General features: G+C 67.9%; 50 protein-coding genes (2 of these 50 only partly in view). 19 read left to right on the top strand and 31 right to left on the bottom strand.

Translation table 11 applies throughout. The features are described from left to right. The 6 genes from ACFC06_RS00535 to ACFC06_RS00510 all read right to left on the bottom strand — a co-directional run. Positions 1-483: the 5' end (the start) of an MlaD family protein gene (locus ACFC06_RS00535; protein ID WP_375925988.1), read on the bottom strand. It extends 558 nt beyond the left edge of the window; only the first 483 of its 1,041 coding nucleotides appear in the window; its start codon is at positions 481-483; its stop codon lies beyond the left edge, outside the window. Beyond that, complete coding sequence (locus ACFC06_RS00530) at positions 483-1,511, bottom strand: MlaD family protein (protein ID WP_375925985.1); 1,029 nt, start codon at positions 1,509-1,511, stop codon at positions 483-485. The genes ACFC06_RS00535 and ACFC06_RS00530 overlap by 1 nt, the downstream gene beginning before the upstream one ends. After that, positions 1,499-2,500 carry an MlaD family protein gene (locus ACFC06_RS00525; protein WP_375925982.1) on the bottom strand — a complete coding sequence of 334 codons (1,002 nt, stop codon included), beginning with the start codon at positions 2,498-2,500 and terminating at the stop codon, positions 1,499-1,501. Before ACFC06_RS00525 ends, ACFC06_RS00530 begins: the two co-directional genes overlap by 13 nt. Further along, positions 2,497-3,504, bottom strand: a complete 1,008-nt coding sequence (locus tag ACFC06_RS00520; RefSeq protein WP_375925979.1) for a mammalian cell entry protein — start codon at positions 3,502-3,504, stop codon at positions 2,497-2,499. The genes ACFC06_RS00525 and ACFC06_RS00520 overlap by 4 nt, the downstream gene beginning before the upstream one ends. A gap of 4 nt (positions 3,505-3,508) precedes the next feature. Next, the gene (locus ACFC06_RS00515) at positions 3,509-4,294 is read right to left on the bottom strand and encodes an ABC transporter permease (RefSeq protein WP_375925977.1); all 786 of its coding nucleotides are present in this window, start codon (positions 4,292-4,294) and stop codon (positions 3,509-3,511) included. An 82-nt stretch (positions 4,295-4,376) separates the two neighbouring features. Next, positions 4,377-5,237, bottom strand: a complete 861-nt coding sequence (locus ACFC06_RS00510) for an ABC transporter permease (RefSeq protein ID WP_375925975.1) — start codon at positions 5,235-5,237, stop codon at positions 4,377-4,379. A 208-nt stretch (positions 5,238-5,445) separates the two neighbouring features. Between ACFC06_RS00510 and ACFC06_RS00505 the strand changes: the two genes are divergently transcribed. After that, complete coding sequence (locus tag ACFC06_RS00505) at positions 5,446-5,652, top strand: hypothetical protein (RefSeq protein ID WP_375925973.1); 207 nt, start codon at positions 5,446-5,448, stop codon at positions 5,650-5,652. 53 nt (positions 5,653-5,705) lie between these two features. Here ACFC06_RS00505 and ACFC06_RS00500 read toward each other — a convergent pair whose 3' ends face one another. Beyond that, the gene (locus ACFC06_RS00500) at positions 5,706-7,196 is read right to left on the bottom strand and encodes an MFS transporter (RefSeq protein WP_375925970.1); all 1,491 of its coding nucleotides are present in this window, start codon (positions 7,194-7,196) and stop codon (positions 5,706-5,708) included. A gap of 558 nt (positions 7,197-7,754) precedes the next feature. On the opposite strand from ACFC06_RS00500, the gene ACFC06_RS00495 reads away from it, so the two are divergent. After that, positions 7,755-8,984: an amidohydrolase family protein gene (locus ACFC06_RS00495; protein ID WP_375925967.1), complete on the top strand. Its 1,230-nt coding sequence runs from the start codon at positions 7,755-7,757 to the stop codon at positions 8,982-8,984. Between the two features lie 65 nt (positions 8,985-9,049). Here the strand turns inward: ACFC06_RS00495 and ACFC06_RS00490 are convergent, their stop codons facing one another. Continuing rightward, on the bottom strand, positions 9,050-9,466 hold the full coding sequence (locus ACFC06_RS00490) for a hypothetical protein (protein ID WP_375925964.1): 417 nt from the start codon (positions 9,464-9,466) through the stop codon (positions 9,050-9,052). Positions 9,467-9,625: 159 nt separating this feature from the next. Here ACFC06_RS00490 and ACFC06_RS00485 point away from each other — a divergent pair, with 159 nt between their 5' ends. Then, positions 9,626-9,988, top strand: coding sequence for a hypothetical protein (locus tag ACFC06_RS00485; protein WP_375925961.1), 363 nt, complete (start codon positions 9,626-9,628; stop codon positions 9,986-9,988). A 15-nt stretch (positions 9,989-10,003) separates the two neighbouring features. Here the strand turns inward: ACFC06_RS00485 and ACFC06_RS00480 are convergent, their stop codons facing one another. Further along, the gene (locus tag ACFC06_RS00480) at positions 10,004-10,171 is read right to left on the bottom strand and encodes a hypothetical protein (protein WP_375925958.1); all 168 of its coding nucleotides are present in this window, start codon (positions 10,169-10,171) and stop codon (positions 10,004-10,006) included. Here ACFC06_RS00480 and ACFC06_RS00475 point away from each other — a divergent pair. Next, complete coding sequence (locus ACFC06_RS00475; RefSeq protein WP_375925955.1) at positions 10,158-11,378, top strand: alpha/beta hydrolase family protein; 1,221 nt, start codon at positions 10,158-10,160, stop codon at positions 11,376-11,378. The two genes, ACFC06_RS00480 and ACFC06_RS00475, sit on opposite strands and share 14 nt — an antisense overlap. A gap of 86 nt (positions 11,379-11,464) precedes the next feature. On the opposite strand, the gene ACFC06_RS00470 is transcribed toward ACFC06_RS00475, so the two are convergent. From ACFC06_RS00470 to ACFC06_RS00455, 4 genes are all read right to left on the bottom strand, one after another. After that, on the bottom strand, positions 11,465-13,732 hold the full coding sequence (locus ACFC06_RS00470) for a molybdopterin-dependent oxidoreductase (protein ID WP_375925953.1): 2,268 nt from the start codon (positions 13,730-13,732) through the stop codon (positions 11,465-11,467). A gap of 147 nt (positions 13,733-13,879) precedes the next feature. Further along, the gene (locus ACFC06_RS00465; RefSeq protein ID WP_375925950.1) at positions 13,880-15,907 is read right to left on the bottom strand and encodes a nitrate- and nitrite sensing domain-containing protein; all 2,028 of its coding nucleotides are present in this window, start codon (positions 15,905-15,907) and stop codon (positions 13,880-13,882) included. Between the two features lie 120 nt (positions 15,908-16,027). Then, positions 16,028-16,645, bottom strand: a complete 618-nt coding sequence (locus tag ACFC06_RS00460) for a response regulator (protein WP_375925947.1) — start codon at positions 16,643-16,645, stop codon at positions 16,028-16,030. Positions 16,646-16,662: 17 nt separating this feature from the next. After that, positions 16,663-17,766: a sensor histidine kinase gene (locus ACFC06_RS00455; protein ID WP_375925944.1), complete on the bottom strand. Its 1,104-nt coding sequence runs from the start codon at positions 17,764-17,766 to the stop codon at positions 16,663-16,665. 186 nt (positions 17,767-17,952) lie between these two features. Here ACFC06_RS00455 and ACFC06_RS00450 point away from each other — a divergent pair, with 186 nt between their 5' ends. Next, positions 17,953-18,564: a hypothetical protein gene (locus ACFC06_RS00450; RefSeq protein WP_375925942.1), complete on the top strand. Its 612-nt coding sequence runs from the start codon at positions 17,953-17,955 to the stop codon at positions 18,562-18,564. Here ACFC06_RS00450 and ACFC06_RS00445 read toward each other — a convergent pair. Together ACFC06_RS00445 and ACFC06_RS00440 are read right to left on the bottom strand one after the other, a co-directional pair. Then, positions 18,536-19,861, bottom strand: coding sequence for a sensor histidine kinase (locus tag ACFC06_RS00445; protein ID WP_375925939.1), 1,326 nt, complete (start codon positions 19,859-19,861; stop codon positions 18,536-18,538). The two genes, ACFC06_RS00450 and ACFC06_RS00445, sit on opposite strands and share 29 nt — an antisense overlap. Continuing rightward, complete coding sequence (locus ACFC06_RS00440) at positions 19,858-20,625, bottom strand: response regulator transcription factor (protein WP_375925937.1); 768 nt, start codon at positions 20,623-20,625, stop codon at positions 19,858-19,860. The genes ACFC06_RS00445 and ACFC06_RS00440 overlap by 4 nt, the downstream gene beginning before the upstream one ends. A gap of 199 nt (positions 20,626-20,824) precedes the next feature. On the opposite strand from ACFC06_RS00440, the gene ACFC06_RS00435 reads away from it, so the two are divergent. The 5 genes from ACFC06_RS00435 (at position 20,825) to ACFC06_RS00415 (ending at position 25,273) form a co-directional block, all read left to right on the top strand. Then, a complete protein-coding gene (locus tag ACFC06_RS00435) occupies positions 20,825-21,715 on the top strand; it encodes a cutinase family protein (protein ID WP_375935111.1) in 891 nt (296 codons plus the stop codon). A gap of 53 nt (positions 21,716-21,768) precedes the next feature. After that, positions 21,769-22,479, top strand: coding sequence for a hypothetical protein (locus ACFC06_RS00430; protein ID WP_375925934.1), 711 nt, complete (start codon positions 21,769-21,771; stop codon positions 22,477-22,479). A gap of 152 nt (positions 22,480-22,631) precedes the next feature. Beyond that, positions 22,632-23,342 carry a response regulator transcription factor gene (locus tag ACFC06_RS00425; protein ID WP_375935108.1) on the top strand — a complete coding sequence of 237 codons (711 nt, stop codon included), beginning with the start codon at positions 22,632-22,634 and terminating at the stop codon, positions 23,340-23,342. A gap of 142 nt (positions 23,343-23,484) precedes the next feature. Beyond that, positions 23,485-24,465: an alpha/beta hydrolase gene (locus ACFC06_RS00420; protein WP_375925932.1), complete on the top strand. Its 981-nt coding sequence runs from the start codon at positions 23,485-23,487 to the stop codon at positions 24,463-24,465. Positions 24,466-24,607: 142 nt separating this feature from the next. Then, complete coding sequence (locus tag ACFC06_RS00415; protein ID WP_375925929.1) at positions 24,608-25,273, top strand: TetR/AcrR family transcriptional regulator; 666 nt, start codon at positions 24,608-24,610, stop codon at positions 25,271-25,273. A 29-nt stretch (positions 25,274-25,302) separates the two neighbouring features. Here ACFC06_RS00415 and ACFC06_RS00410 read toward each other — a convergent pair whose 3' ends face one another. After that, positions 25,303-25,989 (bottom strand): hypothetical protein, encoded by a 687-nt coding sequence (locus tag ACFC06_RS00410; protein ID WP_375925926.1) that lies wholly within the window; start codon positions 25,987-25,989, stop codon positions 25,303-25,305. Between the two features lie 527 nt (positions 25,990-26,516). Here ACFC06_RS00410 and ACFC06_RS00405 point away from each other — a divergent pair. The 3 genes from ACFC06_RS00405 to ACFC06_RS00395 all read left to right on the top strand — a co-directional run bounded on the left by ACFC06_RS00405 (position 26,517) and on the right by ACFC06_RS00395 (position 29,552). Next, positions 26,517-27,605: an MlaD family protein gene (locus ACFC06_RS00405; RefSeq protein WP_375925925.1), complete on the top strand. Its 1,089-nt coding sequence runs from the start codon at positions 26,517-26,519 to the stop codon at positions 27,603-27,605. 121 nt (positions 27,606-27,726) lie between these two features. Continuing rightward, entirely contained in the window at positions 27,727-28,770 is a 1,044-nt protein-coding gene (locus tag ACFC06_RS00400) for an amidohydrolase family protein (protein ID WP_375925922.1), read from the top strand. A gap of 134 nt (positions 28,771-28,904) precedes the next feature. Continuing rightward, a complete protein-coding gene (locus ACFC06_RS00395) occupies positions 28,905-29,552 on the top strand; it encodes a TetR/AcrR family transcriptional regulator (protein WP_375925920.1) in 648 nt (215 codons plus the stop codon). Here the strand turns inward: ACFC06_RS00395 and ACFC06_RS00390 are convergent. The 8 genes from ACFC06_RS00390 to ACFC06_RS00355 all read right to left on the bottom strand — a co-directional run bounded on the left by ACFC06_RS00390 (position 29,509) and on the right by ACFC06_RS00355 (position 37,361). Then, on the bottom strand, positions 29,509-30,153 hold the full coding sequence (locus ACFC06_RS00390; protein ID WP_375925917.1) for a TetR/AcrR family transcriptional regulator: 645 nt from the start codon (positions 30,151-30,153) through the stop codon (positions 29,509-29,511). The genes ACFC06_RS00395 and ACFC06_RS00390 overlap by 44 nt on opposite strands. Before the next feature lie 97 nt (positions 30,154-30,250). After that, the gene (gene dmpG, locus ACFC06_RS00385) at positions 30,251-31,261 is read right to left on the bottom strand and encodes a 4-hydroxy-2-oxovalerate aldolase (protein WP_375925914.1); all 1,011 of its coding nucleotides are present in this window, start codon (positions 31,259-31,261) and stop codon (positions 30,251-30,253) included. Further along, entirely contained in the window at positions 31,258-32,202 is a 945-nt protein-coding gene (locus tag ACFC06_RS00380; RefSeq protein ID WP_375925911.1) for an acetaldehyde dehydrogenase (acetylating), read from the bottom strand. The genes dmpG and ACFC06_RS00380 overlap by 4 nt, the downstream gene beginning before the upstream one ends. Further along, positions 32,199-33,017 carry a 2-keto-4-pentenoate hydratase gene (locus ACFC06_RS00375; protein ID WP_375925908.1) on the bottom strand — a complete coding sequence of 273 codons (819 nt, stop codon included), beginning with the start codon at positions 33,015-33,017 and terminating at the stop codon, positions 32,199-32,201. The genes ACFC06_RS00380 and ACFC06_RS00375 overlap by 4 nt, the downstream gene beginning before the upstream one ends. Further along, positions 33,014-34,768: a bifunctional 3-(3-hydroxy-phenyl)propionate/3-hydroxycinnamic acid hydroxylase gene (locus ACFC06_RS00370; RefSeq protein ID WP_375925905.1), complete on the bottom strand. Its 1,755-nt coding sequence runs from the start codon at positions 34,766-34,768 to the stop codon at positions 33,014-33,016. The genes ACFC06_RS00375 and ACFC06_RS00370 overlap by 4 nt, the downstream gene beginning before the upstream one ends. Next, entirely contained in the window at positions 34,765-35,787 is a 1,023-nt protein-coding gene (locus ACFC06_RS00365; protein WP_375925902.1) for a VOC family protein, read from the bottom strand. Before ACFC06_RS00365 ends, ACFC06_RS00370 begins: the two co-directional genes overlap by 4 nt. Further along, positions 35,784-36,644, bottom strand: coding sequence for an alpha/beta fold hydrolase (locus ACFC06_RS00360; RefSeq protein ID WP_375935105.1), 861 nt, complete (start codon positions 36,642-36,644; stop codon positions 35,784-35,786). The genes ACFC06_RS00365 and ACFC06_RS00360 overlap by 4 nt, the downstream gene beginning before the upstream one ends. Before the next feature lie 108 nt (positions 36,645-36,752). Then, positions 36,753-37,361 carry a 1-acyl-sn-glycerol-3-phosphate acyltransferase gene (locus ACFC06_RS00355; protein ID WP_375935102.1) on the bottom strand — a complete coding sequence of 203 codons (609 nt, stop codon included), beginning with the start codon at positions 37,359-37,361 and terminating at the stop codon, positions 36,753-36,755. Between the two features lie 441 nt (positions 37,362-37,802). On the opposite strand from ACFC06_RS00355, the gene ACFC06_RS00350 reads away from it, so the two are divergent. Both ACFC06_RS00350 and ACFC06_RS00345 read left to right on the top strand, forming a co-directional pair. Then, positions 37,803-39,008 carry a TetR/AcrR family transcriptional regulator gene (locus ACFC06_RS00350; RefSeq protein WP_375925899.1) on the top strand — a complete coding sequence of 402 codons (1,206 nt, stop codon included), beginning with the start codon at positions 37,803-37,805 and terminating at the stop codon, positions 39,006-39,008. A 215-nt stretch (positions 39,009-39,223) separates the two neighbouring features. Then, the gene (locus ACFC06_RS00345) at positions 39,224-41,053 is read left to right on the top strand and encodes an acyl-CoA dehydrogenase (RefSeq protein ID WP_375925896.1); all 1,830 of its coding nucleotides are present in this window, start codon (positions 39,224-39,226) and stop codon (positions 41,051-41,053) included. A 51-nt stretch (positions 41,054-41,104) separates the two neighbouring features. On the opposite strand, the gene ACFC06_RS00340 is transcribed toward ACFC06_RS00345, so the two are convergent. Then, on the bottom strand, positions 41,105-42,394 hold the full coding sequence (locus ACFC06_RS00340) for a YhgE/Pip domain-containing protein (protein ID WP_375925893.1): 1,290 nt from the start codon (positions 42,392-42,394) through the stop codon (positions 41,105-41,107). A 101-nt stretch (positions 42,395-42,495) separates the two neighbouring features. Continuing rightward, positions 42,496-43,230, bottom strand: coding sequence for a DUF2993 domain-containing protein (locus ACFC06_RS00335; RefSeq protein ID WP_375925890.1), 735 nt, complete (start codon positions 43,228-43,230; stop codon positions 42,496-42,498). 474 nt (positions 43,231-43,704) lie between these two features. On the opposite strand from ACFC06_RS00335, the gene ACFC06_RS00330 reads away from it, so the two are divergent. After that, positions 43,705-44,865: an amidohydrolase family protein gene (locus tag ACFC06_RS00330; protein WP_375925887.1), complete on the top strand. Its 1,161-nt coding sequence runs from the start codon at positions 43,705-43,707 to the stop codon at positions 44,863-44,865. Between the two features lie 62 nt (positions 44,866-44,927). On the opposite strand, the gene ACFC06_RS00325 is transcribed toward ACFC06_RS00330, so the two are convergent. Continuing rightward, positions 44,928-45,554 carry a TetR/AcrR family transcriptional regulator gene (locus tag ACFC06_RS00325; protein WP_375925884.1) on the bottom strand — a complete coding sequence of 209 codons (627 nt, stop codon included), beginning with the start codon at positions 45,552-45,554 and terminating at the stop codon, positions 44,928-44,930. 158 nt (positions 45,555-45,712) lie between these two features. Here ACFC06_RS00325 and ACFC06_RS00320 point away from each other — a divergent pair, with 158 nt between their 5' ends. From ACFC06_RS00320 to ACFC06_RS00310, 3 genes are all read left to right on the top strand, one after another. After that, a complete protein-coding gene (locus tag ACFC06_RS00320) occupies positions 45,713-46,648 on the top strand; it encodes a fumarylacetoacetate hydrolase family protein (protein ID WP_375925881.1) in 936 nt (311 codons plus the stop codon). A gap of 111 nt (positions 46,649-46,759) precedes the next feature. Next, complete coding sequence (locus ACFC06_RS00315; RefSeq protein ID WP_375925878.1) at positions 46,760-48,010, top strand: YhgE/Pip domain-containing protein; 1,251 nt, start codon at positions 46,760-46,762, stop codon at positions 48,008-48,010. A 166-nt stretch (positions 48,011-48,176) separates the two neighbouring features. After that, positions 48,177-49,412, top strand: coding sequence for a PucR family transcriptional regulator (locus ACFC06_RS00310; RefSeq protein ID WP_375925875.1), 1,236 nt, complete (start codon positions 48,177-48,179; stop codon positions 49,410-49,412). Positions 49,413-49,436: 24 nt separating this feature from the next. On the opposite strand, the gene ACFC06_RS00305 is transcribed toward ACFC06_RS00310, so the two are convergent. The 4 genes in view from ACFC06_RS00305 to ACFC06_RS00290 are tightly spaced (at most 24 nt apart) and all read right to left on the bottom strand, a layout consistent with a single transcriptional unit that may run on beyond the window. Beyond that, complete coding sequence (locus ACFC06_RS00305) at positions 49,437-50,726, bottom strand: protoporphyrinogen/coproporphyrinogen oxidase (RefSeq protein ID WP_375925873.1); 1,290 nt, start codon at positions 50,724-50,726, stop codon at positions 49,437-49,439. After that, positions 50,723-51,709 carry an AfsA-related hotdog domain-containing protein gene (locus ACFC06_RS00300; protein ID WP_375925870.1) on the bottom strand — a complete coding sequence of 329 codons (987 nt, stop codon included), beginning with the start codon at positions 51,707-51,709 and terminating at the stop codon, positions 50,723-50,725. Before ACFC06_RS00300 ends, ACFC06_RS00305 begins: the two co-directional genes overlap by 4 nt. Further along, positions 51,706-54,852: a type I polyketide synthase gene (locus ACFC06_RS00295; RefSeq protein WP_375925868.1), complete on the bottom strand. Its 3,147-nt coding sequence runs from the start codon at positions 54,850-54,852 to the stop codon at positions 51,706-51,708. Before ACFC06_RS00295 ends, ACFC06_RS00300 begins: the two co-directional genes overlap by 4 nt. Positions 54,853-54,876: 24 nt before the next feature. Continuing rightward, positions 54,877-57,671, bottom strand: partial view of a type I polyketide synthase gene (locus ACFC06_RS00290; RefSeq protein WP_375925865.1) — the 3' portion only. The gene runs 3,676 nt beyond the window's last position; 2,795 of the gene's 6,471 nt are visible here — the last part of the coding sequence; its start codon lies beyond the right edge, outside the window; its stop codon occupies positions 54,877-54,879.

The raw sequence follows: 57,671 nt of genomic DNA, 5'->3' as shown, positions 1-57,671 counted from the left end.
GCCGAGTCCGCGTGCCAGCGCATCGCTCTGCGCGGGATCCGGACCCAGAAGTTGCTCCGACAGTTGCGCGAAGGCGTTGAGGGTGTCGCTCATGCTCTTGGGTGTCACCGTTTTGCTCAGGCATACGGTGTTGTCCCAGGGCTCGGTGATCGTGCCGGTGTCCACGATCGCCAGTTGGCGAGCGAAGGTCAGGCTGTTGGTGAGGGTGGTCGCACCGGCATCGGCGTAGACGGGTCGGTCACCGACCACGATGAAGTCCACCTTGGCAGCGGTACCGTGCTGCGAAATCGATTCGACTGTCCCGACAGGAACACCACGCATGGTGACGGGGCTACCGACGAACACGCCGATGGTGTCGGGCATGAGCGCGCAATAGCCGGTATGGGGTGGCGGCCGCACGATCGCGAAGTACCCGGCGACGACGAGGGCGGTGACCACCACCGCACCGATGATCAGACGAGGTGCGCGCTTGTGCCGACTCATCAGCAGCCCTGCCCGGGCACGGGGATACACACCGAGACCACAGGCGCTGATGCTTCGCCGGCAGACCCCGCCGGGATCGATGCGGATCGCAACGTGTCCACCAGTCGCGCGAGACTCTGCAGCAGCGAATCGATGTGCCCGCCCGCGTTTTCCAGTTGCGCGCCGACACCGGTGAGCTGTTGCAGTCGTGGCTCGACGGTGGAATCCCACGTAGGTGCCAGGCCCGCGGCGCGGTCGAGGATGACAGCGACCAGCCTGACACCTTCGCGTAGTTCGGCGCGCCGGTTCTGCAGCACGGTCTGCAAGAGCGACACCTGATGGACCAGCCGTCCCAGATCCATCGACGCCCCGTCGAACGCGCTGATGTACTCCTGGGCGACCGCGACCGCCTGCGACGCCTGTCCACGCTGGCGGTCGAGAGCGTCGAGGTAGCTGTTGGTTGTCGCCAGAACGGTACGCAGCGCCTCGGGTGCCTGAGCGATCGCATCCGAGAGGTCGAGCATGCTGCGGTGCACCAGATCCCCGTTGATCTGCTGCACCGGGGTCACCGCGTCCTGGAACGTCTGCAACAGGCTGTAGGGCAGTACGACCCTCTCCATCGGTATCGGTGTCCGACCCAACGGCCGATCGCCTTGCGGGAACAGCGCGACGTAATTGCCGGCCAGCATGGTGAGCATCCGCAGCTCTATCGAGGATTGATCTCCGACGAACACCTCCTCGTCGACCGTGAACCGCATCAGGACCCGATCCGGCTTCAGCTCCAGTCCGACCACCCGGCCGACCGGTACTCCCGCGACCTGAACCGAATAGCCCGGTTTCACCGACAGCGCTTCTGACAGCTCCGCGGTGTAGGTGGGTGAGCCGAAGGGCAACGGGACCAACGAATCAGCGCCGAGCAGACCGAGTCCACCCACCGTCGCCACTGCTACGGCCAGTGCGATGCGCCGACGCGCGTGGGGCCTGTGCGCGCGCCACCGAGCGCTGATCGATTTCTGGTCCGTGGACTCCTGAGCTCTCACCTGTTGCATACGGTCACCTTCTGTCCGGCAATCACGACCGCGATGACGGGCGGCACCTGCGCAGCGCCGCTGCTGCACGCCGTCCGACCGTGCTGAGCGCCGGTTCTGGCCACGGCGTCGAGGCCGGCCAGCAGGCTCGGCAGCGCCTCGAGAGCGTTCACAGCCTGTCCGGGCTCGGGAAACACACGCCGGATCAACGCGTCCACGTCGTCACCGTCGTCGAGTCCGACACTGCTGAGCAGCCGGTCCAGAGGTCCCAGAATCGAGGGCATCGCCGAGACGAACTGTTCGAGGCCACCGATATTGGACTGCAGTGCCTGGAAGATATCTGTCAGGCGGGCCAGCAACGGCACCAGATATTGCGCCCGGCCACCGACTTTCGCCGACACCTGGGCCAGATTCTCGATCAGCGTCCGCAGCACCTGCTGGCGGCCGTCGGCGTGTAGCGCGAGAGTTTCCAGGGCGGCCATGGCCGGTCCCAATCCGCTGCCGTCGCCTTCGACCAGTGCGACCAGACTCGCGGTGAGCTGGTTGATCGCTTGGGGCGACATTGTCGTCAAGATCGGTTGAAGCCCGTTGAACGTGGCTGTCACATCGAACGAGGGCACGGTCCGGTCGGTATCTATGGTGCGCCCGCCCCCACCCAGACGCGTGCCAGGATGCGGTGGCTGCTGCAGATCCACATAGCGTTGTCCGGTGAGGTTCTGGTAGCGGATCGCGAAGCGAGAATTGTCGTATACCGGCGCGGTGGTGTCGAGCACCACGTGCACTCGCGCGAGCGTTCCATCGAGCCGGATCTTTCCCACTCGCCCCACCCGAACCCCGTACATTCGCACGTCATCGCCCACTTTGAGTCCGTTGGCATCGGTGAACAGCGCGTCGTAGCTGTCGGTGCGCCCGGCGACGGGCCTGTCGATCACCAGCACCACACCGACCAGCAGCAGCACCACCACCGTCGTGAACAACCCCATCCCCCAGGCGGCGCGACGAATCGTCATCGTTGCCCACCGCCGAACTCGAGTTCGGTGCCGAGCACAGGTCCCGAGCCCGAATCGGGCATCGCCGTGGCCAACCTCCTCAGCAGTTCCGCCACATCCGCACCATTTCGCTCGGGTTCGGGCACCAGTTGTCGCAGCACGCTCAGCAGCGACGACAGCACCTGCTCTATTCCCGACAAACGAGCGCCGGCCACCTGCCCGAATTCGGCGAGCCCCGGCAGCGCTCGATCGGACAGCAGCTGTACGCCGTCATCGAACCGATCCCGGTTCTCGGCGAGCCGATGAATGTTGTCCAGCAGGGTGGTCGAGCGCACCAGCGCCGCGGCCAGACGTCCGCCGCCGTCCAGGGCTGGGCCCAACCGGCCCATCAGTTCCGACACCGACATCGTTTGGTTGTCGGCGAGTTCGCGGGCCACGCGCGCCAACGCTCGCAGCAACGGCGCCATCAGCTGCAGGTCGCGATCCACGCGCGCGATCAGAGCCCCGACTTTCGGGGTGATCAACGCCGTCCCCAAGCCCGACAGATCCCGCAGTTGGCGATCCTGCGTGGCGTCGTACACGTCGCCGGCCCGGGCACCGGTCAACTCGACCACACTGTCGTGGTGCAGTGGTCGGCCCTCGTCACCGGCGAACAGTTCGATCTCGCTGGCTCCGTACACGCCGGCCGGGGTGTAATCGACCCGCAACCCGGTGTCGATTCCGGCAAGCTGAGCGGGGTCCAGAGCCAACACGATTCGTTGCGTGCCGGTATCGCCGGGCGCGGTCTCGACGACGGTCCCGATCTCCGCGCCGTTGGTGCGCACCGCGCTGCCCGCGACGATCCCGTCACCGATCTGTTCGGTGTGCAGAGTCACCCGGAAGGTGTACTGCGCGGGCAACTCTCGATTCGTCGTCATATTCATCCCGGCGACCACGATGCCCACCACGACGACCACCGCCATACCGCCTGTCGCCCACGCTGTTCTGCGGCTCAACCCGAGACCGGGCATGCGTTTGTCGGCCATTTCGCTACTCCACGACCGTCACTGTGTGTGGCGCGCCCGAAAACGCGAGGGTCACGATCATGTCCAGCACGACAATCGCCACCGTCGACGCGCGCACCGCACGCCCGGAGGCGAGCCCGACACCTTCTGGACCGCCGGTGGCGCAGTAGCCGTAGTAGCTGTGGATCACGATCACCGCGACAGCGAACAACGCGGCCTTGAGTACCGCGGCGAGCATGTCGCCGCTGGATACGAACGCGAGAAAGTAGTGGTTGTACACCCCGACCGGCTCGTCATGGACCACGGTGATCCACGCACGGCAACTCAGATAGGCCAGCACCAATCCCGCCAGCAACGCCGGAACGACGACGACCGCGCCCGCGATCACCCGCGTGGTCACCACGAACGGAATCGACCGCAATCCCAACGCTTCGAGAGCATCGATCTCCTCCGAGATCCGCATCGCCCCGACCTGCGCGGTGATGCGGCACCCCGCCTGCACCGCGAATCCAATCGCCGCCGCGATCGGTGCCAGCTCGCGAGTCACCGCGAACGCCGAGACCGAGCCAGTGATCGGTGCCAAGCCCAGCGAGTCGAGCGCGGCGAACGATTCCATCGCGACCGTCCCACCGACACCGATACCGAGGACAACCATCATCGGAAGCACGCCTCCGCCGTCGATCACGCGCCCGCGCCCCCACGCCATCTCCGACACCATCCGCATGATCTGGGACCGATAGCGCAGGAGTGTGAACGGAATCGACGACAGCACCGTGAACTGGAACCCGATGATGAACCCCAGGGTCTCCACCGGTGAGGCCAGCCGTGCGACACGCACACCGAACTCGGTCGCACCGGATCGCTCACACGAACGCTCAGCGGCGGCGGTCATGTCAAACCAGCCTCGCCGGCACCGCCAGGCCGACCAGCTGGGTCAGAACCACGTTCGACGCCACGATCGCCACCACGGACCAGGCCACCGCGGCGTTCACCGCGTCGGCGACCCCGCGGGGGCCACCCCCGGCCGTCAACCCGCGCCGGCAAGCGATCAGAACGACGACGATGCCGGCAACCAAAGCTTTGAGCAGGGACATCCAGACATCCAGGACTGTGACGAACGAGCCGAATGTCGACCAGTAACTGCCCGGAGCGATCCCCTCGACGCCTACCGCCACCACGTAGCCGGCGGCGATCCCTACCGCGATCACCACGACGTCGAGCAGCGGAGCGACGAACGCCATCGCGACCAACCGCGGAATCACCAACCTGCGCATCGGATCTATACCCATCGCACGGAGCGCGTCGATCTCGCCACGGACCGTGCGCGCACCCAGGTCGGCGGCGATCAAAGCCGCACCCGCGCCACCGAGCAGCAGCCCGGTGGCCAACGGCGCGCCCTGTTTGACGACCGCGAACCCACCCACCGAACCCCACAGTGAGTCGGCACCGGAACCGCTGAGCAAATTCCCCACCTGCACCGTCACGATCACCCCACACGGCACAGCGATCAGTACCGCCGGCACCACGGTGACCACCACTAGTCTCCACGACTGAGTCACCGCCTCCTGCCACGCGAAGCCGCGCACCTCGTTCACACCGGCACCGACCGCCGTGCCGACGTGGTCGAACGCGGCCCGGACAGGCCGAACATCATGTCTGACAATCGCATTCGTATTCGGCGCCGGATCCTGATCAGAATCCGCGCCGGGCCCGGTCGATGCTGGCGGAACCGCGCCCGTGCGCTGTGCCAGCATGCGCCACATCCGGAATCAACCCCTCAACAGTGATGAGAAAGTCTGTGAACAGCTACATTAGAGCAATCCGGCGAGCGGGCGTCTCATCCCGCTCCGCGTGTCGATCACCGGCATGATCTCCAGGCTGTATCGTCCGCCCGGCAGACCGGCCATGACTCAGAGCACAGTTCAGTGATGACCTGATCCAACCTGACAGTTTCATCAGTTCATGGACTACTACGGCATCCAAGCGCAGGCCCTGCGGGTCTCCGATCCCGGAGTCGGATTCCTGCCCCCGGGTACGGAAACACAGACCGGAACACGCGATCCCGCACCGGGCCCCAGCGATACCTTCGACGCCGACCAGCGCATGGAAGTCGACCACGCTCCGCTCCGCCAACTCCCCAGACCGGCCGCGGCGATCAACGCCCGCTGACCACACCGACGGCTACGGCCGGGTGCGGAAAGATCCGCGCCCGGCTGTTCTCTTTACGAATCGTTCGATGTGTCGTCGGAGGTCGGCCCGTCGGGTTGGGTCTGCCGGTGCGGCGCGAACAACAGCGCACCGACTCCGGCGACGGCGACGATGACGCCGACCGCGATGAGCGATGCGCTGAGCCCGTTGATGAATGCCGATTTCACGGCCTCGGCCAGCGCCGGCCCCTGCGGACCGATCAGCCCGGCGACGTGGATGCCAGCCGGCGCCGAGGACTCCACCGCATGGGCGGCCTCGGGCGGCAGCTGATCGATGGCAGGCAGCGCCGAGGCATAGTGGCTCGCGAAGACCGACCCCATCAGCGCGATGCCGACCGCCGAGCCGACTTCGCGGGTCGCGTCGTTCATCGCCGAGGCCACGCCCTGCTGCTCGATCCGCAACGATCCGACGATGACCGCGGTACCGACCGTACTCGTGAGGCCGACACCGAGCCCGCTGACGATCAGGCCACCGAAGAACGGGAGGTAGCCGGAGTCGACCTCCAGGAACGACAACGCGAGCATCCCGGCGGCCAGCAACAACAGTCCGACCCCCATCACCACCTTGATCCCGACCATCCGCGTCAACCGCGGGGTGAGGACACTGGTCGGCAATACCACCACCGCGATCGGCACCAGCGCCAGAGCACTCTTCAGCGGGCTGTATCCCAGGATCAGCTGCAGGTACTGCAGTCCGACGAAGAAGAACCCGAAAACAGCCATGAACTGGACCAGGATCGTGACCGCCCCGGCGCGGAATCCGGGGATACCGAACAGCCGGGGGTCGAGCAGCGGGTGCTTGTTGCGCAAGCCCAACACCGCGTACAGGGCCAACGCGACCGCCGACACCGCGAAGCTCGCGATGACGCGCCAGCTGGTCCATCCGACCTCACTGCCCTCGATGATCCCGTATACGAGAGCACCGACAGCCACCGCACTCGTCCACGCCCCGAAGTGGTCGAGCGGATGCCGCTCCTCGTCTTTGGTGTTCGGGGCCAGGACCAGCGCCAGCAGTCCACCGAGCACCGCGACGACAGCACTGGTGACGAAGATCGAGCGCCAACTCCACTGTTCGAGCAGGAGCCCCGCGCCGAGCAGGCCGATGATCGCGCCCGCGGCCGCGAATCCCGACCACACCGCGACACCCCGATCGCGGTGTTCCGGAGGGAAGGCCGCAGTGATCGTCGAGAGCGTTCCGGGCATGATCATCGCGGCACCGACGCCCATCACGGCGCGCCATCCGATGAGGAGTTCGGTCGTGTGTACCGAGGCAGCGGCGATCGACCCGATCGCGAAAACGACAGTTCCGATGATCAGGACATCTCGGCGACCGAACCGGTCACCGAGGGCACCGATCGGCAGGACGAGGGCCGCCAGGGCGACGGTGTACGCGTCCGCGATCCAGGTCAACGATGTCGTCGACGCCGAGAGGTCGATGGCCAGATCCGGCATCGCGAGGTTGAGCGCCGACACCGAGGCGACGACGAGCACCAAACAGGTGCACATCGCGAGGAGGACGCCCGCCGTCCCGATTCGCCCGACCGCGTTGCCTCCGGGCGCGGACTCCGCTGGTGACGAGCCTGGTTCGTGAGCCATCGTTCCTCCTGACCGCCGTATCGTGCTGAGACTTTCACGTTATCGACTCCGGGCGATCGGCGTATTCCGCGAGCCGTCGACGCGCCGATCCCGACGACGTGATCGAGGAGCGCTACCAGGCGACTCTCGACCCCGATGCATCGGTCACTGGGTGCAGTGGGAGTGTGCCGACCTGTTCGATACGTTGACCGCGTCGTTCCTCGGGGCGGACTCGTGAGCGCGGCAACAAGCTTCGTCGGTGGTCGCCTAGGTCTGGTCAGGTGCGCCAGAACGTCGATATTGCGCGAATAGTTCGACAGCCCCGAAGCACCCGGCCCGCTGGACAGGCTGTATCGTCCGCCGGGCAGACCGACCATGACTCAGATCACAGTTCAGTGATGGCCCGATCCGACCTGACAGTTTCGTCAGCAATGGGGCGGATGCGCTCGATCGGCTCGATCGAGCCGACATCGCATGCGGCACCGCCCGATGACGGGGACAACACCTCGCCACACGAGATCCGTCCAGCTGAACCAACCGAGCGGAAGGACTTTCATGAACGAATCCGATGCACCGCCGAAGGCCGGCCTCAGCCGACGTCGCATGCTGGGCGGTGCCGTCGCAGGCACCCTCGGAGTAGCCGCCGCGACCGCCCTGCCCCTGGGCGGCGGCTCGGCAAGGTTCGGCGCGGCGGGAACCGCCCGTGCGCAGCAGGACGCACCGAGCGAAACCTATCGCATCGACCTGCACTCACACGTGTTGCCGCCGGACTATCGCGCGTCGTTGCTCTCGCACGGACATTTCACCATCGGCGGCTATCCGACACCGGAATGGTCCCCCGAATCCGCGCTCGAATTCATGGACTACTACGGCATCCAGGCGCAGGCCCTGTCGGTCTCCGATCCTGGAGTCGGGTTCCTGCCGCCGGGCAAGGAAGCCAACGACATGGCCCGCTACTGCAACGACTACGTCGCGGGTCTGACCAAGCAGCACCCCACCCGGTTCGGCTCGTTCGCCGTGCTTCCGATGCCCGACATCGCCGCGTCGGTGGCCGAAGCGATCTACGCCCTCGACGTCCTGCACGCGGACGGCATCATCCTGCTGTCGGCCTATAACGGCGTGTACTTGGGCGATCCCGCCTTCGAACCGCTGATGATCGCCCTGAACGACCGGAAGGCCTACGTCTTCGTCCATCCCGCCGCGATCCCGGACGACGCCAAGCCGAACCTGCCCCTGCCCGACTTCCTCGAAGAGTTCACCTTCGACACCACCCGCGCGGCCACGATGATGATGCTGACCGGCGTCACCCAGCGATATTCCAATATCCGCTTCCAGCTCTCCCACGCCGGCGGCACCCTGCCGTTTCTTTCCTGGCGAGTGGGCGTCGCCTCGGAGACCGCGATCGGCAAGAACTGGCCGGAGGGCCTGGGCAAGCCGTCCCTGCTCGACACCAAAACACAGATTTCGCGGTTCTTCTACGACACCGCGCTCAGCGCGTCGAACGCGGCGATGTCGGCAGTCACCGCGGTGACCAGCCGAGACCACATCGTCTTCGGCTCCGACTGGCCCTTCAGCGCGACCACATTGCCGCAAACCGGCACGCACGATCCGGCACCGGGCCTCAGCGACATCTTCGACGCCGACCAGCGTATGGAGGTCGAACACCACGCCCCGCTCCGCCAGCTCCCCCGGCTCGCGGCGGCAATCAATACACGCTGACCCACGGTGGCCGCGGCCGGGCGTGGAAGGCACTCACACCCGGCCGCCTCCGATACGTGGCGAAACTACCCGGTTTCCGTACGAACCACCGCCAGCACGATGGCGGCGAGCACAGCGAAGGCGATACCGCCGATGAGGACCCAGGCACCCGCAACACTCAGCCGCTCCCAGGCCAGCAACAGTGCGGTGAGTCCGGCGACGACAATGAGCGAGTCGACGGCGATGGAAACGAGCGCAATCGAATTCCGGGGGGATTTCGCGAGCATCAAGCCGATCAATCCGTGCACGACGAACTCGATGCCCAGAACGATCAGGATGGCCACTGCCACGCCGGTGCCCGGTGAGAATCCGGCGAGGAGGGCGATGAGCAGCGCCGCACCGAGCACGAGCCTCGCACCCGCGACCAACCGGGTTATCCGCACAGCGCGCGGAGATCGTTCACCGGCGCCCTCGGAAGCTGCGTCGTTCGCCATGGCAAGCACTCCTCTATCCTCGAGCGCGGACATCCTAGCGACATGCTGCAGATAGAGAGTACCGCAACCTCTGAGCTATCACGATGACGGCGTAGGTCGGACCCGTCCGCGTGGCTGATGGTCAGTGCCGCGATGAGGACGCCCATCGCGACGCCGATGAGAGTGTCCATGATGCGGCTGACGCCGATTTCGGGGGTGATGTGCGCCGAGGCCGACCATGAGCAGGGCCATGGGGTTGACCGCCGGCGAGGTGAGGGCGTAGCTGCGGGTGGCCATGAGTTCGGCGAGCGCCTGCAGGGCGACGACGAGGGCGGCGGCCCAGTAGCCGAAGTCAGCGGCGATCAGCAGGCCGCCGACGAGCGCGCCACCGACCTCACCGCGCCGGCGACGAAGGCGAGAACCAGCGCGCCGAACAGCGACACCTTGGCGGCGACATCGGGTCACGAGCAGCAGCGCCGGACCCTCGCGGACCTCCTGCGCCAGGTTTCCCGTAACGCCGATGCGGCCGGCCTGCACGCGTCCGGAGGCTGAACTTCGGACCTCGGGTCATTGATGAATTTCTGCACAGTCGATAGAACTGTCTGAGATGATGTCCAGAGCATTACTGATAATCATCTCAGTATCCACAACGGAGCTCGAAATGAAGCGCTCGACAATGGTGTCGCGCCCGCGACGACAACTCGCTGCCATATTCACCGCCGTGATCGTCAGCATCGTGGCAGCCATGACCGATTCGCAAGCCGGGCTCGCGACAGCATTGCCGATACCACCACCACCTGTCCCCGCCCGGACCTCCGACCCGCTCGGCACCCATGCTGTCGGGGTGCAGGTGTCCTCCTACACCTCCGCCGGGCGGCGATTGAGACTGACCACCTGGTACCCGGCCGTCGCCGATCCCGCTCCGCCGTATGTCACCCCGGGCGGCATCACCGGGACCGCGGTGCAGAACGCCACTGCCGATCGCGCGGGCGGACCGTATCCACTGATCATGTTCTCGCCCGGTCTCGGGGCTCCCGGTGACGGCTACTACTTCTACGCCCAGAACTTGGCCAGTCACGGCTATGTCGTCGTTGGTATCGACCACGACGACGCCGACGACGTGGTACCCGGCCTGCGGCTTCCCGACCTGCCGGCGGGTCTGCGGGCCATCGCGGAACAGAATTCCAGCGACTCGGTGTTCTCCCTGTTCAGTGACTGGTTCAGGCAGACCCAATTCGGGATGACCTACCGCCCTCAGCAGATTCGCGCCGCCCTCGACGAGACACTGCGCCGCAACGACGACTCCACCGAAGCGCTGAGCGGATTGATCGACCCGGACAGAATCGGCATGAGCGGCCATTCACTCGGCGCCGCCTACACCCTGCTCGCAGGCGGGATGACGATCCCGTGCGATCATCCGATCAGCAGCGAGGCCGCCGATTGGCAGAACGCACCGATCGTCCGCGTCGACCCGTGTGCGATGCCGGCGGCTCAGGCCATGACCGATCCCGCGACGCTGCGGGATCCGCGCATCAAGGCGATCGTTCCGCTCGCGTCTCCGGTATTCGTCGCCGACCCGTACATCCGCGAGGCGGCAGCGAACATCCGCATCCCGATGATGTTCCTCACCGGAGCCGATCCGTATCTGGAAGCGTCCCGGTCACCACAGTGGCAGGTGCACGAAGCGGCACAGGGGCCGAAGTACTTCGTCGAGATCGCCGATACCGACCATTTCCTCGTGACGGACGTAGCAGCGTTGAACCCCTACTTCAGTAGCGTTCAACTCCCCTGGGACAAAGCTGATTTCGCGGGCAAATCCGCCGTATACATGCGGTATTCGGCAGCCTTCTTCGATCGGTATCTGAAAGACGACGACACTGCGGTGGATGTTCTTCGGGCCCCTGCCACCGGAGTCGTCGCCGCCGTCCACTATCAGAACTGACGGTGTGAGCACGCGTTCGGGTTCTGCTTCCGCGCACGTCCGCCTGGTCGAATCGGCGCAAGGACGTGGCGATCGCGTGCGACGCGTCAAACCTTTTCCACCCGCGCCGGGACGTACTTGTGCCACGGGGTGCCGAAGAACTCGTCGCGGTCTTCGGAGGCGGTCAGGTTGTTCAGGCGGACGCCGACCTGGTCACCGTCCGCCGTGAGCAGTCCCATGCCGTTGGGTAGGGAGACGTGGCCTCGGCGCATCGTGTCCACCACCTCGACCGGCGCTTGCGCCGCACCACGCCGGGTGATCACGCGCGCTTGGTCGCCGGTCACCAACGACAGGGCGGCGGCGTCGGCCTGGGACAACCGCAACGCGCCTTGGGGATCGCGTTTGCGCCAGGTCGGGTCACGGAAGATCGTGTTGGCGGTGAAGGCGCGGCGCTCACCGGCCGAGAGCACCAGGGGGTAGTCGGGGTCGCCGGCCTGTGCTCGTCCGTCGGCGAGCCCGCGTACCACATCGAGCAGTTCCGGCACGTCGAGTTCGATCCGCCGACCCCCCAGCCTCTGCCAGGACGCGTCATCTTCGTCATCGGTGATGACCACTCCGCGCGGGTTGTCCAGAATCGCCTCGAACAGCCGGTCGCCTGCCATCAGCCCCTCGCCGTGACCGGCCCGCGCCACGCCGGCGGGGTTCTCCATCGCGCAGAACAGCGAGGCCCCCCACAACACGGCGGCGGCCGCGGCACCGTGCGGGAGTGTCGGCCCCAATGTGCGGTAGAGCAGGACCGGGGCCAGCTTGGCCAGGCGGCGGTCGCCGAGTACCCCCATCATCGCGGCGGCGAAGGCTTCCCGGCCATGTCCCAATGCCTCGCGCAGCGGTGCGTAGTCGGCCTCTCCCACGGCACCGGACAGCTCACACAACCTGGCGTGGATTTCGGGCTCGGTGAGCTGACCGGAGGGAGGGTCCAGCAACGGGCGGCGCAGGTGGAACAGATTGCGCGGGAATTCGAAGTCGAAGAAGGTCGCTTCGTACTTCTCGAACTGGGTGGGTGGCGGGAGCACGTAATCGGCCTCGCGCGCGGTCTCGGTCATCGCGATGTCGATGACCACCACGAACTCGAGCGCCTGGAATGCCTCGGTCATCCGCTGACTGTCGGCCAGCGAGTGCACAGGGTTGCTGCTCTCGACGATCGCGGCACGAAAACGCTCAGGATGGTCGGTCAGGATCTCGTCGGGGACCGAATTGCAGGGGAACAGTCCGCTCACGATCGCCGCCCCACTGACCGGGGTACGCGGCAACTGATCGAACGGCAGCCCGCGATCACGGGCGATCGGCGCGAGCCCGGAGAAAACGAACTGGGTGCCGCGCTTGGCGAAGTTTCCGGTGAGCAGCCACAGCAACTTCTCCACATAGCTCACGGCGGTGGAGTTGCGGCCCATCTGGACGCCGAGGTCCTCGAGCACTGCCACCGACTCGGCCGCGGCGATGCGGCGAGCGGCGGCGCGCACCAGGTCCTCCGGCACGTCGGCGATCGCGCAGTGGTCCGCGATGGACACGTCGCGCATCACTGCGGCGATCGTTTCGAGGCCGTTGGTGTGCTCGGCCAGCCAGGCGTGGTCGATCAGATCTTCCTGTACCAGCACCGCCACCATCGCCGTCACCAACTCGAGGTCGGTGCCCGGGCGCAACTGCAGATGGAACTCGGCGAGCTCGGCTGTCTCGGTGCGCACCGGGTCGATCACGATCATCGCCCGCGCCGGGTCCTTCGCGATCTCCTTGAGAGTCGTCCGGGCACGGGGGAATCCGTGGGACTGGTAGGGGTTCTTGCCGACGAAGACCGCGACCTCGCAGTGGTGGAAGTCGGAGCGGTGCGGGCGCCCGAGCATCCTCGCGTTGACCCAGAACTCGCCCGTCTTCTCCTGAGCCAGTGAGTTGGAGCGGTAGCGCACACCGAAGGCCGCCAACGTCGCGGGCGCGTAGGCCCCGCCGAGGTGATTGCCCTGGCCACCGCCCCCGTAGTAGAAGATCGATTCGCCGCCGTGCTCCTCACGCACCTGCCCGAGACGCGCGGCGACCTCGGTCAGGGCGGTCTCCCAATCGATCTCCTCGAAGGTACCGTCTTCGCGGCGTCGAAGCGGCCTCGTGAGCCGCTCGTTGCGGCCGTTCTGATAGGCGTCCAGGCGCAGAGCCTTGTTGCAGGTGTAGCCCGCCGAGGTCGGATGAGCCTTGTCGCCACGGATCTTCGTGAAACGGCGGGTGTCCGGGTCTACCAGCACGTCGATCCCGCAGTTGCACTCGCACAGAATGCAAGCACTCGGCTTCCATTCCGCCGCGCTCTCGACGTTGACGGTGACACCGGACATACATCGCTCCTCAAGCAGATTCCCGAATCGAGCTCATATCGATTGCGAACCACAGCGTATAGGCTCTATGCAATAGAACATAGCAAATAGCGTTCGGTGTCAGAAGTACGGACGGAGCTGTAGTGCGGTCGGGCGCGCCTGTGCTGCCTATCGGAGCAGCGGGCGTGCACCACCGGCGCCGACGGGCTCCGAAGGTGATCGTTGGTCGAGCAAGGTGAGAGGTAAGAACACGATCGCTTTGACGCCGCCGTGGTCCGACTCGGTGAGTCGGACCTTGATCTCGTTGCGGCCGGCGAGGATCGAGACCACGATCAATCCCATGCGCGCGTCGCTGGAGAGGTGCATGATGCCGAAATCCGGTGCGCTGTCGAGGATTCGATTGATCCGGTGTAGTTCCTGCCGGGACAGTCCCCGCCCCCGGTCGGCGACCTCGACGACGGCGCCGCCCTTGACAAGCCCGCCCGAGACCGTGACGGGTGCGGTCGTGGATGAGAAGTGGGTGGCGTTCTCGACCAGCTCGGCCAGCAGGTGGATGATGTCGGCGACGACGGCGCCGTTGACCGAGACATCGGGGAAACGGTTGACGCTCACGCGCGTGTAGTCCCTGGACTCGGTGATCGCCCCCTGCACGACGTCGCCGAGCGGCACCGGGTATCGCCATTGCCGTCCCGGACGTTCACCGCCGAGGATGATCAGATTCTCGGCGTTGCGGCGTTCGCGGGTGGCCAGATGGTCGAGTGTGAACAGCAGCTCCATCTTGTCCGGGTCTTCCTCGTGCGCTTCCGCGGCATCGAGGACTTCCAGCTGGCGGGCCGCCATGGCTTGGCTGCGGTGTGCGAGGTTCAGGAAGATCGCGTTGACCGCGCCGCGGGTGCGGGCTTCGGCCATCGCCGCGGACACCGCCGCGCGCTGCGCGGTGTCGAAAGCCTCTGCCAACTGTCCGATCTCATCGTTGCCGAAGTCGGACGGAGGCAGCGCCGAGGTCAGATCGATCGTCTCACCCGCGTTGATCCGGGCCATGATCGCGGGCAGCTCGGTGTCCGCGACGGCCAGCGTGTGCAGTCGAAGGCGTCGGAGTCGTCGAACGAGTCCGCGCGCCAACCAGGAGGTCAGAACGAAGGTCACGGCGGCGATGATCAGCGCCGCGAGCACGGTCAGCGCGGAGGTGCGCACGGCGTTGTCGGCGATGTCGGTGGCTCGCTGTTGGACACCGGCGAAGTTGGTGCGCCACAGCGTCAACAGGCCGTTCACCATCAGCCCCAGGGTCTGCTGTGCCGCCGCGGAATCGGTGGGCGGCGGTCCGGCGGGGTCGTCGAGGTCCGCGGGGTCGGCCGCGCCTCTGGTCACCACGGCGTTCTCGAACTCGACCAGTTGTCGCCACTGCGGGCTGGAGGTCAGTTGCACGAGCCGCTGCCGGATGACGGGATCGTCCTTGTGAGCCAGTGCGTCCAGGTCGGCGTGGTAGGCGCCGACCCTGGTGGCGAACGCTTGCAGGGCGGCCTGGTCGAATGCCGTCTCGGCGTCGGCGGCCGCGACGAGTGCGTGCACCGCGGAGATGCTGTCGGCCGTGCGCAACAATGTCGCGGTCGTGGTCAAAGCGATGGCGCTGTCCACGTCGGGAGCTCTGGGGACCAACGCCGCGACCGCGATTCCCCCGGTCGCGGCGAGCAGGCTGTACGCCTGGTACACCTCGTCGACCGTCGAGGTCCCGCTGTCGGTACGCGCGCGCACGGCGCCGAGTCGGCGGATCGTGTCACGCAGCTGGTGCGCGGATTCGTCGAACGCTCCGGTGGTGAGTTCGCCGAGTGACGACGCGGCCTCCAGCAGTGCCGTCCCGGCGGCGTCTACGCGAAGGCGCTGGGCGTCGAGCTCGTCGGAGCCGCGTTCGGGGTGCGCGACCCGAACCATCGCGAATCGACGCTCCTGCAGCATGGCCTCGCTGAAGTCCACCGCATGCGGCGCCACCCGGAGGATGAGGTCGGCCCACGCCCGGTTCTGCCGGTTCTCCTCGACGAGGCGCACGCCCACCGCGATCACCGCGGTAGCGAACACGATGCTCGGGATGAGCACGATGGCCATCACCCGTGCGCGAATTCCGGTCAGCCGTTTCGATTCGGCCCGGCGCACGGGCGGGTCGTGGCGGATCGGAGTGTGTGTCCGAAGCTGGTCTTCCATTGCCCACTCTCATCAGTTGATGAGAGAATCACATGCGATGCAAACATCAGTCAAGTGGCGTCACGAGAGTGTCACGCCTGTGACCTGGATCTAGACGACCGACCAATTGGTCGGTTCGGGTCACACGATGCCGTATTCGCGTGCCGCCAAGGCGAGCTGGGTGCGATCGCGGAGCGACCAGCGGGAGAGAACGCGCGAGATGTGGTTCTTGACGGTGCCTTCGCTGACGAACAGGTTTGCGGCGATTTCGCGGTTGGACGCTCCGGTCGCGATCAGCCGTACGATGTCGACCTCTCGCGGGGTGAGATCGAGGTCCCGGCGGGCCGTGCCGGGTGCCGGTCGCAGGGCGGTCGACAGACCGCGCGTGACGCGGCCGTCGAGCTGGGTCACGCCCGCGTAGGCCATCCGCACCGCCGCCCGCAGGTCCTCGATCGGCAGGTTCTTGAGCAGGTAGCCATCGGCTCCCGAGCGCAGGGCGGCGATGACGTATTCGTCGTCGTCGAAGGTGGTCAGCATGACGACCCGGCAGCCCGACCCGGCGGCGCGCAGTCGTCGCAGGGCTTCGACGCCGTCGAGGCGCGGCATCCGGACATCCATCAGCACGACGTCCGGCGCGAGCTTCGTGACCGCTTCGACGGCTTCGAGGCCGTCCGCGGCGGTCCCGACGACCGTCAGGCCGTCCTGGAGATCCAGCAGCGACGCGATGCCGTCGCGGACGAGGTCCTGGTCGTCGACCACCAACACACGGATATCGCTCACGCGGGCGCCATCTCGGTGGCCGGCAGTGTCATCCGCAAGATCGTGCCGTGACCGGCGGCCCCGCGCGACACGTCCAGCTCACCGCCCAGCAGCGCGCAGCGCTCCCGGAGCCCGGTCAATCCGAATCCCTCTCCGCCCGAACGGATCCCGACGCCGTCGTCGGTGACCTCCACCTCCACTGATGGACCGTCCAGGCTCAACCGGACGCAGGCCCGCCTCGCCGAAGCGTGCCGCCGGACGTTGGTCAAGCCCTCCTGCGCCGCCCGGTACAACGCGGTCCGCACCTCCGAAGTGAGCAGGCGCTCCTCCCCCGACACTGTGAACTCGACGGCAAGCGAGTCGCCACCGGCTCGCCGCACCAGTTCCCGCAAGGACGTGACCAGTGAGAACGGCGCATCGTCGGCGCGCAGGGTGCGCACCGAATCGCGCGCCTCCGCCAGCGCGCGGTCCGCGGACCACCGCGCATCCGCCAGGGCACGGTCGGCGGTCACCGGATCGCGATCGCGGTACGCCTGCGCCTTCTGGATCTGGACCCCGATCGCCGTCAAGTGGTGACCGAGCGAGTCGTGCATCTCCCGCGCCAGCCGGTTGCGTTCCCGCACGGTGGACAGCTCCGCGATCGTGGCCGCGTGCTCCCGCAGTTCGGCCATCGTGTCCTGTAGTCGCCTGCGCACCTCTCGTTCCCGCACCGCGACCGCGGCCATGGCCAGCGCGATCACTTCGCCGAGCAGGAACATCAGCAGATCGCCGAGTTGTTCAGCGTCGGCGAACCAGCGGACATCCTGAATTGTCAACGCCACCAAGATCATTCCGAAAGTGCCAGCGGCCAGCATCACGGCCACCGTCCGCCCCAGCGCGAACCACGCGGTGAACGGCACCAGAATCAGCAGCGCGCGCCACAGACCTGACGGCTCCGCTACTGCGATCAACGCGAAGGCCGCGACCCGTGCCAGCAGCAAGACGACAGGCCGCACCTCGAACCGATGCGCGAAGACCTCGACAGCGGCGAGCACCCCGAACGTCACCAGCAATGCCCACGGCCCACGCCGATCGACGGCCGCCTGCACCAGCCCACCGGCGAACACCACCGTGTAGGTCACCGAAACGACCCAGCCCACTGGCGACCCGGACCCGCGTGCGGTCCTCATGGCACCACCTCCGAGCGCCGATGCTACGTAGCGCGCCGTCCTCACGGTGGTTCCGTGCGGCAAGTTTGGCCGATGGTCATGGGTGCCCTGGCAATTCGGTACTCCTGGAACCCCGGCTTCCGTTCCTACCGTCGATGCATGATCAACTTCCTCATCCGATTCGGCGCGGTCAGCGGCGTCGTCCTCGGCCTGTCCATCGGCGCGCCCGGCGCCGTCGAAGCGTTCACCGGCGAGATCACCGCGACCAGCGTCGTGCTCGGCTTCGGCACCGCGTTCGGTGTACCCGCCGTCCTGGCGTACGCGCTCGCCGGTACCCGGGATTCGACCTTCGACCGGGTGGCGTTCGTGTGGTGCGCGCTGGGCACCGCGCTGTTCGCCGGTGTCGCCTACACCCTCAACCTCGCCCTCGTCTTCCTCGACCTCACCGCGCGTCAAGAGCTGCTGGCCGGGACTACAGGGATCGCGTTCAAGGTCACCGGATTCGCGTTCATCGGTGGTGCCGCGCTGTTCGGCATCGCGCTCTACCGTGACGGACGCCTCGGCCGCCTGCCCGCCCTCGGATTCACCCTCCTGCTGCCCGCCTTCGCCTTCCTCGCGCCGCAGGAGGACACGCTCGCCATCAACGCCCTGCACGTACTCGTCTGCGTCGTGTTCTGCTGGTTGTCCTTCCACACCTGGCGCACAACGACAACGGGTGAGCGGGCGGTTCACCCGACCGTGCTCAGCCGGTCGGAGCGCAGGCGAGGGTGACGGCGAGCCGTAGGCCGCCGAGTGGGCTCGTGATCAGTTCCGCGCGTCCGCCGTGCAGTTCGGCCTGCTGCGCGACCAGGGCGAGGCCGAGGCCCGATCCTTCGCGGGCCGCGCCGGAGCCCCGGCGGAATCGGCCGAACACCACGTCGCGTTCGTTCTCGGGCAGCCCGGTGCCGTTGTCGTCGACCGCCAGCAGGAATCCGTCACCGGTTCGGTGGACGGAGATCTCGATGCGGGTGGCGCGGCCGTGGCGGACCGCGTTCGTGATCGCGTTGTCGAGAATCAGGCGGATCCCGGCCGGGGAACACTGGCAGTCGGCTCGTTGCTCGCCGGCGACGACCAGGTGGAGTTCCGGATGGGTCCGCGCCGCGTCCGCGACGGCCGAGTAGGCCAGCTCGACCAGGTCGGCCGGTTCACTGATGTGGCGCGATGTCAGTTCACCGGCGGCGAGCAGTTCCAGCGCCACGAGCGTCGATTCGACCCGGCCGTGTTTGCGCAGCGCGTCGTCGAGGATCTGCGCGCGCTCGGCGGGCACCAGTTCGACATCACGCGCGATCTCGATGTCCATACGGATGGCGGTGAGCGGGGTTCGCAGCTCGTGGGCGGCCGTGTTCGCGAACGTGCGCGCGGTCTCGAGGGCCGAGATCGTGCGCTGCTGCGCGGAGTCGATCCGCGCGAGCATCGACCGGACCGAGGCCGCGAGTCGATCGGCTTCCCGCACACGGAACCGCCCTCTCGCCTCGGGCAATTCGTCACCGGCATCGATCCGGCGGGTCAGGTCGATGAGCGGCCGGATCGCCCGCCCGCCCAGGAGCCAGCCCAATCCGGATGCCACCGCGATCGCCGCCGCCCCGGCGAGCAGGACGTGCCGGCGCTGCTCCCGGGTCACCGATTCCGCCGCGGACAGCGGCGCGGCCACGGACACGAGGTGCGGGCCGATCGGCGACTGGTCCACCATCATGGTCTTGACGCGGTATCCGGCGTCGTCCAGCACCAGGGTCTGGTGCCCTTCGGGCAGCTCCGGCAGCCGCGTGGACGTGCTGGCGAGCACGGCACCGTCCTGGTGCAAGGTGATCGCGGCGAAACCGCCGTCGCGCACGCTGCCGATGAACAGTTGCGCGGTACCGACATTCGCTTCGACCAGGCCGGTGATGATGTCGAGTTGCTCGTCGACGTGCCTGATGTTGTTGCGCTCGATCGCGACGAACAGGAAGACGGCGAGCGCGCCGACGATGAGCGTCGTTCCCGTCGCCGCCGCCACCGCGACCCGCGTTCGCAGCGAGAGATTCCCCCTCACAGCCCTTCCTCCCGCAGGACGAACCCGACAGCGCGCACCGTGTGCAGGAGGCGGGGCGCGCCGTCGACTTCGAGTTTGCGGCGAATGTGGCCGACGACGACATCCACGACATTGGTCTGCGGCCGGAAGTCGTATCCCCACACCGTCTCCAGCAGCCGGTCGCGGGTCACGACCGCCCCGTGGTGGGTGGCCAGGATGCTGATCAGCTCGAATTCCCGCCGTGTCAGCGGAATCTCGCGGCCACGCACCGTCACCCGTCGCGCCGCGAACTCGACCCGCAACACCCCGACGGCCACCGACTCCTGCGCGGCGCTCCAGCCGGTGCCGCGGCGGCGCAGCAGCGCACGCAACCGCGCGGTCAGTTCGACGAAGTCGAACGGCTTGGTCAGATAGTCGTCGGCGCCCAGCTCGAGCCCTTCGATCCGGTCCGATACCCGCGTGCGCGCGCTCACCACACAGACGGGCACGTCGTTGCCGAGTGCGCGCAGCGCGGTGATGAAGGCCAACCCGTCCAGTCCCGGCATCTCGATGTCGAGCACCACCACGTCGGGTGTGTGCTCGCGGGTCGCCGCCAGCGCGGCCGCGCCGTCGGCCGCGGTACACACCGCGAAGCCGTTGAGACGCAGACCACGTTCCAGCGATTCACGAACGTCGGCGTCGTCGTCGACGACCAGCACCAACCCGCTCTCACGCGGCGCGGCGGAACCCTCACTGGCGTCCACGGCGCGCGGCCGCACCGGTCGCGCCGTGGTTGCTGCGTTCACCTGAATTCACTTCCTCTGCCGGTCGAAACGCTTCCTGTCGGAGGTTTACCGATTGCTTGAGAGTTCTCTGACGACGATTGACTGATCAGATGATCATCTGTGACGTTTTATACCACCAGGACGCGGTTCCGCCGATGACGCCGGTCACGCTCCTGCCGACCCCCCAGAGACGAACGGAGCCAGACCGGTGCGGACGACCATGCACACCGCGGCCATCGCGTTGACGGCCGGTGCGGCCATCGCGCTCACGACCGTGCCCGGCACGGTGGCGGGCAGCGCCGCCGCGGATCCGGGCTGCCCCGGTCTTTCCGTCATCGCGATCCCCGGCACCTGGGAAACCGGCCAATCCCGGCACACCCCGGGCCCCGGCATGCTCGCCGGCGTCACCGACGGCCTCCCCGCGAGCCAACAGGTCACCTATGTCGACTATCCCGCGACGGCCTTCCCCTGGGAGGGCAAGGTCTACGGCGCCTCGCAGCGAGTCGCCGTCGACACCGCGCGCGAGATGATGCGTACCATCGCCGACCGCTGCTCCGGCACCGATTTCGCGCTGGTCGGCTACAGCCAGGGTGCCGACGCCGCCGGTGATCTGGCCGCGGAGATCGGCAGGGGCGGCGGGGTCGTGTCACCGGATCGCGTGCGCGCCGTCGGCCTGCTCTCCGATCCCCAGCGGTCGCAGACCGATACGCAGGTCGGCCCGCCCGCCCGCGGCGTCGGCGTCCGAGGGCCACGCCCCGACGGGTTCGGCTCGATCACGGCGCGCGTCCGCACGATCTGCGCCGTCGGCGATCTGTACTGCTCGACCGACGACGAGGACTTCGTCACCGCCATCGCGAGCGCCCTGGCCGGGGTCTCCGCCGAGCACCCCGACGATCTGCCCCGCTACCGCGGCACAGCAGCGGACATGCTGACCGCCCTGCGATCCGCCGACGAACAGGGCGAGCTCACCGACCAGGCCCGCGACGAACGCGCGCGACAGCTCGCGCTGTTCTACGGATCCGGAACACACATGTCCTACGGCAGCTACCCCGTCGACGGCAGGCACACCGCCGTCACCTGGCTGCACGACTGGCTGGCCGCTCTCGGCTGATCCGACCCACCCAGACCCTCCCGGGAAATCTCCGCCACGAAAAAGGAACAGAAATGCGCATCAAGCACCTCACCGCCGTCTCAGCGATACTGATCGGCGCGCTGGCCACCGGCACCGGGACGGCCTACGCCGACCCGGCCGCCGACCTGGGCGTCGTGAACTACACGGCGACCACGACCGACACCTCCACGCTCGTCCAGATCGACGCGGGCTCCCTGGTCGTGGAGGACGGCGCCCTGAAGGTGAAGGCCCCGGACGGCAAGGTCATCGCAGGCACCGAACTGAAGTTCCGCGTCGACGAATTCGTCTTCCCCATCGACGCCACGATCAGCGACCGCACCGCGACGCTCACCCCGCAGTTCACCCTGGACAAGGCCCACTACGAGCCGGTCTCCCTGCCCTACGAGGATCAGGCCACCTGGAAGAACGACTACGACCGTGAGCGCGACGCCTGGGCCCGTATGACGAGCACGATCGGACTCGGCGCCTCGATCGGCGCCATGGTCGGCGGAATCGGTGGCGCGGCGGTCGGTTGCGTCATCGGCGGCGCGACCGGCGCGACACTGACCGGCGCGCTCGCGACCATGTTCAGCGGACTCCCGTCCGAGGTGCAGGGCTGCATCGCGGGTGTGGCGGCCGGTGGTTTCCTCGGCGTGCTGGCGGGACAGCTGCTCATCGCCGCGCCCGTGGCGATCTACGCCGCGGTCCAGTACTACACCACGATCAACCAGCCGTCGGTGCAGAGCGAGCAGCAGGCGAAATAGCGATCGGAGACGCCGGGCGCGCGGTGGATCCCGCGCGCCCGGCGCCCGTCGCGGGTCCCACCTCGCTGTGACCCGGACAGAGTCGCCATATATGATCCAATCATCAGTATTGATTCCACCGGGGAGGGACCGTGCCGGTACTCGCCGCGCCGATGACCGTCGAGTACCAGCCACACGGCCCGGTCCTCGTCGTCGACGATGACGAGCACATTCGCGAATCCCTCGAGCGCGGACTGACGCTGCTCGGTTTCGACGTGAGCACAGCCACCGACGGCATCGAGGCGATCCGCGCGTTCCGGAGCCGCCCGCCCTCGGCGCTGGTCCTCGACATGCAGATGCCGAATCTCGACGGACTGGGCGTGATCCGCGCACTCCGCGCGCTGGGCAGCGACGTGCCGATCTGCGTTCTCAGCGCCCGCGCCCGCCTCACCGACCGGGTCGAAGCACTGGAGGCGGGCGCTGACGACTACCTGCTGAAGCCGTTCGTCCTGGCCGAACTCGCCGCCCGATTGCGGGCGGTGCTCCGGCGCGCCCACGGCCCGCGGCAGCCCCATACGCCGATGGTCGGAATCGGACCACTTCTGATCAACGAATCGTCACGGCGGGTGACGATCTCCGGTTCGCAGGTCTCGCTGACGCGCCGAGAATTCGAACTTCTGCGGGTACTCGCCGAACATCGTGGTCAGGTCGTGAGCCGCGAACAACTCCTCGAACTCGTCTGGGGCTACGACTTCCCGACGAAGAGCAATGTCGTCGAGGTATTCATCTCCCATCTCCGGCGGAAGCTGGAATTCGGCGATCACGAGCGATTGATCCACACCATCCACGGCACGGGGTACGTGCTCCGAAGCGACATGAATTAATTTTGTCTCAGAATTCGCGGTGCGGAGCCTTCATATCCGCTCCGTAGGCTCCATTTCGAGCTGGGCGTCCGCCCGGTGACCAGTATCGAACTGGCTCCGACAACCCCTGGAAAGAGACGAAGCGTTGATCGCGCTCTCCCGAATGACATTGTGGCTGACCCTGTTCGCCTCACTCGCGCTACTGCTCGTAGCGACACCGCGCGCGAGCGCCGCGTTCGATCCGGCCGGCGTCGACTTCTGGGTCGACTCCGATATGGGCCCCGTCAAGACCCGCGTATTCCGCGCGGCCGACGGCAACACCCAGCGCGTGGTCTACGCCCTCGACGGAATGTGGGCACGTGAGGACCTCAACGGCTGGGAGATCGAAACCGAGGTCGCCAGGACACTGACCGAGAACAACATCAATGTCGTGCTGCCGATCGGTGGACAATCCAGTTTCTATATGGATTGGGACCGCCCGTCGTACCTTCCGGAGGGCGCCGTATCCGAAATCGCGGGCGATTCCGCACCCGACACCGACACCGGGCCGGGCAAGTCCTACACCTACACCTGGGAGACCCTGCTGACCCGGGTCCTGCCCGCCGCCCTGCACGAACGGCTCGGCCTGTCCCCGACCCGCAACGGTGTCATCGGACTCTCGATGGGTGGTAGCGCCGCGTTCGCGCTGGCCGCTCATCATCCGGCCCAGTTCAGCTATGCCGCGTCTCTGTCCGGATATCTGAACCCGTCGGCTCCTGGCATGCGTGGGGCGATCTCGGCGGCCATGGTCAAGGCCGGTGGGTACAACATCTCGTGCATGATCAGCTCGCCGACCTCCGACAAATGGCAGTGGATGGATCCCATGTTCCTCGCCCCCACTCTCATCCGGAACGGGACCAAGCTGTGGGTGTCGGCCGCCAACGGCGTGCCGTCCGAGGTCGGGGAACCCAGCAAGCAGGCCGCGGAGGGCTCGGCACTCGAGACACTGTCCCTGACCAACTCGCGGTCGTTCCAGACACGCATGAAGTCACTGGGCGCCACCACCGTGACCTACGACTTCCCCTCCTCGGGTGTCCACGCCTGGAAGTACTGGGAAGCCCAGGTGGTGAAGATGCTGCCCGTCCTGTCGGGCGCCATCGGCTGAGCCGACCCTTCCCGCCGGCCGGTCGCTGTGGGTGCCAGGCCGGGCCCACAGCGACCGCCACCCCACACCACGAGCCACGCAAGCATCGGTACTGAATATCCGATCAGTTATGATTGCTGCGGCAACTCGAGGTGGAGGGCAGATGACAGCCGAGCAGACCACACCCACGCGGACCGATCGTCGCCGGGAACGCACGCGCAACGCGCTGCTCGGCGCTGCGCGGAAGTTCTTGTCCGAGGGCAAGTCATCGGTCAGCATCAAGGAGATCACCGACGCCGCCGACGTCGGCTTCGGCTCCTTCTACAACCACTTCGACTCCAAAGAACAGCTCTTCGACGAGGCCGTGCGGTCCGCGCTGAACGTCTACAGCACGATGCGCGACCAGGTCGTGGCTCGCTACGACGACCCGGCCGAGGTCTTCGCGGTCAGCTTCCGGCTGACCGGACGGCTACAGCGCCGACTTCCCGAGATGGTGCGCGTCGTCCTGAATTCCGGCATGGGGGTCATGTTGCGCGACGAGGGTCTCGCGCCGCGTGCCCGTCAGGACATCGTGGCCGCCCAGGAGGCAGGGCGCTTCGAACCGATGGATCCCGATCTGGCCGTCATGGCGGCGGGCGGAACGCTGCTGGGACTGCTGCAACTGCTCGACGCCGATCCGCATGCCGACGCGGCCGCGCTGGCCGACGACATGGCGTATCGAGCCCTGCGCATGTTCGGCGTGAACAAGCGAACCGCGCAGCGCCTCAGCTCCGGACCACTCCCCCAGCTGCCCGCCGACCCCGATCTACCCCTCGGGGCCGGCGAGTAGACCCACACCCGGTCCGGCCGGGACAGATGTCACCGGTTCGGGTCGAACTCTTCGGTTCCGAGCACGAGGCGCAGTCCGGAGATCCCGGAATGCGCTCGCGCGTAAGCGAGCTCGCGGCTGATGTCGCCGACGTTGTTGATGATGGGCAACCCGAGGCCCAATGTCGAGAGCGTGCCCACCGCCCGTCCTTCGGCGTCGAGGAAGGCGCTTCCGCTGTCACCCGGGATGCCCGGCGTCGGCGATTTCAGGGCGTGGGTCCACCCGCCGAGTGAGCTGTCATCGGCCAAGCTCTCACCTCGCTGCGGCGACAACCCAGGGAGGCCACCCCGGATTCTCGAGTTGCCATAGCTGTAGACGTGGTCGCCCTCGGGCGTGCCGGTGGTGTTGAGACCGGTGGGACCGCCCCAGTACGGCACGCTCGGATTGACCTGATCGATGAGACCGGGGTCGATCTCGATCAGCGCGAAGTCGTTGTACGCGCAGGTATTCGGGTCCGCTTCGCCGAGTTGCCGCATCGTCAGCCAGCTGCTGTAGGCCAGCCGACCGGTGCCGATGGTGGTGCCGTCGGACCGGAGTGAGCCACGGCGGGTGAAGTCGACCGCGGTGCCGAGCGGCTGGCTGGTGGTCGTACATCCGTCGGTGTCGGTGGATCCGCCCGTTCCGGCGCAGTGCGCGGACTGGCCCAGGTAGACCCGGCCGCTGTCGTCGACGAACACGTAGTTCGTCGTGCACTGCCCGCCTCCCTGCGTGTTCGCCTGGATCCCGGGGGTCAGGACGGCCGAACCGGCGGCCGCCCACCGATGACCGGCGTCTTCCGGGGCGACCACGTCCGCCGCGACGGGGCTCGCCGTCCGGGACGACGTCGCGACCGTGGAGCTCGCACCGGAGTCCTGAGATCCTCCCGGTACGCCGATTCCACACCCGGAGATCAACAGCGACGCGGAGCACACGACTCCGACCGCGGGCAGGGCGACTACGCGCCGCAGGTTCGACATCTCGACCCGGTCCCTTCTGCCGGTGCGGGGCATGCAGCGCGCCGACCGGGCGATAGTTTATGACTGTTTCATCAATAATGATGGTTCATCCCAGTAACTGCAACGATGCCGCGTCAGGAGTGACGGGAGTCATCCCGATCCAGGCCCGACACCTCGGGCATATTTGATGATTTCATCACAAAACCAGAGCGATGCTTCTATCATTTGTGATCGCATCATCATTTCTCGTAGCGCGGAGGGACCTGTTCATGCTGGGCAGAAAGATGGCCGGGTTCCGCCGGCTGTGTGTCGTGGGCGGAGCAGCCGCCCTCACTCTCAGCGGTTGCTCCGCCCTGCCGACCTCGACGCCTCCCACCGAGATCACGGCCGATTTCGAGAACATCGCAGGCATGTACGAGGGCAACGAGATCATGGTCCTCGGCCTGGCGGTGGGCACCGTCGACAAGATCGTGCCCAAGGGCACCTACGTCGAGGTCCACATGACCGTCGACGCCGGGGTCAAGATCCCCAAGGACGCCATCGCGGCGATCATCTCGCCCTCGATCGTGACCGACCGCCACATCGAGATCACCCCGCCCTACACCGGCGGTGACACCCTGAAGTCCGGTGACCACCTGCCCAAGGCACGCACCAGGACCCCGGTCGAGCTGGACACGATGATCAAGACCATCGACCAGTTCTCCGCGGCCCTGAAGCCTGAAGAGGGCCAGGAAGGACTCGGTCCGCTCTCGGGTCGGGTGCTCTACCCGGTGCTCAACGGCAACGGCCAGAAGATCCGCGAGACCCTCGACGCGCTCTCGGGCGCGCTGAAGGTGGGTATCGACAACAAGGACGCCATCTCCAACATCATCATCAAGCTCAACGAGCTGACGACGATGCTGGCCGACAACGATCAGTCCGTGCGTGATTTCAGCGACCGGATGACCGCGATGTCGGGGCTGCTGGCCGAGCAGGCACCCGGTTTGCAGGCCACTCTGGATCAGCTCAACGCGTTCCTGGCCAACACCTCGGTCACCTTCTCCGACCACGCCGACGAGTTGTCGGCCTCGCTGACCGGGCTGACCAATGTCAGCAACCAGCTGCGCGCCAACTCCGGCGCGATGATCGAACTGGTCGACCTGATCCCACTGCTGATGCAGAACCTCGATGGAACCATGGACAAGGACGGCCGCTACTTCCGCACGCACCTGCTCGTCGCGCCGGCGCTGTCGGGCGAGATCATCAGCGTCTTCTGCGAGCGGATCCAGATGCGCGCGGACGGCTGCCGCACCGGCAACATGCAGGACTTCGGTCCCGACTACGGACTCACGGCCGCCCTGCTGGGGCTGACGAAGTAGCGGCGTCAGGCTTCTGACATTTTCATCACTATAGATAGTATGCCGTCGCTACTGATACTATCATCACATACATGCCGGTGGTGTAGTCGCTCACCGTGGCCATCATGAACGGAAGGACCCGATGAACAGGGACCGTATCGACGTGCATCAGCACATGATCCCGCCGGTCTACCGCGACGCGCTGCGCCGCCACGGCATCACCGCCCCGGGCGGCCGGGAACTGCCGGACTGGTCGCCGGAGTCGGCTCTGAGCCTGATGACGACCGCCGGGATCGGCTCGGCGATCCTGTCGGCGTCGACACCCGGAACCACCTTCCTGACCGATCCCGCCGAGGCCACGGCGCTCGCCCAGGCCCTCAACGACTACTCCGCCGAGATCTCGGCCGCCCACCCGGGGCAGCTCGGATTCATGGCCACCTTGCCGATGCCCGACGTGCGAGCGTCCCGGCTCGAAGCCGAACGAGCCCTCGACACTCTCGGCGCCGACGGAGTGGTGCTGCTCGGGAACTCCGCCGGGGTCTATCTCGGCGCCGAGGGCCAGGACGAACTCTTCCGCGCGCTCGACGACCGCCGCGCGGTCGTTCTGGTGCACCCGGCGGACCTGCCCGGCGAGTCGGTTCCCGGGATCCTGCCCTTCGCCGCGGACTTCCTCCTCGACACGACCCGGGCCGCCTACCTGTTGGTGCACAACGGGATTCGACGTCGGTACCCGAACATCAAGTTCATCCTGTCGCACGGTGGCGGCTTCGTTCCCTACGCGGCCCACCGGCTGGCGCTCACCATCTTCAGCGAAACCGGAGTGAGCCCGGCCGACCTGATCGACGAGTTCGCCGGGTTCTACTTCGACACCGCGCTGTCCTCGAGCGCGTCGGCGCTGCCGAGCCTGCTCTCGTTCGCCCGGCCGGGCCATGTCCTCTACGGCAGTGACTGGCCGTTCGCCCCCGATCCGGCGGTGCTCTACTTCGGCGGCGGCCTCGACGCCTACGCGGGCCTCGACGACGCACAGCGGCGTGCCGTCGAGCGCGTCAACGCACTCGCCCTGTTCCCCCGTTTCGGGGCCGCCCCCGCCGTCACCTCGGCGACACCGGTGCTGGACCGGGTTCGGAGCACGATTCGGCGCCAGGCCTTCCGAGGCATCGCGCGGGCCATCGCCCCCCGGGTGTAGGCCGCGCCGAACGACGGCGCCAGCGGTACCCCGGCGTTTCCGCTGTCGAACCGGCGAACAGCGATCTTCCATGCGGACCCATATCTGATAGTTTAGTCAGTAACGATTCGTCTCATCATGGGGAGGAAGGTTCGATGACAGCCGAACCCATCACACGGAATCGGGTGGACCGGCGACGGGCACGCACGCGCAACGCGCTGCTGGCCGCCGCGACCGCACTGCTGGCCGAGGGGCGGACCGCGGTCAGCATCCAGGAGATCACCGATGCCGCCGATGTCGGATTCGGGTCGTTCTACAACCATTTCTCCTCGAAGGACGAGCTGTTCGAGGAAGCCGTGCGCGCGGTGCTGAACACCTACGGCGTGCTGCGCGACGGCGTGGTCGCGGCCTACGAGGACCCGGCGGAGGTGTTCGCGGTGAGTTTCCGGATGACGGGCCGCATGCAGCGCGACTTTCCCGAAGGCGTCCGCGTGATCCTGCACTCGGGCACGTCGATCCTCGTTCGCGACGAGGGCCTCGCTCCCCGCGCGCGCCGCGACATCGCGGCCGCGCAGCAGGCGGGCCGGTTCGACCCGATGGATATCGAGATGGCCGTGATGGCTGCCGGTGGGGCGCTGCTGGGGCTGCTCCAGCTACTGGATCGCACGCCCGACGCCGATGCCGGGGAGCTGACCGATCAGGTGACCAGCCGGGTGCTGCGCATGTTCGGGATGTCCAAGGCTGCCGCCGAGCGGCTGGCTACGAATCCGCTGCCCAGTGATCTGCCGAAGCCCCTCGCGTGATCACCGGCATCGCCATGTTCGTCAGGAGCTCGACCAGGCTCGACGGCGGCAGCTCGGGGGCACAGGACAGACCTTCGCGCGCGACAGCGTTGACCGTCGCGGTCAGCAGCCGGATGGTCTCATCGGCCGGACGTGCACCTCTAGCCGCCAGGAAGCCCTGGATGTGTCGCGCCCATCGGTGGGCGTGCGCCCGGCACTGCTGCTGTGCGAGTTCACCGACACCGCTCACCTCGAGCAGGGCGAACCCGGCGCCGTACGGCTCACTCTCGATCGCGGCGAAATAGGCGATCAGGGCCGCGCGCACTGCCACGACCGGTTCGACGGGCCCGGTCAGGTCCGCGAGCGCGCGTGCCACCGCGACCGCCGCCCTGTCCTGGATCCGGGCATAGGCCGCGACGAGCACCTCGTCGAGCGTGTGGAATTCCTCGTAGAACTGCCGCTTCGACAGCGCCGCCGACTCGCAGATATCGCTGAGCGAGCAGCCGAAACTGCCGCGCTCCGCGCAGATGCGGGTGGCCGCGTCCAGGAACTGACGCCGTCGTCGCGCCTTGCGTTGCGCGACGGTCTGGCCGCCGTACCGCCTGACACCGGCGGCGGTCATGGCACACCTGTCTTCCGATTCGTGGAGACGGCGGTCCCGGCCTCCTGTGACAAAGGCCGGGACCGCGTCACCTTCCGGCCGGCGCGGGCCGGAAGTCTCAGTGATCGCCGACCAGGTCGAGCGCGATATCGGCGATCATGTCTTCCTGTCCACCCACGAGCCCTCGCTGACCGGCGACGGTGAGCAGCGTGCGCACGTCCACGCCGTAGGTGGCCGAGGCGTTCTCCGCGTGGCGCAGGAAGCTCGAGTAGACGCCGGCGTAGCCGAGCGTCAGCGTCTCGCGGTCGACCTGGACGGGCCGATCCATCAGCGGACGCACCAGGTCGTCGGCCGCGTCGGTCAGCTGGTCGAGGTTCGCGCCGTGTTCCCAGCCGGTCAGGTCGGCGACAGCGACGAACGCTTCGAGCGGAGTATTGCCCGCACCGGCGCCGAGTCCGGCCAGGGACGCGTCGACACGGGTCACGCCCTCCTCCACCGCGACGACACTGTTCGCCACCGACAGCGAGAGGTTCTGGTGGGCGTGGATGCCGATCTCGGTGCCGGATTCGAGCACATTCCGGTACGCGCGGACGCGGTCGCGGACACCGTTCATGGTGAGCCGCCCGCCGGAGTCGGTGACGTAGACGCAGTGCGCACCATAGGTTTCCATGAGTTTCGCCTGCTCGGCCAAACCCTCCGGGCTGTTCATGTGGCTCATCATCAGGAAGCCGGACACGTCCATGCCGAGTTCGCGCGCGTAGGCGATGTGCTGGGCGGAGATGTCGGCCTCGGTGCAGTGGGTGGCCACCCGCACCGAACGCACGCCGAGATCGAACGCGCGGCGCAGGTCCTCGATGGTGCCGATGCCGGGCAGCAGCAGGGTCGTCAGCCGGGCGAACTGCACCGCGCCCGCGGCGGCTTCGAGCCATTCCCAGTCGGTGTGGCTGCCCGGCCCGTAGTTGAGGCTGCCGCCGTGCAGGCCGTCACCGTGGGCGACCTCGATCGCGTCCACGCCCGCGGCATCGAGCGCGGCGGCGATCCGGGCGACCCCGGCGGGATCGATGCGGTGCCGCAGTGCGTGCATACCGTCGCGCAGGGTGACGTCCTGCAGGAAGATTTCGGCGCTCATCGGACACTCTCCTTCGTGGATGCCGCGATCCGCTCAGCGACGCGCACGGCGGCCGAGGTCATGATGTCGAGATTGCCGGCATAGGCGGGCAGGTAGTGGGCGGCACCCTCGACCTCGAGGAAGACGCTGACCTGGTGGGTGACCGGAGTGTCGCCGACGAGGGTGCGCAGCGGAGCTCCGGCTTCGACGGGCGTGATCTGCACACCCTGCTTCAACCGGTAGCCCGGTACGTACGCGGCGACGTCGGCCACCATGGCCAGGATCGACTCCTTGATCCGCGCGTGGACCTCGGGGTCGGCGGTGTCGATGAGCGCGAACACGGTGTCGCGCATGATCAGCGGCGGTTCCGCGGGGTTGAGCACGATGATCGCGCGTCCGCGCTGGGCGCCGCCCACCGCGGCGATCGCGGTCGAGGTGGTCTCGGTGAACTCGTCGATATTGGCTCGGGTGCCGGGGCCGGCGGACTTCGACGCGATCGAGGCGACGATCTCGGCGTAGGGCACCGCGGTGACCCGGGCGATGGCCGCGACCACCGGAATGGTCGCCTGACCACCGCAGGTGACCATGTTGACGTTGTCGGCGTCCACGTGCTCGTCGAGGTTCACCGCCGGAACGACGAACGGGCCGATCGCGGCGGGCGTCAGATCGATCAGGCGTTTGCCGTGGGGGGCGAGGGCGGCGGCGTTGGCCTTGTGCGCGCCCGCCGAGGTGGCGTCGAAGACGATCTCGATGTCTTCGAAATCCGGGAGCCCGATCAGGCCCTCGACACCGTCAGAGGTGGTCTGCACGCCCAGGCGTCCGGCGCGGGCGAGCCCGTCGGAGTTCGGGTCGATGCCGACCATGGCGGCCATTTCGAGTGTGTCGGACAGACGCAAGACCTTGATCATCAGGTCGGTGCCGATATTGCCCGATCCGATGACGGCGACTTTGGTGCGGCTCATCGCTGTTCCTCCAGGGTGAAGTCGACGGTGCCGAGCGGCCCCGATCGCTGTGTCAGTTCGGCGTGGACCCGCGCGCCGGGCACCAGTGGCGCCATCGGACCGAGCGCGCCGGAGAGCACGATCTCGCCCGCGCGCAGCGGGTCTCCCAGGGCCTGGGCGGTGCGGGCGAGCCAAGCCAGCGCCAGCAGGGGGTCACCGAGGCAGTCCGCGCCTTTGCCGCGCGAGACGATCTCGCCATCGATGCGCATGGCCATCGTGATCTCACGCGGCTCGAAGTCATCGAGCGAGAGCCGCTGTTCGCCCAGCACGAACCAGCCGCTCGAGGCGTTGTCGGCCACGGTGTCACCGAAGGTGATGTCCCAGCCGGCGATCCGGCTGTCCACGATCTCGAGCGCGGGTGCGGCGTAGTCGATGGCGCCGCGCACCGAGATGGGATCGAGGTCGTCACCGGTCAGGTCGGCGCCGAGGACGAAGGCCAGCTCGGCCTCGATCTTGGGCTGCAACAGCCTGGGCCGCTGCGCCAACGGCGTCGTGCCCGCGTCCATGTCGTGGAAGAGCACGCCGAAGTCGGGCTGGTCGACTCCGAGCTGACGTTGCACCGCCGTGGAGGTCAAGCCGATCTTGTGCCCGACGACGCGGGCGCCCTCGTCGATCCGTCGGCGAGTACCCCGGCTCTGCACCGCGTAGGCCAGGTCCACGTCGTCGGCGCCGATCAGGTCGCGCACCGCGGCCACGGGCACGCCCAGCTGCGTCGCGGTCGCCAGTCGTTCGGCGGCGGCCAGGACGGCGGGCAGTTCGCTGGTGATCGTGGTCATCGGGCTTCCTCCAGAGGGCTCGGCGCGGCGGACGCCACGACGCGCAGGGGGTTGTGATTCGCGGTCAGCATCGCGGGGGTGACGGCGAGACGGACCAGCAGTGCGGTGACCAGCTCGCTCGCGTCGGATTTCGCGCTGATCCCGAACACGTATCGATCCGGGCGGAGCAGGACCGTGCCGCCCTGGGCGACACCGGCTTTGGCGAACCACCGGGCCATGTCCCCGGTGTAGTCCTCGACGTCGGCGTAGTCGGTGGCGGCGACCCGGGCATCGCCCGGCTCGCCCTGCGGACGGCCACCGGTCGCGTACACGGTCACGAACTGTGTGCCGAGAATCTGCAAGGCATTGCGCTGGGCGACACTGAGTCCCTCGCGCGGATCGACACCGTAGCCGACGACGGCGAAGCCGAGGCCGAGTGCTTCGTCGAGGCGCTGGTGGCGGCCGTCGAAGGTGCGGATCTCCGGCTGGGGGGCCAGCGTGCCCTCGACGCCGCGCGTCAACTTTCGCGGGAGCCCGAAGTAGGCGCCGCGCTTGAACCGCGGGGACGGCTTCATCTTCGCCTCCCGGATCCAGGTATTGAGTCCGGGGACCTTCAGCGCGGTGGCCAGGGCGACATCGCGGGCGCCGGCGGCGAGCCTGTTGTTGACCGAGACGAGGCTCTTGTTCAGCACCGACAGATCGATCATCGCCTTGGCGTGGGGCCGCCGCTCGGTCTCGTAGGTGTCGAGGAGATCGAGGCTGGCACCGTGCTGGATGATGGCGCCGAGCTTCCAGGACAGGTTGTCGGCGTCGCGGACACCGGCGTTCATGCCCTGGCCGATGAACTGGGGCGTCATGTGCGCGGCGTCACCGGCGAGCAGGACGCGTCCCTCACGCCACTGGTCGGCGACCACGGCGTTGAAGGTGTAGACCAGCTTGCGCAGGACCCGCACTTCGTCGGGATCGACGTAGTGGGCGATGAGACCGCGGACCTGCTCGGGGTCCTCCATCTCCTCTTTGGTCTGCTCATCGGTGAGCATGAACTCGAAGCGGTGGTGCCCACCGGGTTGCGGACACGACACCGTCGGCATCTCGGGATCACAGACGAAGTTGAAGTAGGGCAGATGCCGGAACGCGTCGACACCGTCCTCGGCGATCAGATCGACCACGAGCCAGCGTTCCGGGTAGCTCGTCCCGGTCATGTCGATGCCCAGTTGCGTGCGGACCACGCTGCGGCCCCCGTCGCAGCCGACGAGGAACTTCGCCCGTACCTCTTCCGAGGTGGCCTCATCGGTGTCGGCGGCGTGTTTGCCGTACCCGGTGCCGTGGCATTCGGCATGCCGCACGAGCACGCCGTCGGCGTCCTGGTCGAAACCGAGGACCTCCCGGCCGCGGCGAACCGTCACGTGCGGGTAGCGCTCGAGGGCGTTCTCGAGGGTGTTCTCCAGGTAGGGCTGGTACAGGAAGTTGGCCACCGGCCAGCCCAGCGGGCGCGAGACCTGGTTGAACTGGGCGAGCACCGAACCGTCGCGGCGCACCCACTGCACGGTGCAGTCGAGGTTCATCTGCGCCGAGGCCTCGTCGGCGACACCGGCGGTCTGGAAGATCCGCATGCCTTCGTCGTCGGTGTACACCGCCCGCGCCAAGCCGTAGAACTCCGGCTCGCGCTCGAGTACCAGGACCCGCACGCCGCGCCGGCCGAGCAGGTTCGCCAGGGTCAGCCCGCTGGGCCCCAGCCCGACGACTACCACGTCGTAGTCGAACGATGTCATCGCGCAATGCCTCCGCTGAGTTGGGGAACTGTGATCTCGGGGGTCCGCAGGGTCCGGACGACCTGCCGGAACTGCGTGAACTTGTCCAGCACGGTCTCGCCGACCGGTGTGTGACCCCAGATGCTGATGCCCTGGTAGGTGGTCGGCTCCCACGTCGATTCGCGTTCCGGGCCGAACACGATCGGATTCCAGCCGACCTCGAGTTCGAATCCGGACGGGGTCACGCAGTAGAAGGACAGCTCCCGATCATTGGTGTGCTGGCCGACCGACCAGGCCATCCGGAACCCGAGATCGGTGACCCGCCCGTAGGCGGCCAGCACGTCGTCGAGCGAGCCGGACTGAATGTTGATGTGCTGCACGCGGGTGCGGATCGGGTCGATCTTCACACCGCGGATGTTGGCGATCGCGATCGAGTGGTGCCGCTCGTTGACCCGCAGGAACCGGATCTTGAGCTTGAGACCGGAGACGTTCTCGTCGATGTAGTCGCTGAGCCGGGAGTCGAAGACCGTCTCGTAGTAGCCGCGCAGTGATTCCGGTTCCCTCGACACGATCGCGACATGCCCCATGCCCGCTTCGCCGGTCACCCACCCGGAGCTGAGCATGCGCAGCGGCTCGGGCGTGGTCACCGGGACGGTGAAGATCTCCTGCCGGATCCCCTTGGGGCCGGCGAACCGCCACAGCCGCTCCACACCGCGGCGGGCCGCGTCCTCGGCACTACCTTCGGAGATCGGCACGCCGCGATCGGACACCCGCGCGATGATCCGGTCGAAGGTCTCGTGATCGTCGACCTGCCAGCCGACGGCCGTCACGTCCTCCTGCGGGCCCTGCTCCACCAGGAAACGGCACGCGTGCTCGTCGAGGCGGAACCGCAGCGTGGAGTTGTCGACATCGTCGACGTGCATACCGATCGCGTCGGCGCCGAAGCGGCGCCACTCGCCCAGCCGCGCCGACTCCACGACGATGTAGCCCAGGTGCACCGCCCCGAAGACCGACCCGTCGCCGGGTGCGAGGCCGCTCATCGCTCGGCCTTCAGGTACGCGATCGCGAGGGTGTTGAACAGGTCGGCCCGCTCCCACTGCGCCCAGTGCCCGGTGCGCGCGACCAGGTACAGGTCGCAGTTGGGCATGGTCTCGGCGAGCATCCTGCCCCCGGACGGCCGGTTGACCTTGTCGTCCTCACCCCACACCACCAGCGTGGGGTGTGCCACCTCGCTCAGGCGCGAATCCCGGGTGAAGTCCATCCGCCAGAGCGTGCGCAGGGCGAACAGGCCCGAGGGCCGGCGCAGCGGCGGGTTGGCCACGACCTCGGGGTCGATGCTGGCCCGGTAGCGCTCCTCGATCACTTCGTCCGGCACCGTCGCACCGTCGTAGACCAGGAACTCACGGATGAAGCGGATGATCTTCTCGCGGCTGGGACCACTGCCGCGGTAGTAGTTGAGGAGCTCCTGCAGACCCTCGGTCGGCAGGGCGCGCGTGGAACCGACGCCGCCGGGACCCATCAGGACCAGGCGGCCGACCTTGTCGGGGCGGTCCATCGCCAGCCGCAGCGCCGCCGCCCCGCCGTAGGAGTTGCCGATCAGGTGCGCCGAGTCGATCTGCAAGGTGTCGAGGAACTCGCCGAGCACACGCGCCAGGTAGCCGAAGGGATCGGACTGGTCGACGTACTTCGACGACCGTCCGTAGCCCGGCATGTCGAGCACGAGCACCCGGAAGTGCTCCGCCAGCGCCTCGATATTGCGCGAGTAGTTCGACAGCCCGGTCGCGCCGGGGCCGCCGCCGTGCAGCAGCACGACCGCGGGGCCGGACCCGAACTCGGTGAAGTAGATCTCACGGTTGCCGACCTGGACCGTGCGCCCGGTGTCGACTCCCTTGTCGATGCTTGTCACGATGTACCTCCCAGTGAAGTTGATAATATCATCACCTTCGATTGATTCCACGTCAAGTGGTTCTGATGAAATACTCAGAATTGGTGGTTTGACCAGTTCTCACCCGAGCAGCGGGACACGGTTCGCGGTCTGGCGATCCATCTCGTCCTGCATCACCCGACGCACCCGGTCGGCGAACTCCCCCGGCGACTCTCCACCCTCCGGCCGCATCGCGGGCAGCACCGTGGTCCGGACCTTGGTCGGCAGCGGGATGTAGGGGAACAACCCCGCGATTCCGACGGTGAGCCCCCACGGCAACGACAGCGTGATCGGCAGCCGCTTGAGCCGCAGCGCCTTGTCGAGGCGAAGCCAGCGCGCCAGCACACGACCGTCGGACAGGCAGATCAGCGACTCCCCCGCCCCCGAGGTGACCACCGGAACGATCGGCACTCCCGCCTGGATCGCCAGCCTCGCGAAGCCGGTCCGCCCGTCGAAGATGATCCGGTTGCGCTCACCCCACGACTTGAACGCGTCGACATCACCCCCGGGAAACACGAGGACATGCTCGCCACGCGCGAGGGCCGCCCGGGCGTTCTCACCGGTCGCGGGCTCGGCCCCCATCTTGGCGAGCAACGGGCCGAGCCCTATCACCCAGGCCATGTGATGCGTCAGGACGACCGCCCGTCGCCGATCCCCCATGCGGACATAGGCCGATCGTGCGGCCAACACACTCAGATCGAAGACACCGCCGAAGCCGTGGTTGGCCACGAACAACGACGGCCCCGGTGCCGGGTCGAGCACACCCCCCACTTCGTGGCGGTGATACCACCGGAACGCCCCGAGCAGAATCCGCACGGCAACCGGTGCCCGCGCGGATTCGACCCCCTTCCCACCCTGCGGCGCGTCATCGAACGACTCATCGTGAAGCGGCTGAACACCACTGTCAGTCACTACTTCTCACTTCCCGCGCTTGTCGCCGCGCTGTGGAACGAACACCGCACAGAACTCGTATCAATGATCGCAACATTGATAATTTGATCATATTTGATCGACGCATTCGTACGGCTGTGAGTTCACCCACTGGGGCCGGTCGCGCACGCCATCGCACGACCACGCCGTGCGGTGGCCACCCCCGACGGCACAGCCCCCGGTACGCCAGACTGGGAGACGATGAGCACCAGCACCCCGGGCGACCACGCGATTCGCCGACGTCCACGCGACCGCCGCGCCACCATCCTCAGCGCGGCCGCCGACGCCTTCGCGCACGCGGGCTACCACGGCACGTCCATGGCCGAGATCGCCACCGCCGTCGGGATCTCCTCGGCGGCGTTGTACCGCCATTTCCGCAACAAGCAGGAGTTGCTCGGCCACTGCCTGATGTCCGGCCTGGACGCGACGGTGTCCCGGCTGGCGGCCGCCGCGGTCCAGGACGCGAGCGGGCATCGGGTCTTCGAGGAACTCGTCGTCATCGCGCTCGAGCTGCGTGGCCTGCCGAGGCTGTGGCAGCTCGAGTTCCGCAACCTCACCGCCACGCACCGCTCGTCGGTGTTGATCCGGGCGGTGCGATTGACCGGCTACCTGCGCCGGGCGGTGCGCGCGCGGCGCCCGGAGCTGTCCGACCACGACGTCGAGCTGCTGAGCTGGTGCGTTCTCTCGGTGGCGGTCAGCCCGTCGTATCACCGCCAGCAGCTGCCGTCGACGACCTTCACCTCGGTGCTCGACGCCGCGATCGTGCGACTCCTCGCCACCGAATTGCCTCCGGGCGGGACCTCGCCCCGCACATCGCGTCCGGCGGCGCCACCGCCGTCCCCCGAGTTCGAACGAATCGCCCGGCCCGAGCGCCTCATCGGCGCGGCGGCGCGCCTGTTCAACACGCGTGGCTATGCCGCGGTCGGCATCGAAGACATCGGCGCCGCCGTCGGCGTGAGCGGACCCGCGCTGTATCACCACTTCGCGAGCAAGGCCGACCTGCTCAACGAGATCATCGTGCGCAACGAGCAGTGGATCGGGCTGTACACCTCCCGCGCGCTGGCCGAGGGCCGCGACGCCCGCGAGGCGATCCATCTGCTGATGGAATCGTTCGTGGGATTCGCGCTCCAGCAGCCGGACCTGCTCGGTACCACCGTCAGCGAGGTCGGACATCTGCCGGAACCGCAGGCCACGCGCTACCGCCGGATCCATCGCGACGGCATCCTGAACTGGGCCCGGCTGTTGCAGACGGCCCAGGCCGAACTGCCGCTCCCGGAGGCCCGGATCCTCGTCCAGGCGATCGGCACCGTCGTGATCGATGCCGTGCGCAACCCGCGCGCCCTCGGCCACCGGAATCTCGCCGGTGCGTTGATCGCCATCGGTGACCGGATCGCGCTCCACGACTGACTCGCTCGCCAGCTTAGCGATGGTCCACTTAACGCAAGACCACCGTTCTCATGATCTGACACCAGCGGATCTCAGACTGATTACGCTTAGTCGTGAGTAACTTACGGTTGCGTAGCGCTTCGGCGCGCGCCCACAATGGCCGACGGCGCGTATCCGATCCGCGCATTCCACCTCACTCCCGGTCGTCTCGACCGGCCTGTCGAAGGGACTCGGCCGTGGGCCACTACAAGAGCAATGTCCGAGACCTCGAGTTCAACCTGCTCGAGGTCTTCGGCCTGGCGGACGTGCTGCGTTCCGGCGCGTTCGGCGACCTCGATGACGACACCGTGCGCACGATGCTCGTCGAAGCGGCCCGGATCGCCGAGGGGCCGGTGGCGGCCTCGTTCGCCGAAACCGACCGCAATCCACCGGAATTCGATCCATCGACCCACACCGTGCGACTACCGGAGGGGTTCAAGCGCTCGGTCCGGGCGTGGCAGGACGCCGAATGGTGGCGCGTCGCGAAGTCCGAGGCCATCGGCGGCATTGCGGCACCGCGGATGCTCGCGTGGGCGATCAACGAACTGCTTCTGGGCGCCCAGCCCGCGGCGTATATGTACCTGACCGGGCCCGGCATGGCCGATATCGTCGAGCGCATCGGTACCGACGAACAACGGCGCTGGGGCAGGATCGCGGTCGAGAAGAAGTGGGGCGCGACCATGGTGCTGACGGAGCCGGACGCCGGTTCCGATGTCGGCGCCGGCCGCACCAAGGCCGTCGAGCAGGAGGATGGCTCCTGGCACATCGAGGGCGTCAAGCGGTTCATCACCTCGGCCGATGCCGACGATCTGTCCGACAACATCATCCACCAGGTCCTGGCCCGCCCCGAGGGCGCGGGCCCCGGCACCAAGGGGTTGAGCCTGTTCCTGGTGCCGAAGTTCCACTTCGACTCCGAGACCGGCGAACTCGGTGACCGCAACGGCGTGTTCGTCACCAATGTCGAGCACAAGATGGGGCTCAAGGCCTCGGCCACCTGTGAACTCACCTTCGGTGGTCACGGCGTGCCCGCCAAGGGCTGGCTCGTCGGCGACGTCCACAACGGCATCGCCCAGATGTTCCAGGTCATCGAGGAAGCCCGGATGATGGTCGGCACCAAGGCCATCGCGACCCTGTCGACCGGCTACCTGAACGCGCTGGAATACGCCAAGACCCGCGTCCAGGGCGCCGACCTGACCCAGATCGCCGACAAGACCGCACCGAAGGTGACCATCACCCACCACCCGGATGTCCGGCGCTCGCTGATGCTGCAGAAGGCCTACGCGGAGGGCCTGCGTTCGGTGTACCTCTACACCGCCGCGCACCAGGACCCTGAAGCGGCACAGCACGTCTCGGGTGCCGATGCCGAGCTGGCGGCCCGCGTCAACGACCTGCTGCTGCCGATCGTCAAGGGTGTCGGCTCCGAGCGCGCCTACCAGTACCTGACCGACTCGCTGCAGACCTTCGGTGGCTCGGGCTTCCTGCAGGACTACCCGATCGAGCAGTACATCCGCGACGCCAAGATCGACTCGCTCTACGAGGGCACCACCGCCATCCAGGCGCAGGACTTCTTCTTCCGTAAGATCGCCCGCGACCGGGGCGTGGCCCTGGCCCATATCGCCGACCAGGTCCGGGCGACGGCCCAGTCCGAATCGGGCACACCCGAGTTCAAGGCCGAACGCGCACTCCTGCTGACCGCGCTCGACGACGTGCAGGCCATGACCGCCACTCTGACCCAGCACCTGCTCGCGTCCGCGAACAACGGTCGGGAGCTGTACAAGGTCGGGCTCGAATCGGTCCGTTTCCTGCTGGCGGTCGGCGATCTGCTGATCGGGTGGCGACTGCTGGTGGCGGCGGAAATCGCCTCGGCCGCACTCCCGTCCGCCGGCTCGGACCGCGACTTCTACGCGGGCAAGATCGCGGTGGCGTCCTACTTCCTCCGCACCGTACTGCCCCGGCTCGGTGCCGACCGTGCCGTGATCGCGGATATCGATTCCGCGATCATGGATCTCGACGAGGCCGCCTTCTGATCGCGGGACCGGCGCCCACCACGTGCTGGTCGGCGCCGGTCCGCGCGGAACTCACTGCTTTGCGGCCGCCGGGACAGCCCGGCGTTCCAGTCCCTTCCGGTCGTAGAAGATCGTCGCGGCCAGGCCGATGACCAGCCCGATCAGCAGACCGAGCAGGGCCATCCCCACGCCGTGTGCCAGGCCCGAACTCGCCCGGGCGTCGTAGTAGAGGATCGCCCGCACCGCGATGAAGATCTGGTGCATCGGTTCGAAGGTCGACAGCCACGCCATGCCCTGCGGTGTCGCCTCGATCGGCACGGTTCCCCCCGCGGAGGGCAGGCCGAGGACGATGAACACGATGAGATTCACGAGCATCCCGGCCGCACCGAAGATCGCCAGGACGGACAGCGCGGTGACCCCGACCGCCACGATCGCGAGCACCCCGTAGAGGAACAGCATCGGAGCACGCTCGATCGACATCCCCAGCAGCGTCGCGACCCCCAGGTAGATCGCGGACACCACCGGCGCGACGACCACCAGAATGCCCCATTTGAGCAGCAGAGTTCGCACGCGCGAGATCGGTGTCGCCGGGTAGTGGACGTACCAGGGTCCGTATTCGGTCGGCGTGAAGCCCAGTGACGCGTCCACCATCGTGTGGATGATCATCGCGCCGGTGAACCCGGCCAGCAGCAACAGCAGGGTGTAGAAGAACGCCGACAGTCCCCCACCGGCGCCGTCGGGGAGCTCACGGAACGGCACGACCACCACCGAGACGGGCTCGGCCAGGGCGAGGCGGCTCACCCCGGAGAGCTCGGTGGCGGGTGCGTCCGAGGTCGGCTGGAGCTGGTTCTGCACCCGCTCGAGCAGTTGCGCGCCCACCGCCTTGTTCGCCGCGTCCGTCGCCTGGGTGGTGATGCGCAGCATGATCTGGGTGGCGTAGGCACCCGCCGCCGGATTCGTTTCGACGGTGATGACGGGCCAATCGACATCGCCGGGCACGACACCGGCCGCGCCCAGGATCGACACCCGCTTGGTGAAGTCACTAGGGATGACGATCGCCCCGTAGATCTCGCCGTTGAGCATGGCCCGATGCAACTCCGGCAGACCCATCTCACGCAGCGCGACCTTGTCGGCGGGGATCTGCTGCACCATCGAGGCCGCGATCTGATCGCCGACGTTGACCTGCTCACCGCCGACGGTGTCGCCGTCATCGAGGTTGACCAGTCCGATCGGGAAGTCGTGCATGTTCTTCTCCGGGTCGACGATGTATCCCAGATACATGGTCGCCAGCAGTGCCGCGAGCACCGCGACAACAGCACCGGGACGCAGCCACCTCGCGAGATTCCTACCGGTGATCGCCATGGAACCACTCCTCTACCGTCAGCTCGGCAACTACGTCGCAACCCACCAACTGATCATCGAGCACCAGCTCTTGGTAGGTCAAGCTATTCCTGATGAAAAAATCAGCACGTGTCGCCGGATACGGGGAGCTCGGTGGCGCCACCACGGAGTTCGACCCGGATTCCCGAGTCGGCGACGGTCACGGACTCCGGCCGGAGCCCGAGCGGATAGTCGCGCAGGCTCTCCGTGAGCAGGTCGGCGATCTCGTTCGCCAGTTGCGTCGGGACCCCGCGAGAAGAGACGATCTCGACGCGGATCACCCCGTCTTCGATGTAGGGGCGCAGCCGCACCGACACCACGCCGATGACCCCGGTGACATCGACCGTGCCGTCGGCCGCGGACATACTCACCTCGCCGGCCAGCCCGTGCAGCGTGCGCTGGATCGCCTCGGCGCTCCAGTCGACGCGCGCCTCGGAGCTGCCCACGGTGGCCGAAGCCCCGTCCTGCGCCGTCGAGACCTGGTGCAGGGTGGCATGGACCGCCATCCCTTCCGCCGGACCGAACTGCGCGTCGTCACCGTCCACGGTCAGCTCGGGGATCTGCCGGTCGATCAGGCTGAGCACGACGGGTCGCGGACCCAGATCCACGTCCACCGAGGACCCGAGGTCGTCGCGCAGGCCGGCCGCGAGACAGCCCTCGATCCGGTTCCGCAGATACAGCTCGACCGACACGATCCCGATCGTCGCCAGCACGAGCGCGACGACCAGACCGACAGTCATGCCGCGCGCGATTCGTCGCCGCACACTCCTACCGGGCGCCTTGCCGTTGTCGACGGGATCCAGCTCTTGAAGCTTCATACGTTTCTCCTCCGGATTCCCCCTGGCGGACCGGGAGATGTTCCCGGGCACGATTGCCACACTCTCACTGTGATGATGAAATCATCATATCTGACGTAAGGCTCCATTTCGCGTGAGCTCGCCCACGCGTTCTCTGGCGAAGGACTGCGGATCGCCTGAGAATTCTCTGGCGACAGTTGACTGACCATGTCGTCATCTATGACGGTCTATAACAGCAGTGAGCGCCTCCGCCGATGATGCCGGTCGCACTCCCTGCCCAGATCCTCCGGTGGAACGACCTCGGTGCAAGAACACCGGTTCGGCCACCTGTCGCATCGCATCTGATACTTTCATCAGCGATTCGCGCATCGCTTCGCTCGATCAGCTCGATCGAGCGCTCTCCACCCCGCAGCCCATCCCCCTTCGGGCGGACTCCGACCGCGCCGAGCGGGACTTCGCGATGCGACCGAAACAACCGAAGGAAAGGACATTCTCGTGAACGAATCCGATACTCCGTCGCGCGCCGGTGTGAGCCGCCGCCGCATGCTGGGAGGAGCTGTCGCAGGCACGCTCGGTGTCGCCGCGGCCACGGCTCTCCCCCTCGGTAGCTCGACCAAGGTCGGCGCGGCCGGAACCGCCCGCGCCGAGTACGCCGCGCCCACCGGCACCTACCGCATCGACCTGCACACGCACGTGCTGCCGCCGGATTACCGCGCGGCGCTGCTGTCGCACGGGCACTACACCGTCGGCGGCTACCCCACCCCCGAGTGGTCGCCCGAGTCCGCGATGCAGTTCATGGACTACTACGGCATCCAGGCCCAAGCCCTGTCGGTCTCCGACCCCGGCGTCGGGTTCCTGGCCCCGGGCAAGGAAGCCAACGACATGGCTCGCTACTGCAACGAGTACGTCGCCGGACTCACCCGGCAGTACCCCACGCGCTTCGGCTCGTTCGCGGTTCTGCCCATGCCCGACATCCCCGCCGCGGTCGCCGAGGCGATCTACGCCCTCGACGTCCTGCACGCCGACGGCATCGTGCTGCTGTCCGCCTACCAGGGTGTCTACCTGGGCGACCCGCGCTACGAGCCCTTGATGATGGCGCTCAACCAGCGCAACGCCTACGTCTTCGTGCACCCCGCCGCGATCGCGGACGACGCCAAGCCCAGCCTGCCCCTGCCCGACTTCCTCATCGAGTACACCTTCGACACGACCCGGGCCGCGACGATGATGATGCTGACCGGTGTCACCAAGCGCTACCCCAACATCCGGTTCCAGCTCTCGCACGCGGGCGGCACCCTGCCGTTCCTGTCCTGGCGCGTCGGCGTCGCCTCCGAGACCACCGTCGGCGAGAACTGGCCCCAGGGCCTGGACAAGCCGTCCCTGCTCGACGCGAAGGCGCAGATCTCGCGCTTCTACTACGACACCGCGCTGAGCGGATCCAGCGCCGCGATGTCGGCGGTGTCGGCCGTGACGAGCCGAGACCACATCGTCTTCGGTTCGGACTGGCCCTTCAGCGCGACCACTCTGCCGCAGTCCGGCACCCACGACCCCGCCCCGGGACTCAGCGAGATCTTCGACGCCGAACAGCGCATGGAAGTCGAGCACCACGCCCCGTTGCGCCAGCTTCCCCGCCTGGCCGCGGCGATCAACGGAGGCTGATCCCCACCGTCGGTCCAGGGCCGGGCGCGGTGGTTCCCCACCCGCCCGGCCCGAGCCGAACGTCAGATCTCCGGCAGGGCACGCCGACTGATGTCGTGGGCCTCTTCCGCGCCGAGTCCGAGCATGCGCAAGAGGTCTTCGGTCACCTGGTCGACGGCCGCGGCGTCGTCACGGTCGGTCTGTTCGTGCAACAACTGGCCCAGGCGCAGCGCGGCGCCGGACACGATCACCAGCGCGAGTTCGAGATCGCGCACCCGGAACCGACCGGCGCGCATACCGATCTCGATATCCCGGCGCGCTCGCGCGGCCACGCCCCTGTCCGACCCGGCGTAGACCAGTCCCTCCGCGAGCAGAACCTTGCTGGCGGTGGGTTCACGCCGGTGCACCCTGCCCACCAGGCGGAAGCTCTGCGCGAAGACGTGCGCCGGGTCGTCGAGGTCTGCCGTCAGTTCGTCGAGCGCGCCACCGAGCCGGTCGAGCACCTCCGCGACGGCCACCTGCAGGAGTTGCTCCCGGCTCGAGAAATGGTTGTAGAACGACCCCATGCCGACGTCCGCGGCCTGGGTGATCTCCAGAATGGGCACATTGAGCCTGCCCTGCGCGATGAAGTACTGCGCCGCCGCGACCAGCGCCGCCCGAGTCCGGGCTTTGCGCCGCTCCAGCCGATTGGTGCCGCCAGTGTCATCCATCGTGCCCTCCACACCGAGTCAGTCGATTCCCGATCACACAAATGATCACTATCTCATAATTGATGCTATCATCCAGTTGATCCGAACTGATGCATACGTCTCAAGTGACGATATCGTCAGCATACGAGCAGCTGATCGGCCTGAAGAAAGTAGCGTTCATGGCACACACCGTTCTCCGCGCGATCGACGGCTGGTGGCTGCTGACCCCCGCGGGCGCGGCCCGGATCGCCACCGACGCCACCACGACCGCCGACCTGCTCGCCGACCGCTCCGCGATCACCCGGGCGGCGCGAGACACCGACCTGGTCCCGGTGCGTGAACTCTCGTTGCTCTCCCCGGTCACGGCACCGTGCCGGGTGGTCGCCCAGATGACGAACTTCGCTTCCCATGTGAAGGATTCCGGCGGAGATCCCGGATCGGTCCCCCTCACCTTCTTCAGGAAGGCCTCGGGATCGATCAGTGGCCCCCACGACGACGTCGTCCGTCCGAGTCATGTGCGACTCCTGGACTACGAAGTCGAGATCGGGTTGGTGTTCGGCAGGGAGATGCCCGTCGGCACCGAGATCGAAGCCGGCAATCTCGGCGACTACATCACGGGACTCGTCGTCACCAACGACATCTCGGCGCGCGACGTGCAATTGCCGCAGACCCAGTACTACGAGGGCAAGTCGTATCCGACGTTCACCCCGACGGGACCGGCACTGGTGCTCCTGGAAGCGGGCGAACTCGACCGGTTCGTCGACTTGCGGCTGCGGCTGTGGGTCAACGGCGAGAAGCGCCAGGACATGACCGTGGCGGACATGATCTACCAACCGCTCGAGACCGTGCGGGCGCTGTCGCGGTTCCAGCGGATGGAGCCCGGCGATCTGCTGCTCACCGGAACCCCGGTGGGAACCGCGATCAGCGCCCCACCCAAGCCGGTGGAGATCATCGGCGCCATGCTGCCCCCCAGGATCAAGTGGAAGCTGTTCTTCGACCGCCAGGCCAAGAACCCCAAGTACCTGCGCGACGGTGACGTCATCGAAGCGACGGTCGCCACCGACGACGGCGCCATCGATCTCGGCAGGCAACGCACGACCGTGCGATACGCCTAGCGATCGCCGCGGCTGCCGGGGCGTTTCGGACCTGATCCAGGCCGCGAGGAGCAGCATTGGACAGTTTCCAAGCCGTCGCCGCGCGTTCTCCGCCGCTGTTAGCGTGCGGCCGTGCGTATCTGGCTGTTGCCGACCATCGTTGTGACCTTGCTCAGTGGGCTGATGGCCATGATGTATCTCGGCTACATCGTCGACCCCGAGAAGAATCTGCACGACTTCCCGGTCGCGCTGGTCGACCAGGATGTCGGCGACATGCTCGGTTCGCCACCGCAGTGGCGCGATGTCGGTGGGGAGATCACCACGGCATTGCGCCAGGGTGTGCCCGCGGACAAGATCGATCTGCGCGTACTGGGAGCAGCCCAGGCCGAAAGACAGCTACGCAGTGGCGAACTCTACGGCGCGATCATCATCGCGGGTGATTTCACCAAACGGCTCGGCACGCTGGGCACGGGGAGCGTGATTCCCGGCGAGATCGAACGCCCCACGATCACCGTGCGGACCAATCCGCGCACCGGCGCCTTCGCCTCGACGATCGTGCAACGATTCAGCGACCGGGCATTGGCCGAGGTCAACGCGCGGATCGGTGCGCAACTCCTCGCCACCGTCACCAGCACACTGGGCCCGGACCACCCGCTGCCGGGCGCGACCGTCGTGTCGCTGCGCAATCCTGTCGAGGTGATCCACACCGAGTTCCATCCACTGCCCGAGGGCAGCGGCGCCGGGCTCGGCGCGTTCTTCTACGCTCTCGTCCTGCTGCTCGCGGGCACGCTCGGCGCGATGATCGTCCACACGATGGTCGATGGCGCGCTGGGCTTCGTGCCGACCGAGTACGGACCGTGGTCACTGCGGGTGCGACCGGTGCGGATCACCCGATGGCGCACGGTGCTGCTCAAGTGGGGCGTGCTCGTCGTCGCGGCGCCGCTTGTCGCGGCGGTCTTGCTCGTCGTCGCGCACCTGCTGGAAATGCCTGTCGCGCAACCGCTTCTGCTGTTCCTCTACAGCGCGTTCGCGATGATCGCCATCGGCGTCACCGGCGTGTCGGTGCTCGCCGCACTCGGTTCGGCGGGGCTGCTGGTGAACCTGGTCGTGTTCGTCGTTCTCGGGCTGCCGTCCTCGGCCGGCTCGGTGCCGATCGAGGCCACGCCGCGTTGTTTCGGCGTGCTGGCCTCGTTCGAACCACTGCATCAGGTGTACATGGCGGTCCGCGCGATCCTGTACTTCGACGCCGATCCGGTGTCGGGGCTCGCGAGGGGTTTCTGGATGACCTCGCTGGGCCTGGCGGTCGGCCTGGTCCTCGGCGCGGTGAGCACGATGGTCTACGACCGTGCCGGACCGCCGCGCAACCCTCCAGCGAACGGGTGAGTTCCCCCGCTTGTGAGTCCACACAACCCGGCTGTGAGTGCGTCGTGATCCCACCAGGTCATCCTATGGGACCGGCGACTACGACCTCCGAATGGCTATGTTGCGACTCACACAAGTCCCAATCGCTGTCCGCCACACCGGAGTGCACTCGATGAATTCTCAAGCCATGGATCGGATCCACAATCCGCTCACTATCGCGGACGGCCGGGCCGCATCGAGCGCTCTCGGGAATGCCGACGAACTGGTTTCCCAGCTGGTCTCCTATTTCGCCGAGAATGTGATGCCGTGCCAGGCACTGCCGAGCGAGGCGATGCGCGGCGATATCACCGAGTTCACCCGCCGCTGTCTGGCGCTGGCGATCGAGATGCTGGACAAACGCACGACGCCGTCGGAGCAGCAACTCGCGGCGCTGCGCGCGGCCGCCGCCCAGCACGCGCGGGAGGGAGTGCCTGTCGGTACCTTGTTGCGCGCCTACGCCGAGGGGTTCCGGATCGGGTTCGAGCTCGTGATCGAGCAGGTGACCGCGGACGATCTGGCCGAGGTCGTCGCGGGGACCCGCCTGCTGTTGCGCACGCTCGAGGTCATCAACGCGACGGTGACGAGCGCCTATCTCGACGAGCAGCGCGAGGTCGCCAAGGAGCACCAGACCGGCGCGCAGACGATGGTCTCGGCGCTGCTGAGCGGCCACGGTGTCGGCGCCCTCACCCGGCAGACCGGCATCAGGGTCGCGGATTCCTATCAGGTGGTGGCGCTGATGATCCCCGAGCTGGCCGACGAGCACGATCCGCGCGTGGACGCCCAGGTGGTGGCGCGACGCAAGCTGCGGCGGGTGCAGGCGGCGCTGGCCGATGCTTTCGCCTCCCGGTCGCTGGCCCTGCTGAGCACCAGGGGTGGCACCCTGCTGATTCCCAGCGACGAACCCGAGCTCCCGCAGATGACCGGCGACGTGCTGGCCACCATCAGCGCGACCTCGGGTGTCGAGCTCACCGCGACGCTGGTGCCCGCCCCGATCGAACAGATCCCGCAGGCCACCGAAGACGCGCACGAACTGCTCGAGCTGGTGCGCGGAATCGCCAAACCACCGGGGCTGTACGAACTCTCGGATATCGCCATCGAGTACCAGCTCACCCGGCCGGGTCCGGCGCGCGAGCACCTGGCCGGTGTGATCGCCCCGCTCGCCACCCATCCCGAGCTGCTGGAGACGCTGCGGACGTACATGGCGACCGGCCTCAATCGCAAAGCCACCGGTCGCCGACTGCATGTGCACCCCAACACCATCGACTACCGTCTGCGCCGGGTGAGCGGATTGACCGACCTCGACTTGACGACCGCCGAGGGTATCCTCCGGGCCCGCATCGCTCTGCTCGCCGACGACATGGTGCATCCCCGGGGCGCCGCGTGATGTCACGTGACGCCCCGGGCCCGGCTACGCGGTCAAGGCGGTTGCCGCCGCGATCCCGGATCGGTAGCAGGCTTCCAACTGGGCGCCGAGCAGGTAGTCACCGGCGAGCTGTAGTCCCGCGACGGAGTCGAGCTGTTCACGAAGCCGGGCGCGGAATCCGGTGTGATCGGGCAGGTAGGCGCAGTGCGCCGCGGCCCAACTGCGGGTCTCGGTGCGCACCCGCGAGATCGCCGGCCGGTCCAGGCAGCCGCGGACCCTCGCCTCGGCGTCGTCGATCCACTGCGCCAAGAGCAGCGCATCCGGGATCGGCCGGGCATCGCGCCCGCTGAAGGTGTAGCGGACGATGTCGAGATCGTTCACGCCGTAGACACCAGCGGCACTGCACGGCCCCGAGTCGAACGCGATCGACCGGACGTCGCTGCCGAAGAAGGGCTGTTCGTAGTGCACCACCGCGACGGTGGACGGGTGGTAGGCCACCTCGTTCAGGGTCTTGCTCAGGGCGGGAACCACGGGCTCGAGCAGGACGGCGGCCGCGTGGGCCGGGATGGCCAGGACGACACCGTCGTAGGCGGAAAACTCCGCCGCCCTGCCGTTCTCCGCCAGATCGAGTCCGATCACCCGGCCGTCGCGTGCCACGATGCGATCCACCCGGGTGCCGAGCCGGACCGGCACCTGCGCGGCGAACCAGTCCAGGACCGGCTGCATACCGTCGACGAGCTGGTCGTATCGGTCCTGCACCATGCCGAGGCCGACCCCGAGCGCGCCGAGGTACACCTCGCCCGGTTCGGCGGCATTGAGCCGGACCGTCAACGGCCGCAGCACGGATCGGCAGAAGTCTGCGCCGAAGCGTGCGTCGAGCGTGGCGCTCTCGGCTTTGCCGAAACAGTCCGACCCCAGGTAGCGGTTGCTTTCGTCGAACCGCACCCGCGCGCCGTAGTAGAGCAGACGCGCCGCGTCGATCGGCGAACCCATGCGCAGCAGATGACGAAGGAAACCGGCGACGCCGGGGTTGTCGAGCGTCACCAGTTCGCCGTCGACGATCTGCGAGCTGTTGATGCCGAAGGGCTCGTAGGCACGTTCCCCGGAGTCGGCGATGAATGCGCGCAGCTCGGTATAGCGGCGGCCGATGTTCTTGCCGCCCATCATGATCGGACGCCCGCCGAGGCTGTCGAACCCGCAGCGGCCTCCGAGCACCGCGTCCTGCTCGAGCAGTTCCACGGTGTGGCCTGCCCGGTGCAGCGCGAAGGCGGCGCCGATGCCGGACAAGCCGCCGCCGATGACCGCGTACCGCTTCGCCGATGCTGTGGTCGTCATGTGAGCTCCTGTGATCGCGTGGACGCGGGATAGTGCGCCAGCTCGACGTGGGCGAGCGCGATGCGATTGCCGTACTGGTGCAGCGCGATCTCGACGGTGATCTCGTCGAGATCGAGATCGCCGACGGCGGCGGTGGTGCAGGTGATGGGGGCGTCCAGTTCGGCGAAATCGGTGAACTGGGCCTCGAGGTCGATCACCGCGGCGACCGGCGAGACGAGCAGTCCCGCCGTGGTCGCGGACAGCACCGCCGCCTGCCGGAACACTTCGAGCAGCAACGGGCCGGGGACGTGATCGTATTGATGGTCGAAGAAGCTCGGATGCGCGCGGTCCACGACCACGACGAGCTCCTGGCCCGTGGTGCGGGCGAGCACGACATTGCGTGGGTCACGGCGGCCGACGAGTTCGGGTGGCAGCCGCCGCACCGAGCTGGGGCCGACCGCGGCGACGGTGGGGCGCTTGCCCTGCTGGAGTTCCCGGAACTCGTCGTACGCGTCACGCGGAAAGGTGATTCCACTGCCGCGCAGCGTCATCGCCAGCGCCCCGTGGACGGACAGCGTGGCGTCGAAGCAGACATCCTGGTAGTAGCCGCGCCCGGTTCCGGCCGCGCCGGGACGCAGGCGGACCACTCCCTCGAACGGTTCTCGTTCGCTGTCGCGGAACATGCTCAGGTCCTCCACCGCGAACGCCATCCGCTGCAGGCTGGCCGGCGCGTCGGCGGGAACACCGAGGTGTCGCTGACCGACGACGAGCAGTGCCTGCCGGACGGCCTCGACGGCGGAGAACGGATCGTGGTAGGCGACGAGCCGGTCGAACCACAGCGAGTGCGCCCGTGGAACCTGCACGGCGGCCAGATATTCCGAGCTCCCTACCATCGCGGTGTCGGCGACGTAGACCTCGGCCAGCCCGCGCCGGTGGGCCAGCGCGGCGGGCACCAATTGCTCGAAACCGAGGGCCCCGCGGACCGGCGACAACCCCCCGCTCATGCCGGCACCGCCGCGTGGGTTGGCGCGTCGTCCCAGAGTCTGGTGGCGAGTACCGCGCCGAGCGCCCGTGGCGTCGGATGGGTGAACAGATCCTCCACCGAGAGGTGCGTCCCCGCGACCGCGTTGATCCTGGCGCGCAGTTCGAGGGCCGACAGCGAGGTGAGCCCGATCTCGAGCACCGTGGCGTCCAGGTCGATCTCGTCGTCGGTGAGGTCGATGAGGATCTCGCGGATCTGATCCACCACCAGTCGCACCGCGACATCACCGCGCCGATCCCGAGGGACGGTCAGCAGGTCCGGCCGCGCGGGCGATGCCGTCCCTTCCGCTGCGTCGTGCCGACCGGCGATCCGGTCGGCGGCGACTTCGGCGCCCGCCGCGCCGATCATGCTTTCGAGTACGGCGCTGTCGGTGTGGACCCAGTAGCGGCGGTGCTGGAACGCATAGGTCGGCAGATCTACTTCCGCGGCGGTCTCGCCGGAACACAGTGCCGTCCAACGTACTTCGGCGCCGGTCACCCATGCTCCCGCGACGGCCCGGATCGCCGAAACGGCTTCGTCGGTTCCGGGCCGCAGTACCGGAAGGGCCGTGCTGCCGGTGTCGGCGAGCGCCTCGTAGACCAGACCGGACAGGGTGTCTCCCGCGCCGAGCTCGAGATAGGTGACGACGCCGGATTCGTGCAGCCGCAGCACACCCTCGTGGAAACGCACCGGCTCACGGGCCTGACGCACCCAGTAGTCGATCGAGGTCACCTGTCCCGGCGTGGATTCCGTGCCGGTCACGGTGGAGAGGAAGGGGATACGCGGTTCGTGCAGGTCGACGGTCGCGAGGATCGCGCGGAATTCATCGACCATGGTGTCCACGTGCGGCGAGTGGAAGCCACGGTCGACACCGAGCCGGGCCACTCGCCTGCCCCGCACCCGCCAGTGCCGGGCGAGTTCACCCACCGCGGCGACGTCGCCCGCGATCACGGTCGCGTTCGGTCCATTGGCCGCGGCGATCGACACCTCGGTCTCGCGGCCGGCGAGAGAGGCGGCGACCTCGGCGGTGGAGGCCCGCACCGACACCATCGCCCCCGGGTCCATGCGCTGCATCGACCGGCCGCGGGCGGCGACCACGGCCACCGCGTCGTCCAGGGACAGCACACCCGCGACGTGCGCGGCGGACAGCTCACCGATCGAGTGGCCGACGACGAATGCCGGTACCACGCCCCAGGATTCGAGCAACCGGAACAGCGCCACCTGTAGCGCGAACACGGCGGGCTGGGTGTAGTCGGTGCGCGCGAGCAGCTCACCGGTGCCGAACATCTCGGCGCGCAACGAATCCTCGAGGTGGGCGTCGAAGCCCGCGCAGATCGTATCGAGCGCGGCGGCGAACACCGGGTATGCGTCATAGAGGCCGCGGCCGATGCCCGCGAGTTTCCCGCCCTGACCGGGGAACATCATCGCCAGCTTGCCTGCGGCGCCACGGCGCGACACGACCGCGCGGGGGGCGGAGTGGTCGTCGGCGATGGCGGTGAGTCCGTCCAGGAACTGCTCGCGGGTGTACCCCACGACGACGGCGCGATGGTCGAATCGCGTTCTCGTGGTGGCCAAGGAATGCGCGATGTCGACGAGATCGTCGCAGGAGTTCGCGACGGCGGCGCGAAGGCGCGCGGCCTGCGCGCGCAGGGCGGTGGGGTTGCGTGCCGACAGCAGCCAGGGAATCGGCGGAGGTGCCGGGCTCGGGTGCGGATCGGACGAGATCATCTCGGACTCGGCGGGTTCCGGTGCCTGCTCGATGATCAGGTGCGCGTTCGTGCCGCTGATGCCGAAGGACGACACCGCTGCCCGGCGTGGGTGTCCGGTCGTCGGCCACGGCTGTGGCCGCAGTGCCAGCCGGATGCGATCCCCGGCCCAATCGACGTGCGTCGTCGGCGCGTCGACGTGCAGGGTGGGCGGCACCATCGCGTGCCGGATCGCCTGCACCGCCTTGATCAGTCCGGCCACGCCGGCAGCCGACTGCGTATGTCCCATATTCGATTTCACCGAGCCCAGCAGCAGCGGCGGCGCACCGTCGCGCTGCCCGTAGGTGGCCAGCAGGGCCTGCGCCTCCACCGGGTCACCGAGCACGGTGCCGGTGCCGTGGCCCTCGACCAGGTCGATGTCGGCCGCGCGCAGGTTCGCGTTGGCCAGCGCGGCCGCGATCACCCGCTGCTGCGCCGGTCCGCGCGGGGCGGTGAGCCCGTTGGACGCTCCGTCACTGTTCACCGCCGAGCCACGCAGGACCGCGAGCACCCGGTGCCCGTGCCGCCGCGCGTCCGACAGCCGTTCCAGCAGAACGACACCGATCCCTTCACCCCAGGCGGTGCCGTCCGCGCTCGCGGCATAGGACTTGCATCGTCCGTTCGGCGCCAGCGCGCGCTGACGCGAGAACAGCGCGAACGGCATCGGGGTGGACATCACCGTCACGCCGCCGGCGAGCGCCATGCCGCATTCGCGCAGCCGCAGCGACTGCATCGCCTGATGAATCGCGACCAGCGACGACGAGCAGGCGGTGTCGACGGTGACCGCCGGACCTTCCAGCCCCAGCAGGTACGCGACCCGGCCCGCCGCCATCGAGGCATGGTTGCCGGTGAAGTAGTAGGTCTCCGCGCCGTCCCAGGCCCGGGTGGCGCCGAATCCGTAGCCCTGATCGCTGAATCCCACGAACACGCCGGTATCGGTGCCGCGCAAGGTGGCCGGATCGACGCGGGCCCGCTCGACCGCTTCCCAGGAGAGCTCCAGCAGCAGACGTTGCTGCGGGTCCATGGCCTCCGCCTCGCGAGGGCTGATCCCGAAGAATCCGGCATCGAACTCACCGGCGCCCGCCAGGAAACCGCCCTCGCGCACATAGGATTTGGCGAACTTGTCCGGGTCGGGATCATGGAACCCGTCCACGTCCCAGCCCCGATCCGCCGGGAACTCCGAGATCAGGTCGCGCCGGTCGATCAGCGCCTCCCACAGCTGCTCGGGCGATTCGATCCCGCCGGGGAACCGGCACGCCATGCCCACGACGGCGATCGGTTCGCGGGTGCGTGCCTGCTCGTCTTCGAGCTGCCGTCTGGTCTCCTGGAGCTGTCGGGTGGCGCGTTTGAGATAGGTGCGAAGGTCCGCTTCGGTGGCCATCGGCTTCTCGCTTCCTGTCCGGGCTCAGACCGAACGGACCTGGTCGATGAGATCGAACAGGACGTCGTCGTCGGCACCGTCGATGTTGTCGAGCAGATCGCTCGCGATGTCGCCGCGCAGGGTCCGCACGAGGTCGTCGATCCGCAGCAGCAGTTCGCCGACCCGCTCCGGTGGCAGTTCCGTCCCGGCGCACACGGCCGCCACCGCGTCGAGCTGATCGAGGACCCGGGCGCCCGGGTCGTCCACGGGTGCGATCTCGGTGCGCAGGTAGCCGGCCAGCGCGGCGGCGTCGGGATAGTCGAAGACGATCGTCGTGCGCAGCTTCGCGCCGGTGGCCGCCTCGAGCCGGTTGCGGAATTCCACGGCACCCAGCGAGTCGAACCCCAGGTCGGTGAACGCGGTCTCGGCGGGCACCGCCTCCGCCGACGCGTGCCCCAGGACGGCGGCCGCGTGCGACCGGATGACACCGAGCACGATCCGCTCCTGTTCGGCGGCCTCCTGACCGGCGAGGCTCGCCAGCAGCTTCGCCGCCTCGTCGGAGCCGCCGCCCACCGCCCGCCGTCGGCCGCGCAGCAGTGACCGCAGCATCGCGGGCATCTCGTCGACGTCGCCGAGCGAGCCCAGCGCCGTGAGATCGAGCCGGGCAGGCACAGCCAGTGCTCTGCCGGTCGACAGGGCGTTGTCGAACAGTGCCATCCCCTCGTCGTCGGGGAGCGGGATGAGCCCTTCGCGGCGCATTCGCCGCAGGTCACGCTCGGTCAGGTGACCGGTGATGCCGGTGCCGCGCTCCCACAGCCCCCAGGCCATCGCGGTGGCGGGCAGGCCCCGGTGTCTGCGGTGCTGGGCCAGCGCGTCGAGGAAGCCGTTGGCGGCGGCGTAGTTCGCCTGGCCGGGGTTGCCGAGCAGACCCGCGATCGAGGAGTACAGCACGAACATCGCGACAGGATGTCCCTCGGTCACCTCGTGCAGGTGCCAGGCGGCGTCGGCCTTGGGACGCAGCACCTGTGCGATGTGGTCCGGGGTGTGCTCGGTGAACAGCGCGTCCTCGACGACGCCCGCGGTGTGGACGACACCCGTCAGCGGATGCGCGGCGGGAATCGCCGCGACCAGCGCGCGAAGCGCGTCACGGTCGCCGACATCGCAGGCGGCGATCTCGACCTGGGCGCCGAGGGCGGACAGTTCGGCGGCGAGTTCGCTCGCCCCGTCCGCGCCGGGTCCGCGGCGGCTGGTCAGCACCAGGTGCCGAACGCCCTGGGTGGTGACCAGGTGCCGGGCGGCCAGCGCGCCGAGGCCGCCGGTGCCGCCGGTCACCAGAACCGTGCCGTCGCGATCGAGCGGCGCGGGCACGGTCAGCACGTACTTGCCGACATGACGTGCCTGGCTCAGCTGACGGAACGCCTCCGGCGCGCGCCGCACGTCCCAGCGGGTCACCGGAAGCGGCCGGAGCTCACCGCGGTCGAACAATGTGCGCAGTGCGGACAGGATCTCGTGCAGCCGGTCCGGGCCCGCGTCCATCAGGATGAAGTTCTGGTACCGGACGCCCGGGTGGGTCGCCGCGATCTCGTCGGCGTCACGCAGGTCGGTCAACCCCATCTCGATGAACCGGCCGCCGCGCGGCAGCAGGTCGAGCGACGCGTCGACCTTGTCGCCCGCCAGGGAGTCGAGCACGATGTCCACACCGCGTCCACCGGTGGCCTCGAGGAACTTCGCCCGGAACTCGGTGGTCCGGGTATTGCCGATCCGCTGGTCGTCGAAGCCGTTCGCGCGCAGGACATCCCATTTCCCGGGGCTGGCCGTGACGTAGAGGTCCAACCCGAGATGCCTGGCCAGCTGCACGGCCGCCATCCCCACTCCGCCGGTGGCGGCGTGGATCAGCAGCGACTCCCCCGGCCGCGCCCGCGCCAGGTCGACCAGCGCGTAGTAGGCCGTCGCGAACACGATCGGCGCGGCGGCCGCGTCGTCGAACGACCAGCCGTCCGGAATCCCGACGACCGTGCGCCGGTCGGCCACCACCGTGGCACCGATGCCGGTGAAGATGCCCATCACCCGGTCGCCGACCGCGAAATCCAGCACATCGGGCGCGACCTCGACGATCACACCCGCGCCTTCACCGCCGATGGCTGTCTCCGGGATCGGATACATCCCGAGCACGATCAGCACATCACGGAAGTTGACGCCCGCCGCCCGCACCGCGATCCGCACCTGTCCGGCGGCGAGCGGCTCGATCTCCGTCCGGGACGACAGCACCATGTTGTCGCCGTCGAGGGTTCCGCGCCCGTTGTCGACCAATCGCCAGTCGTCCCGGCCGACCAGTTCGGGCGACCCGACCGTGTCCGCGCCCGCGCGCACCAGGCGCGGCGCGTACAGCTCGCCGTTGCGGATGGCCAGTTGCGGTTCGGTGGTGAGTGCGGCGCAGCCGCGCACCGCCTCGTGACAGTCACCGCGATCATCGAGATCGAGCAGCGCGATGCGGCCCGGGTTCTCGTTCTGGGCGGACCGCAGCAGACCCCATACCGCGGCGCCTGCCAGGTCATCGATGTCTTCGGCGCCGTGGATCGCCACGGCGCCGCTGGTCACGAAGACCACCAGGGCCTCGGCGAATTCGTCATCGGTGAGCAACCGGCGCACGGCCGCCTGCACCGCGGTCACCTGCTCGCGCACGGTGGTGGGCACGGAGGCATCGGCACGGCCGCGCGTCCGCACGATGACGAGGTCGCGATCCGCGCGTTCGCAGCGCTCGACCGTCAGACCACGTTCGACGAAGTCCAACTCCGCCCACTCACCTTGTCCCCCACTGTGTTCCGGCGAGGGAACCGTGA

The organism is Nocardia sp. NPDC056064, from assembly GCF_042266925.1.
Classification (GTDB): Bacteria; Actinomycetota; Actinomycetes; order Mycobacteriales; family Mycobacteriaceae; genus Nocardia.
Note: the sequence above shows the minus strand (reverse complement) of the source record. Positions and strands in the feature narration are given on the sequence as shown.

What these genes read in the sequence shown, in the direction of transcription:
- ACFC06_RS00465 (WP_375925950.1), bottom strand. Translation starts at nt 15,907, where the DNA reads ATGGAAGACCAGCTTCGGACACACACTCCGATCCGCCACGACCCGCCC.
- ACFC06_RS00420 (WP_375925932.1), top strand. Translation starts at nt 23,485, where the DNA reads ATGACATTGTGGCTGACCCTGTTCGCCTCACTCGCGCTACTGCTCGTA.
- ACFC06_RS00295 (WP_375925868.1), bottom strand. Translation starts at nt 54,852, where the DNA reads ATGGCCACCGAAGCGGACCTTCGCACCTATCTCAAACGCGCCACCCGA.
- ACFC06_RS00305 (WP_375925873.1), bottom strand. Translation starts at nt 50,726, where the DNA reads ATGACGACCACAGCATCGGCGAAGCGGTACGCGGTCATCGGCGGCGGC.
- ACFC06_RS00505 (WP_375925973.1), top strand. Translation starts at nt 5,446, where the DNA reads ATGGACTACTACGGCATCCAAGCGCAGGCCCTGCGGGTCTCCGATCCC.
- ACFC06_RS00400 (WP_375925922.1), top strand. Translation starts at nt 27,727, where the DNA reads ATGAACAGGGACCGTATCGACGTGCATCAGCACATGATCCCGCCGGTC.
- ACFC06_RS00425 (WP_375935108.1), top strand. Translation starts at nt 22,632, where the DNA reads ATGACCGTCGAGTACCAGCCACACGGCCCGGTCCTCGTCGTCGACGAT.
- ACFC06_RS00450 (WP_375925942.1), top strand. Translation starts at nt 17,953, where the DNA reads ATGATCAACTTCCTCATCCGATTCGGCGCGGTCAGCGGCGTCGTCCTC.
- ACFC06_RS00525 (WP_375925982.1), bottom strand. Translation starts at nt 2,500, where the DNA reads ATGACGATTCGTCGCGCCGCCTGGGGGATGGGGTTGTTCACGACGGTG.
- ACFC06_RS00500 (WP_375925970.1), bottom strand. Translation starts at nt 7,196, where the DNA reads ATGTGCACCTGTTTGGTGCTCGTCGTCGCCTCGGTGTCGGCGCTCAAC.
- ACFC06_RS00435 (WP_375935111.1), top strand. Translation starts at nt 20,825, where the DNA reads ATGCACACCGCGGCCATCGCGTTGACGGCCGGTGCGGCCATCGCGCTC.
- ACFC06_RS00485 (WP_375925961.1), top strand. Translation starts at nt 9,626, where the DNA reads ATGATGCGGCTGACGCCGATTTCGGGGGTGATGTGCGCCGAGGCCGAC.
- ACFC06_RS00390 (WP_375925917.1), bottom strand. Translation starts at nt 30,153, where the DNA reads ATGACCGCCGCCGGTGTCAGGCGGTACGGCGGCCAGACCGTCGCGCAA.
- ACFC06_RS00470 (WP_375925953.1), bottom strand. Translation starts at nt 13,732, where the DNA reads ATGTCCGGTGTCACCGTCAACGTCGAGAGCGCGGCGGAATGGAAGCCG.
- ACFC06_RS00510 (WP_375925975.1), bottom strand. Translation starts at nt 5,237, where the DNA reads ATGCTGGCACAGCGCACGGGCGCGGTTCCGCCAGCATCGACCGGGCCC.
- ACFC06_RS00480 (WP_375925958.1), bottom strand. Translation starts at nt 10,171, where the DNA reads ATGCTGACGATCACGGCGGTGAATATGGCAGCGAGTTGTCGTCGCGGG.
- ACFC06_RS00340 (WP_375925893.1), bottom strand. Translation starts at nt 42,394, where the DNA reads ATGGCGATCACCGGTAGGAATCTCGCGAGGTGGCTGCGTCCCGGTGCT.
- ACFC06_RS00530 (WP_375925985.1), bottom strand. Translation starts at nt 1,511, where the DNA reads ATGCAACAGGTGAGAGCTCAGGAGTCCACGGACCAGAAATCGATCAGC.
- ACFC06_RS00395 (WP_375925920.1), top strand. Translation starts at nt 28,905, where the DNA reads ATGACAGCCGAACCCATCACACGGAATCGGGTGGACCGGCGACGGGCA.
- ACFC06_RS00300 (WP_375925870.1), bottom strand. Translation starts at nt 51,709, where the DNA reads ATGAGCGGGGGGTTGTCGCCGGTCCGCGGGGCCCTCGGTTTCGAGCAA.
- ACFC06_RS00350 (WP_375925899.1), top strand. Translation starts at nt 37,803, where the DNA reads ATGAGCACCAGCACCCCGGGCGACCACGCGATTCGCCGACGTCCACGC.
- ACFC06_RS00370 (WP_375925905.1), bottom strand. Translation starts at nt 34,768, where the DNA reads ATGACATCGTTCGACTACGACGTGGTAGTCGTCGGGCTGGGGCCCAGC.
- ACFC06_RS00495 (WP_375925967.1), top strand. Translation starts at nt 7,755, where the DNA reads ATGACGGGGACAACACCTCGCCACACGAGATCCGTCCAGCTGAACCAA.
- ACFC06_RS00415 (WP_375925929.1), top strand. Translation starts at nt 24,608, where the DNA reads ATGACAGCCGAGCAGACCACACCCACGCGGACCGATCGTCGCCGGGAA.
- ACFC06_RS00310 (WP_375925875.1), top strand. Translation starts at nt 48,177, where the DNA reads ATGGATCGGATCCACAATCCGCTCACTATCGCGGACGGCCGGGCCGCA.
- ACFC06_RS00365 (WP_375925902.1), bottom strand. Translation starts at nt 35,787, where the DNA reads ATGAGCGGCCTCGCACCCGGCGACGGGTCGGTCTTCGGGGCGGTGCAC.
- ACFC06_RS00375 (WP_375925908.1), bottom strand. Translation starts at nt 33,017, where the DNA reads ATGACCACGATCACCAGCGAACTGCCCGCCGTCCTGGCCGCCGCCGAA.
- dmpG (WP_375925914.1), bottom strand. Translation starts at nt 31,261, where the DNA reads ATGAGCGCCGAAATCTTCCTGCAGGACGTCACCCTGCGCGACGGTATG.
- ACFC06_RS00520 (WP_375925979.1), bottom strand. Translation starts at nt 3,504, where the DNA reads ATGGCCGACAAACGCATGCCCGGTCTCGGGTTGAGCCGCAGAACAGCG.
- ACFC06_RS00430 (WP_375925934.1), top strand. Translation starts at nt 21,769, where the DNA reads ATGCGCATCAAGCACCTCACCGCCGTCTCAGCGATACTGATCGGCGCG.
- ACFC06_RS00320 (WP_375925881.1), top strand. Translation starts at nt 45,713, where the DNA reads ATGGCACACACCGTTCTCCGCGCGATCGACGGCTGGTGGCTGCTGACC.
- ACFC06_RS00405 (WP_375925925.1), top strand. Translation starts at nt 26,517, where the DNA reads ATGCTGGGCAGAAAGATGGCCGGGTTCCGCCGGCTGTGTGTCGTGGGC.
- ACFC06_RS00335 (WP_375925890.1), bottom strand. Translation starts at nt 43,230, where the DNA reads ATGAAGCTTCAAGAGCTGGATCCCGTCGACAACGGCAAGGCGCCCGGT.
- ACFC06_RS00325 (WP_375925884.1), bottom strand. Translation starts at nt 45,554, where the DNA reads ATGGATGACACTGGCGGCACCAATCGGCTGGAGCGGCGCAAAGCCCGG.
- ACFC06_RS00380 (WP_375925911.1), bottom strand. Translation starts at nt 32,202, where the DNA reads ATGAGCCGCACCAAAGTCGCCGTCATCGGATCGGGCAATATCGGCACC.